The 55,873-nt window shown below is 72.0% G+C and carries 53 protein-coding genes, 2 tRNA genes and 1 riboswitch; of the genes, 25 read left to right on the top strand and 30 right to left on the bottom strand.

Translation table 11 applies throughout. The features are described from left to right. The first annotated feature begins 43 nt into the window (after positions 1-43). Positions 44-385, top strand: coding sequence for a deoxyxylulose-5-phosphate synthase (locus tag AB0C99_RS30925; protein WP_362482247.1), 342 nt, complete (start codon positions 44-46; stop codon positions 383-385). A gap of 41 nt (positions 386-426) precedes the next feature. Here the strand turns inward: AB0C99_RS30925 and AB0C99_RS30930 are convergent, their stop codons facing one another. Next, on the bottom strand, positions 427-897 hold the full coding sequence (locus AB0C99_RS30930; protein ID WP_362482123.1) for an SRPBCC domain-containing protein: 471 nt from the start codon (positions 895-897) through the stop codon (positions 427-429). A 306-nt stretch (positions 898-1,203) separates the two neighbouring features. On the opposite strand from AB0C99_RS30930, the gene AB0C99_RS30935 reads away from it, so the two are divergent. After that, positions 1,204-2,763, top strand: a complete 1,560-nt coding sequence (locus AB0C99_RS30935) for a hypothetical protein (protein WP_362482126.1) — start codon at positions 1,204-1,206, stop codon at positions 2,761-2,763. Then, on the top strand, positions 2,753-4,441 hold the full coding sequence (locus AB0C99_RS30940) for a hypothetical protein (protein ID WP_362482128.1): 1,689 nt from the start codon (positions 2,753-2,755) through the stop codon (positions 4,439-4,441). Before AB0C99_RS30935 ends, AB0C99_RS30940 begins: the two co-directional genes overlap by 11 nt. 104 nt (positions 4,442-4,545) lie before the next feature. Here AB0C99_RS30940 and groL read toward each other — a convergent pair whose 3' ends face one another. The 4 genes from groL to thrC all read right to left on the bottom strand — a co-directional run bounded on the left by groL (position 4,546) and on the right by thrC (position 8,767). Further along, entirely contained in the window at positions 4,546-6,168 is a 1,623-nt protein-coding gene (gene groL / locus AB0C99_RS30945) for a chaperonin GroEL (RefSeq protein ID WP_329422768.1), read from the bottom strand. Positions 6,169-6,534: 366 nt separating this feature from the next. Beyond that, complete coding sequence (locus AB0C99_RS30950) at positions 6,535-6,741, bottom strand: cold-shock protein (RefSeq protein WP_046911137.1); 207 nt, start codon at positions 6,739-6,741, stop codon at positions 6,535-6,537. A 424-nt stretch (positions 6,742-7,165) separates the two neighbouring features. Continuing rightward, positions 7,166-7,441: a MoaD/ThiS family protein gene (locus tag AB0C99_RS30955; RefSeq protein ID WP_362482132.1), complete on the bottom strand. Its 276-nt coding sequence runs from the start codon at positions 7,439-7,441 to the stop codon at positions 7,166-7,168. Between the two features lie 15 nt (positions 7,442-7,456). Further along, positions 7,457-8,767 (bottom strand): threonine synthase, encoded by a 1,311-nt coding sequence (thrC, locus tag AB0C99_RS30960; RefSeq protein WP_362482134.1) that lies wholly within the window; start codon positions 8,765-8,767, stop codon positions 7,457-7,459. Further along, positions 8,761-8,905: riboswitch (SAM riboswitch) on the bottom strand. Its footprint overlaps the gene before it by 7 nt. A gap of 121 nt (positions 8,906-9,026) precedes the next feature. Between thrC and AB0C99_RS30965 the strand changes: the two genes are divergently transcribed. The 3 genes from AB0C99_RS30965 to AB0C99_RS30975 all read left to right on the top strand — a co-directional run bounded on the left by AB0C99_RS30965 (position 9,027) and on the right by AB0C99_RS30975 (position 13,197). Continuing rightward, positions 9,027-9,968, top strand: coding sequence for a glucosyl-3-phosphoglycerate synthase (locus tag AB0C99_RS30965; protein ID WP_362482250.1), 942 nt, complete (start codon positions 9,027-9,029; stop codon positions 9,966-9,968). 38 nt (positions 9,969-10,006) lie between these two features. Continuing rightward, on the top strand, positions 10,007-11,779 hold the full coding sequence (locus AB0C99_RS30970; protein WP_362482137.1) for a hypothetical protein: 1,773 nt from the start codon (positions 10,007-10,009) through the stop codon (positions 11,777-11,779). Between the two features lie 62 nt (positions 11,780-11,841). Then, positions 11,842-13,197, top strand: a complete 1,356-nt coding sequence (locus AB0C99_RS30975; RefSeq protein ID WP_362482140.1) for a trehalose-6-phosphate synthase — start codon at positions 11,842-11,844, stop codon at positions 13,195-13,197. On the opposite strand, the gene otsB is transcribed toward AB0C99_RS30975, so the two are convergent. The 3 genes from otsB to AB0C99_RS30990 form a co-directional block, all read right to left on the bottom strand. Then, entirely contained in the window at positions 13,180-14,025 is an 846-nt protein-coding gene (gene otsB / locus AB0C99_RS30980; protein WP_362482143.1) for a trehalose-phosphatase, read from the bottom strand. The genes AB0C99_RS30975 and otsB overlap by 18 nt on opposite strands. Positions 14,026-14,057: 32 nt before the next feature. Continuing rightward, the gene (locus AB0C99_RS30985) at positions 14,058-14,420 is read right to left on the bottom strand and encodes a DUF3263 domain-containing protein (RefSeq protein WP_362482146.1); all 363 of its coding nucleotides are present in this window, start codon (positions 14,418-14,420) and stop codon (positions 14,058-14,060) included. Positions 14,421-14,519: 99 nt separating this feature from the next. Then, positions 14,520-15,794 carry an extracellular solute-binding protein gene (locus AB0C99_RS30990; protein WP_362482149.1) on the bottom strand — a complete coding sequence of 425 codons (1,275 nt, stop codon included), beginning with the start codon at positions 15,792-15,794 and terminating at the stop codon, positions 14,520-14,522. Positions 15,795-16,095: 301 nt separating this feature from the next. Here AB0C99_RS30990 and AB0C99_RS30995 point away from each other — a divergent pair, with 301 nt between their 5' ends. The 3 genes from AB0C99_RS30995 to AB0C99_RS31005 all read left to right on the top strand — a co-directional run bounded on the left by AB0C99_RS30995 (position 16,096) and on the right by AB0C99_RS31005 (position 19,271). Further along, a complete protein-coding gene (locus AB0C99_RS30995) occupies positions 16,096-17,046 on the top strand; it encodes an ROK family protein (RefSeq protein WP_362482152.1) in 951 nt (316 codons plus the stop codon). Continuing rightward, a complete protein-coding gene (nagA, locus tag AB0C99_RS31000; RefSeq protein ID WP_362482155.1) occupies positions 17,046-18,191 on the top strand; it encodes an N-acetylglucosamine-6-phosphate deacetylase in 1,146 nt (381 codons plus the stop codon). The genes AB0C99_RS30995 and nagA overlap by 1 nt, the downstream gene beginning before the upstream one ends. Positions 18,192-18,332: 141 nt before the next feature. Further along, positions 18,333-19,271 (top strand): 1-phosphofructokinase family hexose kinase, encoded by a 939-nt coding sequence (locus tag AB0C99_RS31005; protein WP_362482157.1) that lies wholly within the window; start codon positions 18,333-18,335, stop codon positions 19,269-19,271. A gap of 12 nt (positions 19,272-19,283) precedes the next feature. Here the strand turns inward: AB0C99_RS31005 and AB0C99_RS31010 are convergent, their stop codons facing one another. Further along, entirely contained in the window at positions 19,284-20,246 is a 963-nt protein-coding gene (locus tag AB0C99_RS31010; RefSeq protein ID WP_362482160.1) for a CBM35 domain-containing protein, read from the bottom strand. Between the two features lie 121 nt (positions 20,247-20,367). Further along, on the bottom strand, positions 20,368-22,047 hold the full coding sequence (gene cdgB / locus AB0C99_RS31015; protein WP_362482162.1) for a diguanylate cyclase CdgB: 1,680 nt from the start codon (positions 22,045-22,047) through the stop codon (positions 20,368-20,370). A 284-nt stretch (positions 22,048-22,331) separates the two neighbouring features. Between cdgB and AB0C99_RS31020 the strand changes: the two genes are divergently transcribed. Next, complete coding sequence (locus tag AB0C99_RS31020) at positions 22,332-22,904, top strand: flavin reductase family protein (RefSeq protein WP_362482252.1); 573 nt, start codon at positions 22,332-22,334, stop codon at positions 22,902-22,904. Positions 22,905-22,969: 65 nt separating this feature from the next. Here the strand turns inward: AB0C99_RS31020 and arfB are convergent, their stop codons facing one another. Further along, positions 22,970-23,404, bottom strand: a complete 435-nt coding sequence (gene arfB, locus AB0C99_RS31025) for an alternative ribosome rescue aminoacyl-tRNA hydrolase ArfB (protein ID WP_362482165.1) — start codon at positions 23,402-23,404, stop codon at positions 22,970-22,972. A gap of 144 nt (positions 23,405-23,548) precedes the next feature. Here arfB and AB0C99_RS31030 point away from each other — a divergent pair, with 144 nt between their 5' ends. Beyond that, the gene (locus AB0C99_RS31030; RefSeq protein ID WP_362482168.1) at positions 23,549-24,124 is read left to right on the top strand and encodes a TerD family protein; all 576 of its coding nucleotides are present in this window, start codon (positions 23,549-23,551) and stop codon (positions 24,122-24,124) included. Between the two features lie 64 nt (positions 24,125-24,188). Further along, entirely contained in the window at positions 24,189-24,701 is a 513-nt protein-coding gene (locus tag AB0C99_RS31035; protein ID WP_362482171.1) for a GNAT family N-acetyltransferase, read from the top strand. Positions 24,702-24,721: 20 nt separating this feature from the next. On the opposite strand, the gene AB0C99_RS31040 is transcribed toward AB0C99_RS31035, so the two are convergent. Continuing rightward, on the bottom strand, positions 24,722-26,119 hold the full coding sequence (locus AB0C99_RS31040) for a M1 family metallopeptidase (protein ID WP_362482173.1): 1,398 nt from the start codon (positions 26,117-26,119) through the stop codon (positions 24,722-24,724). 252 nt (positions 26,120-26,371) lie between these two features. Continuing rightward, the gene (locus AB0C99_RS31045; protein WP_362482176.1) at positions 26,372-26,920 is read right to left on the bottom strand and encodes a heme-binding protein; all 549 of its coding nucleotides are present in this window, start codon (positions 26,918-26,920) and stop codon (positions 26,372-26,374) included. Positions 26,921-27,152: 232 nt separating this feature from the next. Between AB0C99_RS31045 and AB0C99_RS31050 the strand changes: the two genes are divergently transcribed. From AB0C99_RS31050 to AB0C99_RS31065, 4 genes are all read left to right on the top strand, one after another. Continuing rightward, positions 27,153-28,325 (top strand): sensor histidine kinase, encoded by a 1,173-nt coding sequence (locus AB0C99_RS31050; RefSeq protein WP_362482179.1) that lies wholly within the window; start codon positions 27,153-27,155, stop codon positions 28,323-28,325. Next, on the top strand, positions 28,322-28,948 hold the full coding sequence (locus tag AB0C99_RS31055) for a response regulator transcription factor (protein ID WP_362482181.1): 627 nt from the start codon (positions 28,322-28,324) through the stop codon (positions 28,946-28,948). The genes AB0C99_RS31050 and AB0C99_RS31055 overlap by 4 nt, the downstream gene beginning before the upstream one ends. Before the next feature lie 141 nt (positions 28,949-29,089). Then, positions 29,090-30,301 (top strand): FAD-dependent monooxygenase, encoded by a 1,212-nt coding sequence (locus AB0C99_RS31060; protein ID WP_362482184.1) that lies wholly within the window; start codon positions 29,090-29,092, stop codon positions 30,299-30,301. A 12-nt stretch (positions 30,302-30,313) separates the two neighbouring features. Then, on the top strand, positions 30,314-30,814 hold the full coding sequence (locus tag AB0C99_RS31065; protein ID WP_362482186.1) for a hypothetical protein: 501 nt from the start codon (positions 30,314-30,316) through the stop codon (positions 30,812-30,814). A gap of 126 nt (positions 30,815-30,940) precedes the next feature. Here the strand turns inward: AB0C99_RS31065 and AB0C99_RS31070 are convergent, their stop codons facing one another. Further along, positions 30,941-31,612 (bottom strand): pentapeptide repeat-containing protein, encoded by a 672-nt coding sequence (locus AB0C99_RS31070; protein ID WP_362482189.1) that lies wholly within the window; start codon positions 31,610-31,612, stop codon positions 30,941-30,943. Positions 31,613-31,732: 120 nt separating this feature from the next. Here AB0C99_RS31070 and AB0C99_RS31075 point away from each other — a divergent pair, with 120 nt between their 5' ends. After that, positions 31,733-32,917 carry an FAD-dependent oxidoreductase gene (locus tag AB0C99_RS31075; RefSeq protein ID WP_362482192.1) on the top strand — a complete coding sequence of 395 codons (1,185 nt, stop codon included), beginning with the start codon at positions 31,733-31,735 and terminating at the stop codon, positions 32,915-32,917. A 155-nt stretch (positions 32,918-33,072) separates the two neighbouring features. Then, positions 33,073-34,071 carry a zinc-binding dehydrogenase gene (locus AB0C99_RS31080; RefSeq protein ID WP_362482195.1) on the top strand — a complete coding sequence of 333 codons (999 nt, stop codon included), beginning with the start codon at positions 33,073-33,075 and terminating at the stop codon, positions 34,069-34,071. 6 nt (positions 34,072-34,077) lie between these two features. Here AB0C99_RS31080 and AB0C99_RS31085 read toward each other — a convergent pair whose 3' ends face one another. From AB0C99_RS31085 to AB0C99_RS31100, 4 genes are all read right to left on the bottom strand, one after another. Further along, entirely contained in the window at positions 34,078-34,425 is a 348-nt protein-coding gene (locus AB0C99_RS31085) for a hypothetical protein (protein WP_362482198.1), read from the bottom strand. A gap of 9 nt (positions 34,426-34,434) precedes the next feature. Further along, positions 34,435-34,914, bottom strand: a complete 480-nt coding sequence (locus tag AB0C99_RS31090; protein ID WP_362482200.1) for a GNAT family N-acetyltransferase — start codon at positions 34,912-34,914, stop codon at positions 34,435-34,437. A gap of 19 nt (positions 34,915-34,933) precedes the next feature. Beyond that, complete coding sequence (locus AB0C99_RS31095; RefSeq protein ID WP_362482255.1) at positions 34,934-35,824, bottom strand: aminoglycoside phosphotransferase family protein; 891 nt, start codon at positions 35,822-35,824, stop codon at positions 34,934-34,936. 75 nt (positions 35,825-35,899) lie between these two features. Continuing rightward, positions 35,900-36,616 carry a thioredoxin domain-containing protein gene (locus AB0C99_RS31100; protein WP_362482202.1) on the bottom strand — a complete coding sequence of 239 codons (717 nt, stop codon included), beginning with the start codon at positions 36,614-36,616 and terminating at the stop codon, positions 35,900-35,902. A gap of 153 nt (positions 36,617-36,769) precedes the next feature. Here AB0C99_RS31100 and AB0C99_RS31105 point away from each other — a divergent pair, with 153 nt between their 5' ends. Further along, positions 36,770-38,158: an FAD-binding oxidoreductase gene (locus AB0C99_RS31105; protein ID WP_362482204.1), complete on the top strand. Its 1,389-nt coding sequence runs from the start codon at positions 36,770-36,772 to the stop codon at positions 38,156-38,158. Here the strand turns inward: AB0C99_RS31105 and AB0C99_RS31110 are convergent. From AB0C99_RS31110 to AB0C99_RS31125, 4 genes are all read right to left on the bottom strand, one after another. Further along, entirely contained in the window at positions 38,145-38,786 is a 642-nt protein-coding gene (locus AB0C99_RS31110) for a TOPRIM nucleotidyl transferase/hydrolase domain-containing protein (protein WP_362482207.1), read from the bottom strand. The two genes, AB0C99_RS31105 and AB0C99_RS31110, sit on opposite strands and share 14 nt — an antisense overlap. Before the next feature lie 108 nt (positions 38,787-38,894). Then, positions 38,895-39,332: a DUF6228 family protein gene (locus AB0C99_RS31115; protein WP_362482210.1), complete on the bottom strand. Its 438-nt coding sequence runs from the start codon at positions 39,330-39,332 to the stop codon at positions 38,895-38,897. 123 nt (positions 39,333-39,455) lie between these two features. Next, a tRNA-Thr gene (locus AB0C99_RS31120) sits at positions 39,456-39,553 on the bottom strand. Between the two features lie 511 nt (positions 39,554-40,064). Beyond that, the gene (locus AB0C99_RS31125) at positions 40,065-40,325 is read right to left on the bottom strand and encodes a hypothetical protein (RefSeq protein ID WP_362482213.1); all 261 of its coding nucleotides are present in this window, start codon (positions 40,323-40,325) and stop codon (positions 40,065-40,067) included. Between the two features lie 260 nt (positions 40,326-40,585). Between AB0C99_RS31125 and AB0C99_RS31130 the strand changes: the two genes are divergently transcribed. Next, positions 40,586-40,741, top strand: a complete 156-nt coding sequence (locus AB0C99_RS31130; RefSeq protein WP_362482258.1) for a hypothetical protein — start codon at positions 40,586-40,588, stop codon at positions 40,739-40,741. A gap of 1,085 nt (positions 40,742-41,826) precedes the next feature. Further along, complete coding sequence (locus AB0C99_RS31135; protein WP_362482216.1) at positions 41,827-43,686, top strand: hypothetical protein; 1,860 nt, start codon at positions 41,827-41,829, stop codon at positions 43,684-43,686. Positions 43,687-44,469: 783 nt separating this feature from the next. On the opposite strand, the gene AB0C99_RS31140 is transcribed toward AB0C99_RS31135, so the two are convergent. Next, positions 44,470-44,546: transfer RNA gene (locus AB0C99_RS31140), tRNA-Thr, on the bottom strand. Positions 44,547-44,727: 181 nt separating this feature from the next. Between AB0C99_RS31140 and ugpC the strand changes: the two genes are divergently transcribed. From ugpC to AB0C99_RS31155, 3 genes are all read left to right on the top strand, one after another. Then, the gene (gene ugpC / locus AB0C99_RS31145; RefSeq protein ID WP_362482219.1) at positions 44,728-45,825 is read left to right on the top strand and encodes a sn-glycerol-3-phosphate ABC transporter ATP-binding protein UgpC; all 1,098 of its coding nucleotides are present in this window, start codon (positions 44,728-44,730) and stop codon (positions 45,823-45,825) included. 308 nt (positions 45,826-46,133) lie between these two features. Next, positions 46,134-46,544, top strand: a complete 411-nt coding sequence (locus AB0C99_RS31150; RefSeq protein ID WP_362482222.1) for a hypothetical protein — start codon at positions 46,134-46,136, stop codon at positions 46,542-46,544. 39 nt (positions 46,545-46,583) lie between these two features. Beyond that, complete coding sequence (locus tag AB0C99_RS31155) at positions 46,584-47,297, top strand: nucleotidyltransferase family protein (RefSeq protein WP_362482225.1); 714 nt, start codon at positions 46,584-46,586, stop codon at positions 47,295-47,297. A 98-nt stretch (positions 47,298-47,395) separates the two neighbouring features. Here the strand turns inward: AB0C99_RS31155 and AB0C99_RS31160 are convergent, their stop codons facing one another. From AB0C99_RS31160 to AB0C99_RS31190, 7 genes are all read right to left on the bottom strand, one after another. Continuing rightward, complete coding sequence (locus AB0C99_RS31160; protein ID WP_362482228.1) at positions 47,396-47,932, bottom strand: hypothetical protein; 537 nt, start codon at positions 47,930-47,932, stop codon at positions 47,396-47,398. Positions 47,933-48,098: 166 nt separating this feature from the next. Continuing rightward, positions 48,099-49,664, bottom strand: a complete 1,566-nt coding sequence (locus AB0C99_RS31165; protein ID WP_362482231.1) for a DoxX family membrane protein — start codon at positions 49,662-49,664, stop codon at positions 48,099-48,101. Between the two features lie 127 nt (positions 49,665-49,791). After that, positions 49,792-50,751, bottom strand: coding sequence for a 23S rRNA (guanosine(2251)-2'-O)-methyltransferase RlmB (gene rlmB / locus AB0C99_RS31170; RefSeq protein ID WP_362482234.1), 960 nt, complete (start codon positions 50,749-50,751; stop codon positions 49,792-49,794). Positions 50,752-50,926: 175 nt separating this feature from the next. Next, on the bottom strand, positions 50,927-52,321 hold the full coding sequence (gene cysS, locus AB0C99_RS31175; RefSeq protein WP_362482237.1) for a cysteine--tRNA ligase: 1,395 nt from the start codon (positions 52,319-52,321) through the stop codon (positions 50,927-50,929). Positions 52,322-52,403: 82 nt separating this feature from the next. Next, complete coding sequence (gene ispF, locus AB0C99_RS31180; protein WP_362482239.1) at positions 52,404-52,955, bottom strand: 2-C-methyl-D-erythritol 2,4-cyclodiphosphate synthase; 552 nt, start codon at positions 52,953-52,955, stop codon at positions 52,404-52,406. Continuing rightward, positions 52,945-53,694, bottom strand: a complete 750-nt coding sequence (gene ispD, locus AB0C99_RS31185) for a 2-C-methyl-D-erythritol 4-phosphate cytidylyltransferase (protein WP_362482242.1) — start codon at positions 53,692-53,694, stop codon at positions 52,945-52,947. The genes ispF and ispD overlap by 11 nt, the downstream gene beginning before the upstream one ends. A gap of 319 nt (positions 53,695-54,013) precedes the next feature. Continuing rightward, entirely contained in the window at positions 54,014-54,496 is a 483-nt protein-coding gene (locus AB0C99_RS31190) for a CarD family transcriptional regulator (protein ID WP_003953493.1), read from the bottom strand. Between the two features lie 642 nt (positions 54,497-55,138). Here AB0C99_RS31190 and AB0C99_RS31195 point away from each other — a divergent pair. Continuing rightward, on the top strand, positions 55,139-55,738 hold the full coding sequence (locus AB0C99_RS31195; RefSeq protein WP_362482244.1) for a DUF461 domain-containing protein: 600 nt from the start codon (positions 55,139-55,141) through the stop codon (positions 55,736-55,738). The last annotated feature ends 135 nt before the right edge of the window (positions 55,739-55,873 follow it).

Genomic DNA, 55,873 nt, shown 5'->3' on the forward strand with positions numbered 1-55,873 from the left:
TCCGCTGGCGACCCGCCCCCGCCCCTTCCTAGGCTGCGCTCCCATGGGCTCCTACGGCAAAACCTCCTTCGTCTGCCTGCCGTGCCGGGCGTCGTACAAGCAGCCGTACGCGGACATCGCCCGCGAGCGGCGCTGCCCGCGCTGCGCGCGGACGCTGATCCACGCGGGCTCGGCGTTCGCCCCGCCCAAGCGCCGGGACCTGGCGGCGTGGCGGGCCCTCTCGGTGCTGCTGAACGCGGGTGTCGGCTTCCACAAGAGCTGCTGCGGCGGCCCCGGCTGGCGCCCCCGCACCCTCCGCGAGGTCAAGGCCAGAACCGCCTACGCCCGCCGCACCGGCGTACCCCTGGCCCACGCCCTGCTCCGCTACGAACTCCCGCCGACCTGACCCGCCAGACGTGACTCGGGGCCCCGCCCCCGGGAGCCCCCTCACATCCTCCGCAGATGCCCCGCCAGCCGGTCGTACTGCTCGCGGACACCCGCCTCCATGCCCGCCGCCAGGGCCTGGTCGCGGGTTTCCGTGGTGGGCCAGAAGGAGGTGCTGGTGAGGGCGGTGCCGCCGGTGGGGGTGGTGTCGAAGGAGAGGATGACGCGGACCGGGGCCGTGTCCGGCATCTGCTCGAAGTGCTCGGAGTAGACGAGGCGTTCGGCCGGGATCAGCTCCTCGTAGGTGCCCGAGAAGACGATCTCCTGGCCGTCGGGGGTCCGCTGGCCCCAGCGCCAGGCGCCGCCCGGGCGCAGGTCGATCTCGCAGACGGACATGGTGAGCCCGGGGGTCCCGTACCAGGCCCGCACGTGCTCGGGGCGCGTCCACGCCTCCCAGACCCGCCGTACGGGGGCGTCGAAGGTGCGGGTGACGACCAGTTCCCGGTCCGCCGGCGTGGTGAGCAGCGTGATCATCGGCTTCTCCCGTCTGCCCGCGGGGCGGCCTTGCGGGGCCCTCTCCTCAGGATCGTACTGACGGACTAGAGCCGCAAACAGGGACGAACGAATAACCGAGTGAACATGTTCAACGGTGAAGCGCTATCGTGCTCCCACGCGGCCTGCGATCTCTACGCGCCGCATTCCGACCTGTGGGGGGTCTCTCAGATGCGCTCTACGCGCACGCTGCCGCATGTCCTGGTACGTGCGGCAACCGTTTTCGCTCTTTCGGCAGGCGTCGCCCTGCCCGCCATCGTCGCGGCGCCGACCGCGTACGCGGCGACCGTGACGCAGACCGTCACCCTGGACGACGGCCGGCTGACCCTCGGGCTGCCCGCCAACGCGCTCTGGGTGAAGGTCAGCGTCCTCGCCCCGGCCGACGCGGGCTCGGGCACGCTCTTCACCACGGACGAGCTCACGTCCACCGGCTACAACAGCTGGACCACCGACGCGGCGATCAAGCTCCCCGAGGGCACCGCCTTCGGCGACTACCCGCTCGCCGTCGAGTACCGGATGCCCGGCGGCGTCGTCGAGCGCTGGACCGGCGGCTCGTTCGGCTACAAGCCGCACACCGGCGTCGAGTCGGCCGCCTTCGACCGCAAGACCACCAGCTACGACCAGCGCGAGGTCGTCCTCAAGGGCAAGGCCACCACCTGGAACCCGGCCACCGGCGAGCGCACCGCCGCCGCCGAGGGCACCGCGGTCTCCGTCACGCTGGGCCTGCGCGACGCGTTCGCCGCCACGCGCAACACCACCCTGACCGTCACCACCGGCGCCGACGGCACCTTCTCGCTGCCGGTCTCCCCGGACGCCGAGATCACCGGCGGCAGCGCCGTCGTCGCCCCGGCCTTCGGCATCGACCCGGACGAGGCGCGCCAGCTCCCCGGCGTCGGCGTCGACAAGCTGACGTACCGGATCACCTCGGACACCAACAAGTCCCGCGCCACCGCCAACACCGACGTCCGGGTCACCGGCCGCGTCGAGCGGCTGACCGCCGAGGGCTGGAAGGGCTTCGCGGGCGCCCCGGTCATCTCCACGGGCACCGAGCCGCTCTCGTACGGCACCAGCGTCGTCGACCAGATCGGCGCCGGCACCACGGACGCGGACGGCTTCTTCGCCCTCGCGGCCCGCGTGCAGTACACGACCGCCGGCGTCTTCACCGGTCTGCGCCCCTCCGTGTACTACGGCCAGGGCAACGACCGTCCGTACGACCACGCCGCCGTCGCCGTGCCGCAGAGCTTCTGGTTCGCGGACACCCGGATGTCGATGGACGAGTTCGGCCGCCTCAGCGTGACCGGCCGCCTCGCCACCAACGCCTCGGTGAGCTGCTACGACAAGCCCGACTGGGTCGCTCTCCAGGTCTCCCTGGACAACGGCCGCACCTGGTACAACATGAAGTCGCAGGCCACCCCGTGGTGCAGCTTCGACTTCCAGACCTGGGGCTACGACAACGCGCTCTACCGGGTCTACCACCCGGAGACGGACCGTTTCATCACCCGGACGAGCAACCCGGTCCGGCTGGCCCGCACGCCCACCCGGATCGTGAACGTCTCCCTCTCCCCCTCCCGGCCCCGCACCGGCTCGGCGATGACCGTCAAGGCCCTCGTCCAGCAGAAGGTCAACGGCGTCTGGAAGGCCATGCCCGGCGCGAAGGTCACCCTCGTCTTCAAGCCCAAGGGCGACCCGAGCTGGTACTGGGTCAAGAAGGACGTCGCCACCAACTCGGCCGGCAACGTGAACTTCAAGGCCACCAACTACGGCGACGGCACGTGGGCGCTCTACCTGCAGTCCAAGAACGGTTTCTTCTACAGCGAGTCGAGGACCATCTATGTCGATGCGCTCTGACCTCCGACGCGCCGACCTGCGGCGCATCGCCGCCGTGTCCCTCGTCACGGCCCTGACCCTGGGTGCCGCCGCGGCCCCCGCCCTCGCCGAGGAGCCGGCCCCGGCGCCCACCGTGGGCATCGGCCGCGCCGTCACCGAGGCCGACCAGCGCGGCAGCTTCCGCGTCACCGCGTGGACGGACGCCCCGCAGGCCACCGTCACCGCGGTCTCCGCCAAGGTCCGCAAGGGCGACACCGTCCTCGCCGACTTCCCGGCGCTGATCCAGTCCGCCCCGGGCACCTTCAAGCTGCCCGCGGACGCCACCCTCAAGCTGACCGAGGACCAGGGCGTGCTGCCCGAGCTCGGCCAGTACGCGATCGACGTCACCGCCACCGACTCGCTCGGCAACACGGTGACCCGCGCGGACGCGGGCACGCTGGACTTCACCCTGCGCCCGCTGCTCACCTTCGCGGTGGGCAAGCCCGGCTGGAACGACCCGAACATCCGCCCGCAGGGCAAGCTGACCGGCGTGCAGCCCGGCTCCGGCGACATCGTGCCGCTGCCCGGACGCTCGGTCTCCTACCAGCGCTCCACCCCGGACGAGGGCCCGGTCCAGTCCGCGGCCACCACGGACACCGGCGAGTTCGCCGGCGACCCGATCCCGGCGACGCGGTCCTACGAGCTGTACAAGGCCACGTTCACCGAGAACAGCGCCGAGGTCCACGGCACCGCCACCGACCAGCGCTACTTCAGCGAGTGGCAGGCCCGGAAGCTGACGGTCACCGCCACCGCCGACAAGACCCGCGCGGCCAGCGGCGAGACGGTCACCATCACCGGCCGGGTCACCGACCCGGAGAACGGCGGCGCCCCGCTCGCGGACCAGCCGCTCCGGGTGACCCTCGGCGCGCCGCACGACTACTACCGGCCCAGCACCCCGTTCCCGCAGACCGTGCGGACCGACGCGGACGGCTACTACACGGCGAAGCTGATCGCCGCGGCCGGCCCGAACGCGGAGGGCTGGACCGTCGAGTCGGCGGACCTCTTCCAGACGTTCTCGGCGATCCAGGGCACGCTGGTCATGCCCCTCGACTCGCGCACCACGACCATGAGCTACTCGCTCCGGGCCGACGCGCGTCTCACCGTCTACGGCCAGCTCCGCTCCCCGTACGAGCGCTGGTCCGGCTCCTCGTCCCAGCAGACGGTGCTGCTGGAGCAGTCGCCCGACGGCCGCACCGGCTGGAAGCAGGTCGGCTCGACCGGCTTCTACTCCAGCGTCCGCTCCACCTTCGGCATCGCCGTGTGGAACAAGGGCGGCTGGTTCCGGCTGCGCCACCTGACCTCGGACCAGTACGCGGAGTCCGTCAGCACCCCGTTCCGGGTCTCCCGGATCGAGACCCGCGTGCTGAACGTCAACGCGGCCCCCGAGCCCGTCCGCAAGGGCGCGACGGTGACTGTCACGGGCACCCTCCAGCACAACGTGAGCGGCTGGAAGCCGCTGGCCTCGAAGCAGCTCCAGCTGCAGTTCCGGGCCAAGGGCACCTCGAAGTGGGTGACGGTCGCCAAGGGCAACACGGCGGCCAACGGAAACATCGCGCTGAAGCACAAGGCGACCGTGGACGGCGTGTACAACCTCGTCTACGTGGCCGACACGGCGCACTTCCAGTCCTCCGGCGTCGCGGACTACATCGACGTCCGCTGACCGGATCGGCCCGCACGACGACTGAAGGGCGGCACCCCCTGGGGGGTGCCGCCCTTCGGCGTTCAGCGATGGACTCGCCGATCCTCCGACTGACTACGGGAGGATCAGAAGTCCATGTCACCGCCGGGCATACCGCCACCGGCCGGCGCGGACGCCTTCTCCGGCTTGTCGGCGATGACGGCCTCGGTGGTGAGGAACAGCGCCGCGATGGAGGCGGCGTTCTGCAGCGCGGAGCGGGTGACCTTCGCCGGGTCGATGATGCCCTCGGCGATCATGTCGACGTACTCACCGGTCGCGGCGTTCAGGCCGTGGCCGACGGGGAGGTTGCGCACCTTCTCGACGACGACGCCGCCCTCGAGGCCACCGTTGACGGCGATCTGCTTGAGCGGGGCCTCCAGGGCCAGCTTGACGGCGTTGGCACCGGTGGCCTCGTCGCCGTCCAGCTCCAGCTTCTCGAAGACCGCGGAAGCCTGCAGCAGGGCGACGCCGCCACCGGCGACGATGCCCTCCTCGACGGCCGCCTTCGCGTTGCGAACGGCGTCCTCGATGCGGTGCTTGCGCTCCTTGAGCTCGACCTCGGTCGCGGCGCCGGCCTTGATGACGGCCACGCCGCCGGCCAGCTTCGCGAGGCGCTCCTGGAGCTTCTCGCGGTCGTAGTCCGAGTCGCTGTTCTCGATCTCGGCGCGGATCTGGTTCACGCGACCGGCGACCTGCTCGCTGTCACCGGCACCGTCGACGATGGTGGTCTCGTCCTTGGTGATGACGACCTTGCGGGCGCGGCCCAGCAGGTCGAGGCCCGCGTTCTCCAGCTTGAGGCCGACCTCCTCGGAGATGACCGTGCCGCCGGTGAGGATGGCGATGTCGTTCAGCATGGCCTTGCGACGGTCGCCGAAGCCCGGGGCCTTGACCGCGACGGACTTGAAGGTGCCGCGGATCTTGTTGACGACCAGGGTCGACAGGGCCTCGCCCTCGACGTCCTCGGCGATGATCAGCAGCGGCTTGCCCGACTGCATGACCTTCTCCAGGAGCGGGAGCAGGTCCTTCACGGAGGAGATCTTGGAGTTGACGATCAGGATGTACGGGTCATCCAGGGCCGCCTCCATGCGCTCCATGTCGGTCGCGAAGTACGCCGAGATGTAGCCCTTGTCGAAGCGCATGCCCTCGGTGAGCTCAAGCTCGAGCCCGAAGGTCTGCGACTCCTCGACGGTGATGACGCCTTCCTTGCCGACCTTGTCCATCGCCTCGGCGATGAGCTCGCCGATCTGGGTGTCGGCGGCGGAGATGGAGGCCGTGGAAGCGATCTGCTCCTTGGTCTCGACATCCTTCGCCTGCTCGAGGAGGGCGCCGGAGACGGCCTCGACGGCCTTCTCGATGCCGCGCTTGAGGGCCATCGGGTTGGCACCGGCGGCCACGTTGCGCAGGCCCTCGCGGACGAGCGCCTGGGCGAGGACGGTGGCGGTGGTCGTACCGTCGCCGGCGACGTCGTCCGTCTTCTTGGCGACTTCCTTGACCAGCTCGGCGCCGATCTTCTCGTACGGGTCCTCGAGCTCGATCTCCTTGGCGATGGAGACACCATCGTTGGTGATCGTGGGGGCGCCCCACTTCTTCTCGAGGACGACGTTGCGGCCCTTGGGGCCGAGGGTGACCTTGACGGCGTCAGCGAGCTGGTTCATGCCGCGCTCGAGACCGCGCCGGGCCTCCTCGTCGAACGCGATGATCTTGGCCATGTGAAGTGGTCCTCCCGGACATGGGGTGGATAACGCTCCTGGACCGTGCCGACGCCCGCGACGGACGGCCTGCGCACCCGGCGGTTCCTTGCCCCACCTGGCCGCGGACCTCGTCTGCCCGATCCTCGTAAGCACTCTCACCTTCAGAGTGCTAACGCCAATGATTAGCACTCGCCCCATGCGAGTGCAAGCGACTACCGAGGATCGGTCACACCGCGCGGCACACGCCCGGCGCGCGAGCCGGGCGCACGCGGCGGGCACGGCGGGCACCGCGGGCGCGGTGGGCGGACATGACGAGGGGCCCGTACCCGGATCCCGGGTACGGGCCCCTCGACGGAAGTGCGTCGGTGGCCGATCGCGCCGCGCTCAGGCGGTGGCGAGCTTGACCATGTCCGCCTGCGGACCCTTCTGGCCCTGCGAGATCTCGAACTCGACCCGCTGCCCTTCTTCAAGGGTGCGGTAGCCGTCCATCTGGATCGCGCTGTAGTGGACGAAAACATCCGCACCACCGTCGACCGCGATGAAGCCGTAGCCCTTCTCCGCGTTGAACCACTTGACGGTGCCCTGAGCCATGCCTAACTCCCCTATTACTGGCCCTTGCGCGGGACCCGCACTTCGCGGACCCGGGTCAGACCCTGCGCCGGAACGCGTCGACCGCCGCTGAATGTATCTGCCCAACTGCCCTCTGCAACAGGTCAATCCGACGAGAATTCTGGGCACCCCCGAAAGGGGAATTGGGGAGAATCCCTTGAATTCCGGGTCAAGTCGGGCCGGGCAAAGCGCGCAGAAGGTACACAAGGCACGGGCGCTTTGGCTGCTTCTTGTCGTGCGCGGGCGCATTCTCATATGCGGTCGGCATGAGCAGCGGAGGGGACTTCCCCAACTCTACCGCTTCCAACCATGCAGAATTGCCCCTTCCGCTTCTTAGCGCGGAAGGGGCAATTCAGGAAAGACGGGTACGGGTTCGGCCGGGCCCGGCCGGACCCGGTCGCCGGGCTCAGCCGCCGGCGACGGCCGGGATGATCGAGACGCCGGCGCCGTCCGGCGTGGCGGTCTCCAGGCCCTGCTCGAAGCGCACGTCGTCGTCGTTCACGTACACGTTGACGAAGCGGCGCAGCTTGCCCTGGTCGTCCAGGACGCGGGCGGCGATGCCCGCGTGGTTCTTCTCCAGGTCCGCGATGACCTCGGCGAGGGTCGCGCCCTCGGCCTTCACCTCGGACTCGCCGCCGGTGTAGGTGCGCAGGATGGTGGGGATGCGGACGTTCACTGCCATGGGTTCACGGACCTTTCAGTGGGCCAGGCCCGCGTCGCGGAACGCGTCCAGGCTCGGGCGGATGGTGGCGGTCGCCTGAGAGCTGTCGGCGACGGCGTCCAGGGTCTTGAGCCCGTCGCCGGTGTTGAGGACCACCGTCGTCAGCGCCGGGTCGATGAGGCCGTTCTCGACCAGCTTCCGGGTGACGCCGACGGTCACGCCGCCCGCCGTCTCGGCGAAGATGCCCTCGGTGCGGGCGAGGAGCTTGATGGCGTCGACGACCTGCTCGTCGTTCACGTCCTCCACGGCGCCGCCGGTGCGGCGGGCGATGTCGAGCACGTACGGGCCGTCGGCCGGGTTGCCGATGGCGAGCGACTTGGCGATGGTGTTCGGCTTCTGCGGGCGCACCACGTCGTGGCCGGCCTTGAAGGCGGCGGAGACCGGGGAGCAGCCCTCGGCCTGGGCGCCGAAGATCTTGTACGGCTTGTCCTCGACCAGGCCCAGCTTGATGAGCTCCTGGAGCCCCTTGTCGATCTTGGTGAGCTGGGAGCCGGAGGCGATCGGGATGACGAGCTGGTCCGGGATGACCCAGCCGAGCTGCTCGCAGATCTCGTACGCGAGCGTCTTGGAGCCCTCGCCGTAGTACGGGCGCAGGTTGACGTTGACGAAGCCCCAGCCCTCGCCCAGCGGGTCGCCGATGAGCTCCGAGCAGAAGCGGTTGACGTCGTCGTAGTTGCCCTCGATGGCGACGAGGTCGCCGCCGTAGACGCCGGCCATGACGACCTTGCCCTGCTCCAGGTCGTGCGGGATGAAGACGCAGGAGCGGAAGCCGGCGCGGGCGGCGGCGGCGCCGACGGCGCCGGCCAGGTTGCCGGTGGAGGAGCAGGAGAGGGTGGTGAAGCCGAAGGCGCGGGCGGCCTCGATGGCCTGGGCGACGACCCGGTCCTTGAAGGAGTGGGTCGGGTTGCCCGAGTCGTCCTTGACGAAGAGCTTTCCGGGCTCGACGCCGAGCTCGCGGGCCAGGTTGTCGGCCTTGACCAGCGGGGTCCAGCCGGGGTTCAGGTTGGGCTTCTCGGCGACGTCGGCCGGGACGGGCAGCAGCGGGGCGTAGCGCCAGATGCTGGCGGGTCCGGCCTCGATGCGCTTGCGCAGCTCCTCCGGGTCGCCGGCGGGCAGCTCGTACGCGACTTCGAGCGGGCCGAAACAGAGTTCGCAGGCGAAGATCGGGCCGAGCGGGAAGGATTCGCCGCATTCGCGGCAGGAGAGTCCGGAAGCGGGACCGAGGTCGACGGTGGTTCCGGGTGCGGCGGTCTGTACAGCCATGGAGGCGAGGCCCTTTCTCCTCATCTTTCCCATGACGAATTTTTCGTCATGAGACGGATTTGGCACCTTCCCTAGTCGGTGGCCTCGCTGGAGGACGAGTAACCGACTGGAGGGTTGCCGGGGCTTCAACGGGCCGTTTCCCTCTGCCCCTCTGGATGAGCGGTATTCGATTGTGAGACGCGGTCGGCACCCCGACATGCATCGGGGATCCGCGTTGTTCAAGACTGTAACCGAAGGCTGCGAAGGTGGAGACGGTCGTCCGATCCGCGAGATGGAGATCACGTTGCTGGAAGAGGTGGAGCGCTGGCTGGCCCGGCGGTCCTGGTCCGTTGCCGACCGCCCGCTGGAGCGCGTCCTGGCGGCCAAGCGCGGCACGAAGGTCAGCGTGGTGCTGCCCGCGCTGAACGAGGAGGCGACGGTCGGCGCGATCGTCTCGGTGATCCGCCGCGAGCTGATGACCGAGGCCGTTCCGCTGGTGGACGAGCTCGTGGTGATCGACTCGGGCTCCACGGACCGCACGGCGGAGGTCGCCGCGGCGGCGGGCGCGCGGGTGGTGGCGCGCGACGCGATCCTGCCCCGGATACCGGCGGTGCCCGGCAAGGGCGAGGTCCTGTGGCGGTCACTGATGGTGACGACGGGGGATGTGGTCTGCTTCGTGGACGCGGACCTCAGGGACTTCTCGGCGGACTTCGTCACCGGCATCGTCGGCCCTCTTCTCACCGACCCGGACGTGGACTTCGTGAAGGCGATGTACGACCGCCCGCTCGGCGACACCCCTGGTCAGGGCGGCCGGGTGACGGAGCTGGTGGCGCGCCCGCTGCTCAATCTGCACTGGCCGCAGCTGGCCGGCTTCGTCCAGCCGCTGGGCGGCGAGTACGCGGCCCGCCGCTCGCTGCTTGAGCGGCTGCCCTTCCCGGTCGGTTACGGAGTGGAGCTGGGCCTGCTGGTCGACGCCCTGCACACGGTGGGCCTGGACGCCCTCGCGCAGGTGGACGTGGGGGTGCGCAAGCACCGGCACCAGGACGGGCGGGCGCTGGGCCGGATGGCGGCGGCGATCTACCGGACGGCGCAGCTCCGGCTGTCCCGGGGGCATCTGGTGCGGCCCTGGCTGACCCAGTTCGAGCGCGGCGAGCGGGGTTTCGAGCCGCACACGTACCCGGTGGACACGGAGGAGCGCCCGCCGATGGCGGAGATCGCGGAGTACGCGCGGCGCCGCGTGGCGTAACTCCGAATAGTCATCATTTCTGCATAAATTCCCGTTTCATGCGATTGAGAGAAGAAACGGGAATTCTGCTGGCGGTCCTCGGCCTGCTGGCCGGGCCGCTCTCCCTCGCGGGAGCGGCCCCGGCCGCCGCCGACGTCGTCGAGCCCTTCGGCAAGCGGTACGAGGAATCCCTCTACGGCGACTTCCTCACCATCGGCAACACCGTCATCGGCTGCCCCACGGCCCCCGCGGACATGGCGGCGCGCTGCGCGACCGCCGCCTCCGGGCAGGGCGCGGACAACAACAACACCTTCGACATGGAGCGGATCGACACGGCCGGCATGAGCGCCGGCTTCGGCTCCAGCACGGGCCACGTGGTGATCCCGCCGGGCGCGAAGGTGGCGTACGCGCGCCTCTTCTGGGGCGGCAACGACGGCACGTACCGGGGCCCGAGCGGCGCCGCGCTGGCCCGCTGCGACATCTCCGGCGCCGACGTCGACCGCTCCCCCGGCGACCCGGCGACGACCGTCCCGAGGATCCGGGTCGGCACCGGCACGGGCACCGCCACCGGCACCCCGGTGACACCCGAGCACGTGGTCACCGACCCGGCGGACACCCACGGCCCGCACTACTACACGGGCGAGGCGGACGTGACCGCCGCGTTCACCGCCGCCGCCGGCGACACCCCGGTCGCCGTCGGCGGGATCTGGGCGCCCAGCGGGCGCGGCTGCGTGGCCGGCTGGTCGCTGACCCTGGTCTACGCGTACCCGGCCCCGGACCCGAAGCACGCGCCCGACCGGCGCGCCGTCTATGTCTACGGCGGCCACGTCCTCCAGCGCTCCAGCTCGCCGGCCACCACCGTCACCGTCGACGGCTTCTACCGCTCGACCGGAAAGGCGCGGGCCAGCGTCACCGCGTACGAGGGCGACTGGAACACCCCCGGCGACCGCTTCCTCGTCGACGGGCACAACGTCACCGAGCCGCACACCGGCAGCACCACGAACTTCTTCGTCAGCGCGAGCGACGGGGCCGTGAACCCGAAGCTCGTCAACAACCTGAGCATCGACGCCGAGGCGTTCGCGCTGCCCGCCGGCGCGATCCCTGCCGGCGCCACCTCCGCCGACCTCACCTTCACCACCAGCGGCGACACCTACGTGCCCTCCGCGCTCGCCCTGTCGGTGCCGGTGCCGGACCTGAAGGTCACCAAGACCGCGCGCCCGAAGACGGTGAAGCCGGGCGACACCGTCACGTACACGGTGACGGCGGAGAACATCAGCAAGCTCGACTATCCGAACGCGCGCTTCAGCGACGATCTCACCGGAAACCTCGACGACGCCGCCTATCAGGGCGATGTGCGGGCGGACCTCGGCACGGTCGACTACACCGCCCCGAAGATCACGTACCGGGGCACCGTCCCGGCCGGGAAGAAGGCGACCGTCACGTACTCGGTGAAGGTCTTCGACCCGGTGCGCGGCGACGGGAAGCTCGCGAACAGCGTGGCCGTGGAGTCGCCGCGCTCCAACTGCGACGACACCAGCACGGACCCCGCCTGCGCGACGGCCCCGCTGGTCCAGCGCCCGCCGGGCCGCCCGACCCCGACCCCGACCCCGAGCCCGACCCACGCGTCCCCCCACCCGACGCCGACCGCCTCGAAGCCCGTCCCGCCCGCCCACCACACCCCGCCCGCCCCGCACCCCGGCGCGCACGGCGGCACGATGGCGGAGACCGGCGCGAGCGGCGAGCGGCTGTGGCTGCTGGGCGCGCTGGGCCTGGCGCTGGCGGCGACCGGACTGGTCGCGCGGGCGGCGGTACGGGGCCGCAGGGAGCACTGAACCGGCCCGCCCGTCCGGAATCCGCACGTTTGAGCGTGTACCGGACGGGCTAGGTTCGCCCCATGGCTACCGTCCTCGTGGCATCGAACCGCGGCCCGGTCTCGTACACCGTGCGTGACGACGGCTCCCTGGACACCCGGCGCGGCGGCGGCGGGCTCGTCGCGGGCCTCGGCGCCGTCGCCTCGGAGGGCGGCCTGTGGGTGTGCGCCGCCCTCGGCGACGGCGACCGCGAGGCCGTCCGCCGGGGCGTCGCCGAACCGGGTGTGCGGATGCTCGACATCGACCCGGAGGTGTACGCCGACGCGTACAACGGCATCGCGAACTCGGTGCTGTGGTTCCTCCACCACCACCTGTACGACATCCCGCGCGAGCCCGTCTTCGACGCGGACTTCCGCCGCCGCTGGGCGTCCTACCGCGCGTACAACCGGGCCTTCGCCGAGGCCCTCGCGCAGGCGGCGGACCCCGGCGCGGCGGTCCTCGTCCAGGACTACCACCTGGCGCTGGTGCCCGGGCTGCTCCGCGCGCTCCGCCCCGACCTGCGGATCGCCCACTTCACCCACACCCCGTGGGCGGCGCCCGGCTATCTGGCGATGCTCCCGGACGACGTCCACCGCGAGCTCGTGGCGGGCATGTCGGGCGCGGACGAGCTGGGCTTCCACACCCGCGCCTGGGCCGACGCCTTCCTGGCCGACCCGTTCGTGACGCGGGCCCCCCGGGTGGCCACGTACCCGCTTGGTGTCGACGCCGACGACCTGCGCGCGCTGGCGCACCGCCCGGAGGTCGACGCGCGCCTGGCCGAGCTGCGCGCCGAGACGGGCGGCCGGAAGACGATCGTCCGGGTGGATCGCACCGAGCTCTCCAAGAACATCCCGCGCGGCCTGCTCGCCTACCGCGAGCTCCTCGCCGCCCGCCCCGAGTGGCGCGGCCGGGTCGTCCACCTGGCCTCCGCCTACCCCTCCCGCCAGGACCTGGAGGTCTACCGCGCGTACACCGCCTCGGTGACCGCGCTGGCCGAGGCGGTCAACGAGGAGTACGGCACCCCCGACTGGCAGCCCGTCCTGGTCTCCGTCCAGGACGACTTCACCCGCTCCCTCGCCGCCTACCGGCTCGCCGACGTGGCCCTGGTCAACCCGGTCCGCGACGGCATGAACCTGGTCGCCAAGGAGATCCCGGTCGTCTCCGACGAGGGCTGCGCCCTGGTCCTGTCCCGCGAGGCGGGCGCCTACGAGGAGCTCCGCGAGGCCGCCCTCACCGTCAACCCGTACGACGTGACGGCCACCGCCGACGCCCTCCACCAGGCCCTGTCGATGCCCGCCCCGGAGCGCGCGGAACGCACCAAGCACCTGGCGACGGCGGCGACGGCCCTGCCGCCGCGCGCCTGGTTCCTGGCCCAGCTCGCCTCACTGCGCGAGGGCTGACCCCAGGCCCTCCAGCAGCCCCACCACCCCCGCCGGCCCCCGCACCGTGAGGTCGGCGCGGTCGGCGAGCTCCGGGACGGACTCGGTGGCGGAGGAGGAGCAGACGAGGAGGCCGGGGACGCCGTCCCAGCGGAGCTTCTCCACCGCCGCGAACGCGGGCAGGTCGCCCAGGTCGTCGCCCGCGTACAGGACGCACCCGGCGCCCAGTTCGCGTACGTAGTCGGCGAGGGCGACGCCCTTGTCCATGCCCGGCGGGCGGAGCTCCAGGACCATCCGGCCCGGTTCGAGGACCAGGCCGTGGTGGGTGGCCAGGTCGCCCAGCGGGCCCCTCAGGGCCTCGAAGGCGCCCTGCGGGTCGACGGCGCGCCGGGTGTGCACGGCGACCGCCCGGCCCTTCTCCTCGATCCAGGTGCCCGGCCAGGCCCCGATCCGGTCCAGGAAGCCGGGGAGCTCGGCGCGGACCGAGGCGACGCCCGGGTGCGGGGCGGCGGCGTGCACGGTGCCGGTGACGGCGTCCCAGCGCTCGGCGCCGTAGTGGCCGAGGACCACGAGGTGCTCCAGGCCCGGGACACCCGCGAAGCCGCCGTAGCGGACCGCGACGCCGGCCGGGCGGCCGGTCACCACGGCGACGGCCGCCACCCGGGGCGCGAGGGCGGCCAGGGCGGGCACGGCGCCGGGGTGGGCGCGGGCCCGCTCGGGGTCCGGGACGATCTCGGCGAGCGTCCCGTCGAAGTCCAGGGCGACGACGGCCTTCTCGGGCCGCGCGAGGAAGGCGGCGAGGCCGTCGCGGCCGGCTGCGGTGGTCGGGTGCGGAAGGCTGCTGACCATGTCCACGACCCTACCCACGCGGGGCCCTCCCGTCAGCGGCGCGATGCGCGCTCTTCGCGCACCCGGCGCAGCCGGTTGACCGTCACCGGGTCGTGGGCGAGCGCCCTCGGGTCGTCGAGGAGGGCGTTGAGCAGCTGGTAGTAGCGGGTGGCGGAGAGCCCGAGCCGCTCGCGCACCGCCCGCTCCTTGGCACCGGGACCCGGCCAGGAGCGCCGCTCCATGGCCAGGACGGCCCGCTCCCGCTCCCCGAGCGCGGCGGCGGGGGCCGCGGGCGGGGGGGCCGTGGGGCTCGTGGGGTCCGCCGGCGCCGGGTCCGTCGAGTCCGTGGGCTCCGTGGGCTCCGTGGGGCCCGCGGCCTCCGTGGGGTCCATCGGCTCCGCCGGTCCGTTCGTCATACCGACCAACCTAGCCCGCTCGCCGTCCCGCTCGGCGTACCCGGCCTGCCCGGCCCGCTCCGCCTACCCCGCGCGCTCCGCCCGCTCCGCCCGCTCCCCCTACTCCGCGTTCTCCGCCGCCGACGCCTGCCGGGCTATCCGGCCCAGGACCTCCGAGGGCTTCGCCTCCGGGGCGACCGCCTGGCCGATGTCCTTCTTGATGACGCCGCTGACCTGGGCCCACGAGGTCTTGCCGACCGGCGGGAGCTGGGAGTCCGGCAGGGCCTGGATGAAGTCGCGCAGGTCGGCGTACTGGGGGTCGGCCGCCATGCCGGCCGAGGCCGTGGTGGTGGCCGGCAGCATGTTGTTGCCGCCCGCGAACTTCAGGACGTTCTCGTCGCTGAAGGCGAAGTCGAGGAAGGTGCCGATCTCCTTGCGGTGCCCGTTCTGCTTGAAGCCCATGATCCAGTCGGCGACGCCCATCGTGGCCCGCGCCTTGCCGGAGACGCCGGGGAGGGCGACCTTGCCGACCTTGACGCCGTTCTTCGCGGCCTGCTGCATCAGCGACGGGTGCCCGTTGAGCATCCCGACCTCGCCGCGCGCGAAGGCGGTGAACGCCGCCTTGCGGTTGAGCTTGCCGGGGGCGACCGGGCCGGTGAGCCCGGGGACGACCAGGTTGGTGCGGAGCCACTCGAAGGTGCGGACGTTCGCGTCCGAGTCGATCTTGTAGTGCTCGGTCGCGTCGGTGTAGCCGTCGCCGCCGCTGAGCAGCCACATCATCGTCTCGGCCTGCGCCTCCTCGGGCCCGAGCGGCAGCGCGAAGGGGTACTTGACGCCCTTCTTCTCCAGCTTGCGGGCCGCGGCGGCGAGCTCGTCCCAGGTCGTCGGGGGCGCGTCGATCCCCGCCTTCGCGAAGAGGTCCTCGTTGAAGAAGAGCAGCCGGGTGGAGGCGACGAAGGGCAGGCCGTACTGGGTGCGCTTGTACTCGCCGGCGGCGACCAGCGGCGCCAGGAAGTTGGCCTGGACCCGGATGGAGAGGAGCTCGTCGGCGGCGTAGAGCTGCCCGGCGGCGGCGTAGTCGGCGTAGGCGCCGATCTGCGCGATGTCGGGCGCCTTGCCCGCCTTGACCATCTCGGCGACCTTGCGGTCGACGTCGTCCCAGGACTCGATCTGCACCTGGACCTTCACACCCGGGTTCTTCGCCTCGAAGGCCGCGACGAGGCCGTCCCAGTACTTCCGGGTGGAGTCGCCGCCGCCGAGGTCGTAGTCGGCGGCGACCAGCTTGAGGGTGACGTCGCCGGACTCGGAGTCCAGGGAGCCGCAACCGGAGAGACCACCGGTCAGGGCGAGTGCCGAGGCCGCCGCGGCCAGTCCAAGGAATCGTCGCCGCTGCACAGCCGTAACCCGCCCTTTGCTCGTCGTCGAGGCATCACGATCGTCAAGGATCCCGGTCGATCACCGCGGACCACTGCCGATCACAGCGGACCGTCGCCGATCACCGGCGATCGCCGTTGATCACCGTAGAACGGAAAGTCTCCCGCAGGAAAACACGAGAGGTCTACACCACTCACATATCGCTTCTGCAACGCATCGGGCGGGCCGCCACCGCCCCTCACCAGGACGGATTTGTATCCGAGCTCAACAATCCTCCGCAGTGGACTAGACCTTTCGGGCATCTACACGCGAGACTGTCCCCGTGAGACACGTCATCGCCCTCGATGTGGGCGGCACCGGCATGAAGGCCGCCCTGGTCGGGGCGGACGGCACCCTGCTCCACGAGGCCCGGCGCGCCACCGGCCGCGAGCGCGGCCCCGAGGCGACGGTCGAGACGATCCTGGGCTTCGCCGAGGACCTCAGAGCCCTCGGCCAGGAGCGCTACGGAGAGCCCGCCGCCGCGGCCGGAGTCGTCGTCCCCGGCATCATCGACACCGAGAACGGCATCGCCGTCTACGCCGCCAACCTCGGCTGGCGCGACGTCCCCCTGCGCGCCCTGCTCAGCGAGCGTCTGGACGGCATCCCCGTCGCCCTCGGCCACGACGTGCGCACCGGCGGCCTCGCCGAGGGCCGGATCGGCGCCGGACGCGACGCCGACCGCTTCCTCTTCGTGCCCCTCGGCACCGGCATCGCCGGCGCCATCGGCATCGGCGGCGAGATCGAGGCCGGCGCGCACGGCTACGCGGGCGAGATCGGCCACATCGTGGTCCGCCCCGGCGGCATCGAGTGCGGCTGCCGCCAGCGCGGCTGCCTGGAGCGGTACGCCTCCGCCTCCGCCGTCTCACTCGCCTGGGCCAGCGTCTCGGGCGACCCCGACGCGGACGCCGCCGACTGCGCCAAGGCCGTCGAGTCCGGCGACCCGGCCGCCGTGCGCGTCTGGCAGGACGCCGTCGACGCCCTGGCCGACGGACTGGTCACCGCACTCACCCTGCTGGACCCCCGCACCCTCATCATCGGTGGCGGTCTGGCCGAGGCCGGGGAAACCTTGTTCACACCCCTACGGGCCGCGGTGGAGGAGCGCGTCACCTTCCAGAAGCTGCCCGCCATCGTCCCGGCGGCCCTCGGGGACACCGCCGGATGCCTGGGCGCGGGCCTCCTCGCCTGGGACCTGCTCGCCGACCAGCGCCCCGCCGACTCGGAGGTATCCGCCTGATGGCCGTTTCCACAGTTCTCACCGGGGCCCGTGTGGTGCTGCCGACCGGGATCGTCGAGAACGGACGAGTGATCGTCGAGGACGGCCGCATCGCGGGCGCCACCCGGGAGGACGCACCCTCCCTCGACCTGACCGGCCACTGGCTGGTGCCCGGCTTCGTCGACATGCACAACCACGGCGGCGGCGGGGCCTCCTTCACCTCCGGCACCGTCGACGAGGTGCTCAAGGGCGTCCACACCCACCGGCTGCACGGCACCACCACCGTCGTCGCGTCCTTCGTCACCGGCGAGATGGACTTCCTCACCCAGCGCGCCGGGCTGCTCTCCGAGCTGGCCGAGCAGGGCGAGCTCGCCGGGCTGCACTTCGAGGGCCCGTTCATCTCCCCGTGCCGCAAGGGCGCCCACGACGAGACGCTGCTGCGCGACCCCGACCCGGCCGAGGTGCGCAAGCTCATCGACGCGGGCCGCGGCCAGGCCCGGATGGTCACCCTCGCCACCGAGCTGCCCGGCGGCATCGACTCCGTACGGCTGCTCGCCGAGCACGGCGTGATCGCCGCGATCGGGCACACGGACGCCTCGTACGAGCAGACGCAGGCCGCCATCGACGCGGGCGCCACCGTGGCCACCCACCTCTTCAACGCGATGCCCGCCCTCGGGCACCGCGCGCCCGGCCCGATCGCCGCCCTCCTGGAGGACGAGCGGATCACCGTCGAGCTCATCAACGACGGCACCCACCTGCACCCGGCCGCCCTGGAGCTCGCCTTCCACCACGCGGGCGCCGACCGGGTCGCCTTCATCACGGACGCGATGGACGCGGCCGGCTTCGGCGACGGGCGCTACATGCTCGGCCCGCTGGAGGTCGAGGTGAAGGACAGCGTGGCGCGGCTCGTCGAGGGCGGCTCCATCGCCGGCTCGACGCTCACCCTGGACCGCGCCTTCAAGCGCGCGGCCACCATCGACAAGCTGCCGGTGGAGTCGGTCGTCCAGGCCATCTCCGCCAACCCCGCGAAGCTGCTCGGCATCTACGACCGGGTCGGCTCCCTGGAGCCCGGCAAGGACGCCGACCTCGTCGTCCTCGACGCGGACTTCGAGCTCAAGGGCGTGATGCGCAAGGGCGCCTGGATCGTCGAGCCGCAGCTCGGCTGACCGGGTCACCCGCTGAACCCGCGTCAGGGCGGTTGGTCCGGGGGTCTGGGCCAACCGCCATCTCTTTGGCATGATCGGGCGCCAGCAGCGCCGATACGAGAAGGCCACGCGACGGCCACGAGACGACGGGGGGTGGCGCCGGTGATCCTCACGGTCACCCTCAACACGGCGGTGGACCTGACCTACCGGGTCCCCGCGCTCGTCCCGCACGCCTCGCACCGGGTCACCCAGGTCATCGAGCGGCCCGGCGGCAAGGGCCTCAACGTCGCGCGGGTGCTGGGCGCCCTCGGGCACGAGGCCGTCGTCACCGGCTTCGCGGGCGGGGCGACCGGCGCGACGCTGCGCGAGCTGCTGGCGCGGGCGACGGCCGGGCAGCCGGTGCGCGACGCGCTGGTGCCGATCGCGGGCGCCACCCGCCGCACGGTCGCCGTGGTCGACGCCGCCGACGGCGACACGACCCAGCTCAACGAGCCCGGCCCGGCCATCAGCCCGGCCGAGTGGGCCGCGTTCACCGCGCGCTACACCGAACTCCTCGACGGGGCGCGGGCGGTGGCCCTCTGCGGCAGCCTCCCGCCGGGCATCCACGTCGGGGCGTACGCGGAGCTGGTCCGGCTCGCCCGGGGCGCCGGCGTCCCGGTCCTCCTGGACACCAGCGGCGAGCCGCTGCGGCGCGGGATCGCCGCCCGCCCCGACCTGATCAAGCCCAACGCGGAGGAGCTGGCCCAGCTCACCGGCTCCCGCGAGCCGCACCGCGCCACCCGCGACGCCCGCCGCCGGGGCGCCCACGCGGTCGTCACCTCGCTCGGCCCCGAGGGCCTCCTCGCGGCCACCCCGGAGGGCCTGTGGCAGGCGGCCCCGCCGGCCCCCGTCCGGGGCAACCCCACCGGCGCGGGCGACTCGGCCGTCGCCGCCCTCCTGGCGGGCCTGGTCGAGGGCACCGACTGGCCCACCCGCCTGGCCCACGCGGTCGCCCTCTCGGCGGCGACCGTCCTGTCCCCGGTGGCGGGCGAATTCGACGAGACGGCCTACGAGACGATGCTCCCCCGCATCACGGTCCACACGCCGGCGACGGCGGCGTGACCGAGGGGTCCGTCAGCTGCCGGGGACGGACTTCACTTCCAGCCAGTCCAGCAGCACGTCGCACTGATTGCCGGTCTCGCACGAGATCTTGATCTCGTTCGCGCCCTTCTTGAGGTCGACCGGCGCCCAGGTGGTCTGCCAGTTCTTCTCCAGGTTCGGGTCCGAGGACTTTATGAAGTTCTTGAGGCCGATCGGCTGGGAGTTCGCCTTGCCGTTCACCGTCAGGGTGGCGTTGGCGTCGACGGCGGGGATCGCGTAACGGACGGTCAGGCGGTACCTGCCCTCCGTCGGCATCGTCGCGTGCCACGTCACCGACGACCCGACCGCGTTGAACCCGGTCACATAGGCGCCGTCCGCGCCCTCCGCGCCCTTGATGTCCTTCGCCAGCACCGCCGACCCGCCCAGCTTCAGCGTCGCCGCGTCCTGCTGGGGCAGGGCCGTGGGGGGCTGGGAGGAGGGGGTGGGGGCGGTCGACGGGGAGTCCTCGGCCGGGGTGGTGGCGCCGGAGCCGCCGGCCGTGGCGCCCGCCGTGTTCTTGTCCTCGCCGCTGTTGGTGATCACCGCCGCCGCGATGCCGAGCACGACCACCGCGACGACCGCGACGGCGCCGATCAGCAGGCCCTTGGTGTTGGGGCCGCCGCGCCCGGCCGGGGGCTGGTGGATCGGGCGGGTCTGGGGGCCGCCGGGGTACGTCTCGGGGGCCGCGTACTGCGGGTGCGGCTGGTGGTAGCCCTGCTGGCCCGGCTGGCCCTGCTGCTGCGGCACGTACGCCTGGGGGCCGCCGTACTGGCGCTCGCCGACCGTGCGGACCTGGTTGTACGAGGTGCGGGGGACGCCTGGCTGGGACACGGGGCCGGGGTAGCCGTAGCCGGCGCCCTGGGGCGGCTGGGCACCCGCCGCCTGGCCGTCCTCGTACAGGTAGCCGAACGGATCGTCGTCCTCGGGGGTCTTCGCGCCGTCGTTGCCCGCAGCCATCCGGGTCACTCCCTTTCCCTGCCCGCCGGCCGTCGCCGACCGGCCGAGCCTACCTCGAACGGCCCCACGGGGAATTCCTCGCTCCGTGTACGGCCCGTGAACGAGAGCCCCCGGCAGGGACCTAGCCGGCCCTCCGGTGCATCTTCGAGCGGGACCGCTTCTCGATGTACATCCGCTGGTCCGCGCTGTTCAGGACCTCTTCGACGGTCATGCCGCACTCGGCCCAGCCGATGCCGAAGCTGGCCCCGACCCGGACCGCCCGCCCGTCCACCCGGATCGGCGGAATGATCGCGTTCCGCAGCCGGACCGCGAGGTCGGCGGCGTCGGCCGCGCCCAGCCCGTCGGCGAGGACCACGAACTCGTCGCCGCCGAGCCGGGCGACCGTGTCCCCGTCCCGTACGCCCGTGGTGAGTCGGCGGGCGACCTCGATGAGGACGGCGTCGCCGGTGTGGTGCCCGAAGCGGTCGTTGATCGACTTGAAGCCGTCCAGGTCGCAGAAGAGGACCGCGAGCCCCTTCGTGCCGTTGTCGACCTCGCCGCCGGTGGGGGCGACGGAGTGCACGTGCCCGTCGTACGCGCCGGCGGCGGCGACCGGGCTGAAGCCGAAGCCGTGCCCGTGCCCCTGCTCGTAGTCGTACTCGTAGGGCGGCTCGTACGCGTCGGCGGGGGCGCCGGAGCCGGCGAAGGGCCGCTCGCAGAGCCGGGCGGAGAGCCGGGAGCGGAGCTCGGCGCTGTTCGGCAGGCCGGTGAGGGCGTCGTGCGAGGCGCGGTGGGCGAGCTGGAGCTCGTGCCGCTTGCGCTCCTCGATGTCCTCGACGTGGGTGAGGAGGAAGCGGGGGCCGTCGGCGGTGTCGGCGACGACCGAGTTGCGCAGGGAGACCCAGACGTACGTGCCGTCCCGGCGGCCGAGGCGCAGCTCGGCCCGGCCGCCCTCGGCGGAGGTGCGGAGCAGGGTGCCTATGTCCTCGGGGTGGACGAGGTCCGCGAAGGAGTAGCGGCGCATCACGGAGGCGGGGCGGCCGAGCAGCCGGCACAGCGCGTCGTTGGTGCGCAGCAGGCGGCCGTGCTGGTCGCCGCCCATCTCGGCGATGGCCATGCCGGAGGGCGCGTACTCGAACGCCTGCCGGAACGACTCCTCGCTGGCGCGCAGGGCCTGCTGCTCGCGTTCGAGCCGGACGAGGGCGCGCTGCATGTTGGAGCGGAGCCGGGCGTTGCTGATGGCGATGCCGGACTGGGAGGCGTACATCTGGAGGGCCTCGCGGCCCCAGGGGCCGGGGTGGCGTCCGTTGCGCGGGCGGTCGACGGAGATCACGCCGAGCAGCTCGCGGCCGGAGCCCGGGGCTCCGCCCGGGTGGGCGGAGCGGGATCCGGAGGAGTACATGGGGGCGTAGAGGCGGTCGTGGGGGTGCCACTCGTCCTCGAAGCGGGGGGCGGGGCCCTCGGTGTGCCACTGCGGGACGTCGTCCTCGATGAGCACCCAGCCCTCGGTATGCGGGATGAACCGCAGGTCGCCCCAGGACTCGCCCATGGTGAGGCGGCGGTCCCAGGAGGCGCGGGAGCCGACCCGGCCGGTGATCAGCGCTTCGGCGGCGGGGCTGCCGGCGAAGGCGGCGACGACCAGGTCGCCGTCGGGGCGCACGAGATTGACGCAGGCCAGCTCATAGTTGAGGCCCGCGACGATGCCGTCGGCGACGGCCTGCAGGGTGTCCGCAAGGCTGCGGGCGGTGTTGAGGTCCGCCACGACCTGATGCAGCTGCCGCAGGGTCGCAAGACGGACGTACGGCTCCGACTCGGTCTCCATCGCTCGCTCTCCCCGAGACCTCGACAGCTAACTCCAGGGTTCTCATCGGCTTCGTACTGCACTGTCCCAGCCACTGAATCACAGCGAGCGTTGCACCCGGTACACAGGGTCAACAAATACTGCACTCTGTGACTCAAGTCACAGCAGGTCGGGGGGTGTTCCGACGCGCGCGTGAACGGTGCGCGGCGGGCCGGTGAAAGGGGTCCTAGGACCGGCGGGGGAAGCCGGTCTGGTCCCGGCGCCCGATGCGGGCCGGCGGCGGGCCGCAATAGCGTGCGGGGGTGCTGCAGAAGAGCCCCGCCCCGAGCCCCACCCGGCCGCCCGTGCGCGACCTGGCCATCCCTCATGCTGAGGGGGTGAGCGACGACGACTTCAAGGCGGCGATGTCCCGCCTCGCGGCGGGCGTGGTCCTGGTGACCGCGCACGATCCGGACGACGGCCCCTCCGGCGAGGACGTCGGCATGACGGCCACCGCGTTCCTGTCGGTGTCGCTGGACCCGCCGCTGGTGCTGGTCAGCCTCCGCAACGACTCGCGCATGGACGACCTGCTCGCCGAGGTGCCCGTGTGGGCGGTGTCGCTGCTCGCCGAGAGCCAGCGGCACGTCGCCGGGCGGTTCGCGATGAAGGGCCGGGTCAGCGACCGGCTGCTCTTCGCCGACCTGCCGTACACCCGGGGCGAGCACAGCGGCGCCCCGCTGATCGGCGGCGCGCTGGCGACCCTGGAGTGCCGCACGGAGAGCCGGGTGGTGGCCGGCGACCACACGCTCGTCGTCGCGCGCGTGCTGGCGACGAACCTGCCCTCGGCGGAGGGCGGCCCGCTGACGTACTTCCGCGGGCGGTACCGCACGCTGGGCTGAGGCGGGCGGCCGGGTGGCCCCGGGAGCCAGGTGGCCGGCGGGCCGGTGGCCGCGCGCGGCCCGGGCTACCAGTCGCGCCCCTGCCGCCCCCGCTTGGTGTCCGAGCGCTGCTTCTTCTCGCGCAGCCGGCGCTCGTTGATCCCGCGCGGGATCCGGGTCGGGCGGCGCGGCTTCGGCGGCGGGGCGGTGGCCTCGGCGAGCAGCGCGGCGAGGCGGACGGCGGCGGTCTCGCGGTTGCGCCACTGGGAGCGGTGCTCCGAGGCGCGGACCGTGACGACGCCGTTCACCAGGCGGTTCGCGAGCCGTTCGAGCGCGCGGGCCTTCCAGACGGCGGGCAGCGCCTCGGTCGCGGCGAGGTCGAAGCGGAGCTCCACCTGCGAGTCGCTGGTGTTGACGTGCTGGCCGCCCGGCCCCGACGACCGCGAGAAACGCCACTGGAGCTCGGCCTCGGGCAGCGAGACGGAGCCGCGGATGGGATAGGGACCGGACATGCCGTCCATTGTTCGCCGCCGCGGGCCCGCGCGTCACCCCGATTACGCCCGGGATCGCCCCGGGATCACCCCGGATCGCACCCCGGGGCTGGAACCGGCGCGCCCCGCCGCGCGTTATCGGGGGTGAACACACCGCGATGAAAGGGACTCCCCATGGCTGTAAGCCTCTCCAAGGGCGGCAACGTCTCCCTGACCAAGGAGGCCCCGGGCCTCACCGCCGTCACCGTGGGCCTCGGCTGGGACGTCCGCACGACCACCGGCACGGACTTCGACCTCGACGCCTCGGCGATCGGCGTCGACGGCGCGGGCAAGGTCGCCTCCGACGCGCACTTCGTCTTCTTCAACAACAAGTCCACCCCGGACCAGACCATCGTCCACACCGGTGACAACCGCACCGGCGAGGGCGGCGGCGACGACGAGCAGATCAACGTCAACCTGGCGGGCCTCCCGGCCGGTGTCGACAAGATCGTCTTCCCGGTCTCCATCTACGACGCGGTCAACCGCTCGCAGAACTTCGGCCAGGTGCGCAACGCGTACATCCGCATCGTCAACCAGGCGGGCGGCGCCGAGCTCGCGCGCTACGACCTCTCCGAGGACGCCGCCACCGAGACCGCCATGGTCTTCGGCGAGCTCTACCGCAACGGCGCCGAGTGGAAGTTCCGCGCCGTCGGCCAGGGCTACGCCTCCGGCCTGGAGGGCATCGCCCGCGACTTCGGCGTGAACATCTGATCCGCCGCCCCGGCGTGACCCGGAGCCCCCATGCCCCAGAGCGTGGGGGCTCTACGCTTGCCGCGTGATCGTCGAACCCCTGGCCGCCAAGGACCCGCGCGACCTCCCCGGCCCGCTGCTCACCGAACTCACCGCGCTGTACGCCTCGAACCACGCCTTCCAGCAGCTCAGCGGCGACTTCCCGGACCCCGACGACATCCGGCCCGAGCAGGTCGCCGCCGCCCTCGCCGACGAGCTCGCGGAGCCGTCCGCCGAGGTGCTGCTGGCCCGCTCCGGGGGGCGGCTCGTCGGCATCGCCGTCACCCTCGCCCGCCACCCCGACCCGGCCGACCCGGACCCGTGGCTGGGCCTGCTGATGGTCCACGCCGAGGAGCAGCGGGCCGGGCACGGGCGGCGGCTCGCCGGGTACGTGGAGGACCGCTTCCGCGCGGCCGGGCGCACCGGGCTGCGGCTCGCCGTGCTGGAGAACAACCCCCGGGCGCTGGCCTTCTGGACGTCCCTCGGGTACGAGGAGACCGCGCGCCGCCCGGACCTGGCGCACGGCCGGCCGTGCCTGGTCCTGCGCAAGCGGCTCTGAGCCCGCCCGGCGCGGGCCGCTCAGGGCGCGTCGGGCTTCCCCTTCCCGTACAGCCACACGTCCCACACCCCGCTCAGATCGCGCCCGGCGACGGACTCCGCGTACCGCGTGAAGTCCTCGGTGGTGGCGGTGGCGTGCCGGTACTTCGCCGGCCAGCCCTTGAGGATCTCGAAGAACTTCTCGTCGCCGACCGCCTGCCGGACCTTGTGCAGCACCATCGCGCCCCGCTGGTAGACCGGCGAGGCGAACAGGTCGTCGGCGGTGGGCGGCGCGGCGGGCGGGAAGGCCCACGCGTCCTCGTCGGCGAAGGCCCCCTCGAAGCTCTTCTGCGCGGGCGTGTCCTCGAAGTCCTCGTCGTACAGCCACTCCGCGTAGGTCGCGAAGCCCTCGTTCAGCCAGATGTCCTTCCAGGACGCCGGCGTGACGGAGTTCCCGTACCACTGGTGGGCCATCTCGTGGACGAGGGTCGGGGTGTTGAAGGAGCCGAAGGGGAAGATCGGGCGGCCCTGGGTCTCCAGGGCGTAGCCGACGTCGCCGTCCCGTTCGACGATCGCGCCGGTCGCCGAGAACGGGTACGGGCCGAACCGTTCCGTCTCCCACTTCAGGATGTCCGGCAGCTTCGCGCGCAGCGCGGCGCTCTTCGCGGCGACCTCGGGGTCGGCGGCGGTGAGCACGGGGACCTTGCCGAGCGCGGTCCCGGTCGTCGTGTCGTACCGCCCGATCGCCAGGGTCGCGAGATAGCTGGCCATCGGCTCCGGGGAGTGCCAGACGGAGGTGGTGCGCCCGTCGGCGGTGGTCTTCTCCGAGGTCAGCACGCCGTTGGAGACGGCCTTGAGCCCGGCGGGGACGGTGACCGTGACGTCGTAGGCGGCCTTGTCGGAGGGGTGGTGGTTGCCGGGGAACCAGGCCATGGAGCCGGTCGGCTCGCCGACCGCGACGGCCCCGTCGGAGGTCTTGAGCCAGCCCTCCTTCGAGCCGTCCGGGTCCGTGATCGTCTCCGGGACCCCGTCGTAGGTGACGACGGCGCGGAACTCGGCGCCCTTGTCGATGTCGTCGCGCGGGCGCAGGGTCAGCTCGTTCCCGGCGCGGTTGACGGAGGCGGGCGCGCCGTCGACGGTGGCGTCGCGGACGGTGAGCCCGGCGAGGTCGAGGTTGAAGGCGCTGAGGTCCTGGGTGGCCTTCGCGGTGATCTCCGCGCGCCCGTCGAGGCGGCCGGTGGCCGGGTCGTAGGCGAGGGTGAGGCCGTAGTGGCCGACGTCGTAGCCGCCGTTGCCGAGCCGGGGGAAGTACGGGTCGCGCAGCCCGGCCGCGCCGGGCGTGCCCCGCACCCCGCCGGTCCCGCCGCCGGAGCAGCCGGCGGCGAGCAGGGCGAGGGCCGCGGTGAGGGCCAGGGCTCCGGTTCGGACGCGCGCGTTCACGAACCGATCCTAAACAGACGTACGAACGTAAAGAGGCGTACGAGGTAAACAGTCGTACAAGGTGAACGGGCGCACACGCGGGGGACGGGCGTACGCGGTGAACCGGCGCACCAGATGAACAGGCTTACGTACGCGCGTGCGTACGGCCGGCCGGCCGGCCCCGTACGTGACGGATCAGCGGCGCCCGGCGGGGGGTCCGGGTGCCGCTGATCCGCGTACGGGGCCGGCCGAGGGCCAGGGGCCGGGGCCGGGTCAGTCGTTGAGCGCGGCCACACCAGCCTGGGCGAACTTCTCGTCCAGGTCGCCCGAGGGGGCGCCGGCCACGCCGATGCCCGCGATCGGGGCGCCGTTCGCGGCGACGGGAGCGCCGCCCGCGAGGAAGAGGGTGCCCGGGATGTCCTTCAGGTTCGGCGTCTGGGCAAGGCGGCCCGCGAGGACGGAGGTCGGGGCGTTCCAGGAGACGGCGGTGAACGCCTTGCGCTCGGCCGACTCGTAGGACTGCGGGCCGGCGCCGTCGCCGCGCAGGGTGACGATCGTGTTGCCGTTGCGGTCGACGACGGCGACGGAGACCCGCTGGTTCTCCTTCTCGGCGGCCTTCAGGGTCGCCTGCGCGGCCTTGGTGGCGGCGGCGATCGTCAGGTGGGTGTCCTGGCGCAGGTTGCCGCGGTCCGCGTCGCCCTTCTTCGCCGCGGCGGCGGCGGGCGCGGCCTGCGGGGCGGAGGCGCTGGCGGAGACGGCGCCGAAGGTGCCGGCGGCGATGACGGCGGCGGCGGTGGTGCCGAGGAGGATCTTCTTCTTCATGGCGGGCTCCTGGAAGTCGAGGGCGGCGGCCGGTGTCGGTGTTCCGTGTTCCGTTCGCTCTGCATCGATCCTCCGCCCGGAATCCGGGCCGTTCGGTCCACGTTCCGGCTCGGCCCGGCACGCACACTGGAGGACAGGCCCGTCAGCCGATCGGTTGATGCCACCCTGGTCCCCTTGGGCCAGGATGGATGCGTAGTACCAGGTCAACGGCTTGACTCGATGCTTGAGGTGGATGATGGAGCGCGACCCGGACGCCCGCTGGCTGGCGCGGGTCATGCACATCGCCTTCTTCCTGCTGCTCGGCGCCTCCCTCGCCCGCTTCCTGCTGCGCCACCCCTGGGAGGACCGCAGCCCCTGGATCGTCGCGCTGTCCGGCGCGCTCGCCTCGCTCTACCTCCTCGGGCCCGTCCTCGGCACCCGCGCCACACCCCGGCGGATCGCCTGGCTGGGCACGGTCGTCGCCGTGTGGATGGTCCTCGTGGTGCTGGCGCCGAGCTTCGCCTGGTGCGCGGTGCCGCTGTTCTACACGGGCCTGCGCACCCTGCCGCCCAAGGCCGCCCTCGGCCTGGTCACGCTGCTCACCGCCTTCGTGGTGACCGCCCAGGTGAAGCTCTCGCACGGCGGCTGGGACCCGAACCTGGTGATCGCCCCGCCCGCCGTCGCCGCCATCGCGACCGCCGTGTTCGTGCACGCCGAGCGGCAGGCGGACCGGCAGCGGGCGCTGATCGACGACCTGATCCGCACCCGCCGCGAGCTGGCCGCGACCGAGCGGCGCGAGGGCACCCTCGCGGAGCGGCAGCGGCTCTCGATGGAGATCCACGACACCCTGGCGCAGGGCCTGTCCAGCCAGCAGATGCTGCTCCAGGCCGCCGACCGCACCTGGGACGGCGACCCGGCCACCGCCCGCCGGCACGTCCGCACCGCCCAGTCGATCGCGGAGCGGAACCTCGCCGAGGCCCGCCGCTTCGTGCACGACCTGGCCCCGGCGGACCTCGCCGAGGGCGGCGGGCTCGAAGAGGCGCTGCGCGGGCTCGCGACGCGCGAGTCGGCCGCGTTCCGGGTGGACGGGACACCAGTCGCGCTGCCGGACCGGGTCCAGTCGGCGCTGCTGCGGATCGCGCAGGGCGCCCTCGCCAACATCCGCGAGCACGCGGACGCGAGCGCGGCGGCGCTGACCCTCAGCTACCTCGACGACCAGGTGGTGCTGGACGTCGCCGACGACGGGCGCGGCTTCGACCCGGCGCCGGCCCGCCCGGACGGCGGCGTCCGGGGCCACGGGCTGCCCGCGATGCGGGTGCGGGTCGGGCAGCTCGGCGGCACGCTGACGATCGAGTCCGCCCCCGGCGAGGGCACCGTGCTCTCGGCCGCGATCCCCCTCTCACACCCCCTGGAGGCAGGCGAGTGACCGTACGGATCCTGCTCTGCGACGACCACGCGGTGGTCCGCGCCGGACTGCTCGCCTTGCTGGGCAGCGCCCCCGACATCGAGGTGGTCGGGGAGGCGGGCAGCGGCGAGGAGGCCGTGGCGATGGCCCAGCACCTGCGCCCCGACGTCGTCCTGATGGACCTCCAGCTCGGGCCGGGCATCGACGGCGTGGAGGCGACCCGGCGGATCTCCGGGGCGGGCTCCGGCGTCCACGTGCTGGTCCTCACCACGTACGACACGGACGCGGACATCACCCGGGCCATCGAGGCGGGCGCCACCGGCTACCTGCTGAAGGCCGAGCGGCCCGAGGAGCTGTTCGCCGCGATCCACTCGGCCGCGCAGGGCCGCACGACGCTGTCGCCGCCGGTCGCCAGCCGGGTGATGGACCGGATGCGGGGCGCGGCGGGCCCGACGCTCACCGACCGGGAGCGGGACATCCTCGGGCAGCTCGCGCACGGCCTCGGCAACCGGGAGATCGCCCGCGCGCTGTTCATCAGCGAGGCGACGGTCAAGACCCACCTGGGCCGCATCTACGCGAAGCTCGGCGTCGACACGCGCGCGGGCGCGGTGGCGGTGGCGAAGGAGCAGCGGCTGCTGCCGTAGCGGGGCGCGCCGGGCGGGCGTGGCCGCGCGGGGCGCGGCGCGGCGCCGGGCGGGAGGCGAGCTTCGCGCGGGGGCGAGCCTCGCGCTGCTACCCTGCGTTGCCATTCCAGCGCACAGCGTCATGTCCTCGTGGGAGCGCACGTGAAGATCACCGTCGTCGGCGGCGGGCCCGCCGGTCTGTACTTCTCGATCCTGATGAAGCGCCAGGACCCTGCCCACGAGATCACCGTGTACGAGCGGAACCCGGCCGGCTCCACGTACGGCTGGGGCGTCACCTACTGGGCGGGGCTGCTCGACAAGCTGCGCGCGGGCGACCCCGAGTCCGCCGACGCGATCGCCGACGCGTCCGTCACCTGGACCGACGGCGTCGCCATCGTCCGCGACGAGCGGACCACCCACCACGGCGACGCGGGCTTCGGCATCGGCCGCCGCCGGATGCTGAACCTGCTCGCCGACCGGGCCCGCGCGCTCGGCGTCCGCGTCGAGTTCGAGCACGGCATCGGCGGCCCGGACGCCCCCGAGCTCGCCGGCTCCGACCTGGTCGTGGCCGCCGACGGCGTGCACAGCGCGCTCCGCGAGGCGTACGCCGACCGCTTCGGCGCCGAGCTGACCAGCGGGCGCAACCAGTACATCTGGCTCGGCACCACCAAGGTCTTCGACTCCTTCAGCTTCGCCTTCAAGGAGACCGAGCACGGCTGGATCTGGTGCTACGCGTACGGCTTCAGCGGCGAGCGCTCCACCTGCGTCGTGGAGTGCTCCCCCGCCACCTGGACCGGCCTCGGGCTGGACCGGATGAACGAGGCGGACAGCCTGAACCTGCTGGAGAAGCTCTTCGCCGACCTCCTCGACGGCGAGCCGCTGATCGGCCGCGAGCACCCGGACGGCACCGCCCAGTGGCTGACCTTCCGCACGCTGACCGCCCGCACCTGGCACCACGGCCGGCTCGTCCTGCTCGGCGACGCCGCCCACACCACGCACTACTCGATCGGCGCGGGCACCACCCTGGCCCTGGAGGACGCCCTCGGGCTCGCCGCCGCCCTGCGCGCGGGCGGCGACCTGGACACCGCCCTCACCACGTACGGCAAGCGGCGCCGCGCGGAGCTCGTCTCGGCGCAGAGCGCGGCCCGCTACAGCGCCCAGTGGTACGAGAACCTGCCGCGGTACATGGCGCTGGAGCCGGCCGTGATGTTCGCCCTGCTCGGCCAGCGGCACTCCCCGCTGCTCCCGCACATCCCGCCGCAGCTCTACTACCGCCTGGACCGGGCCGCCGGGTCGCTGGAGCCGCTGCGCCGCCTCAAGCGCTGGCTGGGGCCCCGGGTGGCGCGGGCGGTGCACCGCTCCGCGCGGGCATGACACCATCTCCCCGTGCTCGACATCGGCTACTCGCTCTCCCGTCGCTTCCCCGACCCGCCGCAGACGGACTACCGCCACGCGGACGTCCACGCCCTGCGGCACGACCTGTTCTGCGGTGACGTCTACCTCGCGGACACGGAGAAGGACCAGGAGGTGTCCACCGCCTGGGGGTGGGTGCCGGTGCTCGACTTCGCGTGGGCGCTGTGCGACATCGTCGAGCAGCTCGACCGCGACCCGCGCGGCAGCCGGGCCGCGCAGCCGCAGTACGCGGAGCTCGACTTCACCGAGTCCTCGGACCGGATGCTGTTCGAGCGCCGCTTCGGCTGGGTGGACGTCGAGGCCGACTGGATGCCGGGCGACGAACCGCCGCTCACCTTCAACCACGCGGCCCTGCGCCGCGAGGCCCGCGACTTCCTCCACGATCTGATCGCCGACCTCACGGACATGCACGAGGGCCTGGCCGACAACCCGGCGGTCTGGTCCCTCCAGGCGAAGTTCCCGCGCGTGTCGTAGGGCGTGGGTGTACGGGGCGGGGGCCGGGCCCGGCGGCCGGGCCCGGCCGTCGGACCCGGGCGTCGGACCCGGGCGTCGGACCCGGGCGTCGGACCCGGGGCCCAGACGCCGCCCGCGCCCCGGGCATCAGTCCTCCACCCGCACCCCCAGCTGCGCCGCGAACACCGGCGCCAGGTCCATGAGCTGGCCCGTGGAGATCACGGCCCCCGCCAGGGAGTCCACCCCGCGGGCGATCTCCACCCGCTGGGCCGTGCGCAGGTCCACGTCCTTCAGCGTCGCCCGGCTGAGCTCCACGCCGGTCACCACGCAGTCCCGGAACTCCACCCGCTCCAGCTTCGCGCCCCCGAAGTCCGGCTCGCTCAGCACACAGCCCTCGAAGAGCACGTCGCGCAGCTCGGCGCTGCGCAGATTCAGATAGTCGATCTTCCCGCCCCGCACCCACACCCGCTCAAGGACCGCGCCGTGCAGCTGCGTGCCGCCCAGCCGGGCGTCCACCAGCTCGACGTCCCGCAGCTGCGCCCCGGCGAGGTCGGTGCCCACCCCCCGTACGCCTTCGAGCACCGAGTCGAGGAAGCGGGCCGATCTCAGCCGCGTCTCGTCCAGCGCGCAGCCTCTCAGCGCGCAGTCCAGGAACCGCGCCCCCGCGCCGTCCTGGCCGGTGAGGTCGAGCTCCTCGAACTCCAGCCCGTCATAGTCCCCGTCGGGGGCGAGACCGGCCCCGCCGAAGGGCGCCAGCGGCGGCAGCCGCACCTCCGGCTTCCGGACCTTCGCCACTTTCCTCACCGTCTTGCGCGTCATGCGTCCCATCGTGACGGACGCCACTGACAACACCCCCCGCGCCGATGTCACGAACCCGCCCCCGCCGCCCGTCCCCTTCGTGAGACCCGACACCGGGCCGGGCGGACGAGGGAGCGGACGATGGGCAGCACACGGAAGATCACCGTCATAGGCGGCGGCTTCGCCGGCCTCACCGCGGCGATCACCGCCGCCGAGGCGGGCGCCGAGGTCACCCTGCACGAGGCGCACCACACCCTCGGCGGCCGGGCCCGCACCGCGGACGGCCCCTACCTCACCAACGACGGCCCGCACGCCCTCTACTCCGGAGGCCCGCACCGGACCTGGCTCAAGCAGCGCGGACTCCTCGGCGAGCTCGCCCCGCTGCCGGCCCTGCAGGCGGCCAAGCTCCGCTTCCACCACCGGGGCGCCCTGCGCCGCACGCCCCCGCTGGGCCTGCTGCGGCAGTCCTTCCGTACCGGCGAACAGGCCCCGGTGGACATCGACTTCCTCACCTGGGCGAGCGGCCTCGTCGGAGAGCCCGCGGCCCGTGCCGCCGCCGCGTACAGCGGCGTCGCGCTCTACCACCACGACCCCGGCGCCCTGTCGGCCCGCTTCGTGCAGGAGCGGCTGCACCGGGCCGCGTCGATCCCGCCGGAGGCGACCTTCGTCAAGGGCGGCTGGGGCCGGCTGATCGACCGCATGGCGGCCCGCGCCCGGGACCTGGGCGTACGGATCGAGACCGGGTCGCGGATCGACACGCCGCCCACCGACGGCGGCCCCGTCGTCGTCGCCACCACGCTCGCCGCGGCGGCCCGGCTGCTCGACGACCCGTCGCTGTCCTGGGAGTCGGGGCGCACCGTCCTGTACGACCTGGCGCTGCGCACCCGCAAGGGCGACCCGTTCGCGATCTCCGACCTGGACGCGCCCGGCTGGGTGGAACGCTTCACCACCCAGGACCCGAGCCTCGCCCCCGACGGGCAGCAACTCATCCAGGCGCAGCTGCCGATCGCGCCCGGCGAGTCGAAGGCGGACGGCGTGGCGCACGTGGAACGCCTCCTGGACCTGGGCTTCGCGGGCTGGCGCGAGCGGACGGTGTGGCGGCGCGAGGCGCTCTCCAACGGGCGTACGGGCGCGGTGGACCGCCCGGGGACCACCTGGCGCGACCGGCCGGCCGTCGACCGGGGCGACGGCGTGTACCTGGCGGGCGACCAGGTGGCGGCGCCGGGGGTGCTGGCGGAGGTGTCGTTCACGAGCGCCGTGGAGGCGGTGTCGCTGGCCCTGCGCGGCACGCGCGGGCACCGACCGCTTGACCTCAAGCGCGCTTGAGGTCGGAGCCTGGGTGTACACGAGCACGCACCGCGTACGCGCCACGTACGCGCCGAGCACGCACTGATCAGACACCGATCAGGCACATCAGGCACCGATCAGGCACCGATCAGGCACCCAACAGGCTCCGGACAAGCGACGAACAGAGGAACCCCATGCACGCCATCCGCCTCCACACCCACGGCCCCGCCGAGAACCTGACGTACGAGAGCGTCCCCGACCCGGTGCCCGGCCCCGGCCAGGTCCGGATCAAGGTCGCGGCGGCCGGCGTGCACCTCCTCGACACGGCGCTGCGCGAGGGGATGCCGGGCCCGTTCCCCGCACCCGTCGAGCTGCCGACGGTGCCGGGCCGCGAGGTCGCCGGCACCGTCGACGCGGTCGGCGCGGGCACCGACCCGGCGTGGCTCGGCAAGCGGGTCGTCGCCCACATCGGCATGGCCCCCGGCGGCTACGCCGAACTCACCGTCACCGAGGCCGCCCGGCTCCACGAACTCGCTGACCACCTGGGCGAGGCGGAGGCCGTGGCCATGATCGGCACGGGCCGCACGACGCTGGGCATCCTCCAGTTCACGGAGCTCGGCCCGGAGTCGGTCGCGATCGTCCCGGCCGCGGCGGGCGGCATCGGCACGCTGCTCGTGCAGTACGCGAAGAACGCGGGCGCGACCGTCGTCGGGCTCGCGGGCGGACCGGAGAAGGTCGCCAAGGTCCGCGAGAACGGCGCCGACGTGGCCGTCGACTACACGCTCCCCGACTGGCCGGAGCGGGTCCGCGCGCAGTTGGCGGGGCGGGCGGCGACGGTCGTGTTCGACTCGGTGGGCGGCGCCACGGGCCGCGCGGCCGTGGACCTGCTGGGCGCGGGCGGCAAGCACGTGGTCTTCGGCTGGTCGGGCCAGGGCGTCCACGACGGCGAACCACTCACGTACACGCCGGAGGAGCAGGCCGCGCGGGGCATCACCTCGGAGAGCGTCCTGGGCCCCGTCATGATCCAGAAGGCGGGCGGCGACGTCCGCAACCTCGAACTCGCCGCCCTGGAGGCCGCCACGAAGGGCACCCTGCGCCCCGCCGTCCACCGCTTCCCCCTGGCGGAGGCGGCGAGGGCGCACCGCGCCCTGGAGACCCGGGGGACGACGGGAAAGGTGGTCCTGATCCCGTAAGGCCCCTCAGACCCCGAGCACGTCCCAGGAGTGCCCCTTGAACTCCTTGAGGAACTCGGGGTGGTCCTCCCACATCCGCGCGATGGAGCGCAGCACGTCCCAGTTGTGCTCCAGCGCCTGGTCCACGACCTGCCGCAGCGCGGGCTCGGTCTCCCGCTTCTCCACCAGCCCGTTGACCGCCGACGCGGCCTGCACGCTGTACCGCAGCGCGCGCAGCGCCCGGGAGGTGTCGTCCATGCCGAAGCCGTGGTCACTGCCGTTCTCGGGGTCGAAGAGCGGCGTGAGCCGCGCCTCGATGAAGCCGGTGATCCGCGCGAACCGCTGCTGAATACCCATGTCCATATCCGTGTCCATGCCCCCTTCCTACACCCCGCCCCCACCCAGCTCCCGCAGCGCCCCGTCGGTCAGCCGGTACACCGTCCACTCGTCCTGCGGGCGGGCGCCCAGGGACTCGTAGAAGGCGATCGAGGGGGCGTTCCAGTTCAGGACCGACCACTCCAGCCGCTCGTAGCCGCGCTCCACGCAGATGCGGGCCAGTTCGGTCAGGAGGGCCTTGCCGTGGCCGCCGCCGCGTACCTCGGGGCGGACGTACAGGTCCTCCAGGTAGATGCCGTGGACGCCGCGCCAGGTGGAGAAGTTGAGGAACCAGAGCGCGAAGCCGGCGACCTCGCCGTCCGCCGTCTCGGCGATGTGCGCGTACGCGGCGGGGCGCTCCCCGAACAGGGCCTCGTGGAGCTGCTCCTCGGTGGCGCGGGCCTCGTGGAGGGCCTTCTCGTACTCCGCGAGCTCGCGGACCAGGCGGTGGATGACGGGTACGTCGGCGGGGGTGGCGTTTCGGATCATGGGCCCAGGGTGCACCGGATCAGGCCCCGCGCGACAGCAGCGTCCGGGCGATGGACACCTGATCGGGGTCGAGGGCCGGTTCGCCGTCCTCGACGTCCCACAGGCCGTTCTGCAGCACCCGCCCCAGCGTCCAGGCGCGGGCCCGCCCCCGGTCGAGCCCCAGCCGCTCGGTCAGCAGGTCGAAGCGCCACAGCGTCTCGGCCGGGTCCGGGTTCCACAGGTCGGTGAGGGCCGGGAGCAGGTCGAAGCCGGGGTCGCCGGCCAGCGGCTTGGGGTCGATGGCCAGCCAGGGCTCGCGCTCGGCGGCCAGGATGTTGTCGTAGTGCAGGTCCCAGTGGAGCAGCCGGTCGCCGGGCTCGGGCAGGACCTCCCGTACGGCCGCCGCGCAGTCCCGCAGCAGGCGGGCGTCGTCGGCGCCGAGCCGGTCCGCGGCGGCGGGCGCGTCGGCGACCATCCGGCCGGCGATCGCGGAGAGCGTGCGCAGTCCGGGCGGGGCGGGGTGGGAGCTGAGGCCGGCCAGCAGGTCGGCGAGGATCCGGACGGCCTCGCGGTGGTCCGGGTGGGTCGAGAGGTGGCGGGTCTCGTCGGCCCGTTCGAGGAGCATCGTGCCCGTATCCGGGTCGTGGTCGAGCAGCCGCACGGAGCCGCGTCCGGCCCAGATCCGCAGCCCCACCGGCTCGCCCTCGCTCTCCTCGTCGAGGAGCTGGAGCTTGAGGACGGCGGGCGTGCCGTCGGGCCGCCGGACAGGCAGCACGAGCGAGGCCACGCCGTGCATCGAGGGGCCGGTGAGGGCGAGGTCCCAGCGCGCCAGGAACTCCTCCGCGCGAGCGGGCAGCGCGGCGATGAACGCGCGGCCCGCTTCCCCGTTGTACTTGGCCTGGGAGGCGGCGAGTTCGGCCGGGACGTGGATCGGGGCGCGGGGGTGGGGGTGGGGGTGTGCGTGGGGGTCGGGGTGTACGTGGGGGTGACGGCTCACGCGCCGAGCTTAGACACCCGCGTCGCGCAGCGCCTCCGAGAACTGCCCGGCGTCGTAGAGGCCGTTGCCGGCGGGGAGCGGCTTGCCGTCGACGAGGACGGTGGGGGTGCCGCCGACGCCGGACTCCTCGAAGGCGCGCTGGGCGGACTTCACCCAGTCCTTGTGCGTCTTGTCCCGGACGGCCTTGTCGAAGGCGGGGCCGCGCAGGCCGGGCACCTGGTCGGCGATCTTCAGGAGGTGGTCGGTGGAGAACCCGTCGCCGCCCTCGTCGGTGGGCTGGCTCGCGAAGAGGTGCGCCTGGAAGGTCGCGAAGGCGCCCGGGGCGCCGTCCGCCGCCGCGCGCAGCGCGTTGGCCGCGTCGGCGGAGCCCGTACCGCTGGTGCGGGAGTCGAGGAAGGAGGCGATCACGTACTCGATCTTCACGTCGCCGGCCGCGGCCCGCTCCGCGAGGACCTTGCCGGACGCGGCCTCGAACGTGGCGCAGTAGCTGCAGCGCGGGTCGACGAAAACCGTCACGGTGTGCGGGGCCTTGGGCTGCCCGACCACGATCCGGGGGCCGTCCACGGCGGCGGGCAGCGTGCCCAGCACGTCCGTGTGGTCGGCGGCGTGCACCGTGATCTCGGTCGCGGCGGTCGGGGAATCCTGCGAACAGGCCGTCCCCGCAAGGCCGATGACGGCGACGGTCAGCGCGGCGGCCACCGCCCGCCGGGTCTTGCGTACGCGCATGGCGAGGTCCTTCCACGACGGGGGGCACACGACGGAATCCGCAGCTTCGAACGTAGGCGGCGGCGCGCCGGGCGGGAGGCCGCGAAAGGCCCGTATCCAGGGGACCAAGGGCCCCTGTAGCCTCCCGCGCACGGACCCGGAAGAGGGATAGACATGAGCACGATCAACGGCGGCATCTCGTTCTGGTACGCGCGGGAGGGCGCGGCCGCGCCGCGCGAACCGCTGCCCGGCGACCTCACGGCCGACGTCTGCGTGGTCGGCGGCGGGTACACGGGTCTGTGGACCGCCTACTACCTCAAGAAGGCGGCGCCCTTCCTGAACGTCGTCGTCCTGGAGGCGAAGTTCTGCGGCTACGGGGCCTCCGGCCGCAACGGCGGCTGGCTCTACAACGGCATCGCCGGCCGCGACCGCTACGCGAAGCTGCACGGCCACGAGGCCGCCGTCCGGCTCCAGCACGCGATGAACGAGACGGTCGGCGAGGTGATCGACGTGTGCGCCGCCGAGGGCATCGACGCCGACCTGCACCGCGGCGGCGTCCTGGAGGTCGCGACGACCCCCGCGCAGCTGGCCCGCCTGAAGGAGTTCCACGCGGCCGAGCTCGCCTTCGGCGAGAGGGACCGGGAGCTGTACGGGGCCCGGGAGACCGCCGGGCGCGTGCGGATCGCGGGGGCCGTCGGTTCGAGCTGGACCCCGCACGGGGCGCGCCTGCACCCGGTGAAGCTGGTGAAGGGGCTGGCGGACGCGGTGGAGGCGCTCGGGGTGACGATCCACGAGTCGACGCCGGTGACCGAGATCCGCCCGAAGCACGCGGTCACGCCGTACGGGACGGTCCGCGCGCCCTATGTGCTGCGCTGCACGGAGGGCTTCACCGCCTCGCTCGCGGGCCAGCGGCGCACCTGGCTGCCGATGAACTCCTCGATGGTGGCGACCGAGCCGCTGACCGAGGCGCAGTGGGAGTCGATCGGCTGGAACGGCCTGGAGACCCTCGGCGACATGGCGCACGCCTACATGTACGCGCAGCGCACGGCGGACGGGCGGATCGCGCTGGGCGGCCGGGGCGTCCCGTACCGCTTCGGCTCGAAGACGGACAACGACGGCCGGACCCAGGCGCGGACGATCGAGGCGCTGCGCGAGATCCTGGTTCGCTTCTTCCCGCAGCTCGCGGGCGTACGGATCGACCACGCCTGGTCCGGGGTGCTGGGCGTGCCACGCGACTGGTGCGCGACGGTGACGCTGGACCGCTCGACGGGCCTGGGCTGGGCGGGCGGTTACGTGGGCTCGGGCGTGGCGACGACGAACCTGGCGGCGCGCACCCTGCGCGACCTGATCCAGCAGGACTCGACGCCGTCGGGCCCCACCCCGCTGACGACGCTCCCCTGGGTGAACCACAAGGTCCGCAAGTGGGAGCCCGAGCCGCTGCGGTGGGTGGGTGTGCAGACGATGTACGCGGCGTTCCGCGGCGCGGACCGGCGCGAGTCGGCGGGCCGCACGGCGCACACGGACCCGGTGGCGACCTGGGCGAACCGCCTCAGCGGGCGCTGACGGGGAGCGCGTCGAACAGCCCGAGGAGCGGGCCGGGCAGCGGCTGCCCGGCCCCGAGGGCCTCGACGAGCACCTGCCCGTAGCGGATCTTGCGCCCCTTCTTGGTCCCGAAGAACCGCCGGAGCTGCTGCCCCGGGTCGCGCCCCTGCTGATCGGGCTGCCGCAGAAACGTCCGCAACGCCCGCCCCTCCCCTTCCTCCCGCACCACCTGGACGACGCGCTCGACCCCGAGCACCCGCACGAACTCGTCCTCAAGGTCGGCGGAGCAGACGAAGACATCCCGCCCGGGCACCCCGCCCCGCTCCCAGGCGCGCTCGAAATACCCCCGCTCCCGCTCGTCACAGAGCCCGAACAACGGCACCCCCAGCCCCTCGGGCCCCAGCACCCCCACGAACCGCCCGACGCTCATGGCCCCGCCCATCGGCACGACGCACACCCCGCCGCCCCCGAGATCCCACCCACCCCGCCGCGCCACGGCCTCGACGGCCCGGACATCACTGTCCCCCTCGACGAGCACGACCCCCCGCACCCCCACGTCCCGAGCGACCCGCCCGACGCACTCCCGCGCGAGACCGTCCCCGCCCCCACCGGCAGCCCACCCGACCACGGCCTCCCGGAACGCGTCCATGCCCTCTCCCACTCAGCCCCTCCGCACCCGGCACCCGACACCACGGCCCGAAGCTACCCCTCGACTCCCGTGATTCCCGAGGGAATTACGACCGCGGGAGTGCCCGCGCTACCAGTCCGCGCCGCCCCCGAGGAACGCACGGAACTCCCCGGCGAGGTCGCGCATCTCCTCACCCGCCGCGTGCACGGTGGTGGTCTCGAAATGCCACTCCGCAGCCGGCGGGCGGTCGTGGAGCCCCCACGTCAGATGCACATAGCCACCCGACCGGTGCTCCGCCGAGAGCGTCAGATCCCGCTCCAGCGAGCGCCAGACACGTGCCCCGTCCCAGCCCCGGAAGTCCTCGGCCAGCGAGGCGAGAAAGGCATCGAGCCCGTCACCGTCCCACGTCCGCACCAGGGTCTCCACACCGCCCCACCGCCCGCGGGCCGTCACCAGAAAGTCGAGCACGGGGTCGTCCCCGAACGGCCTCTCCACCCCGGAGAAGAGCAGCGAAGCCGCCCGCGCCCCGGGGCCTCCCACACGCACGACGAAACGGTCCTCGATCACCCGACCAGGGTAGAAGCCCCCCGAAGAACAGCCACGCCACCCGCCCCTGCCGTCCCGTCGACGCACCCACGAACGCCGAAGACCCCTGACCAGAACCGGCCGAGGGTCTTCACGTGTCCCACCTGGAGCCCCCTGTCGGGTTCGAACCGACGACCCCCGCTTTACAGGAGCGGGAGGCCCGGAGCGGGGCCGACCTGCGCACCAGTACAGGCCGCTGAGCTCGGGCGAGGACCCCGCCGACACCTCTCGTTCCCCGCGAGTCCCCGCCCGATCTGGCACGGATGTGGCACGGGCACCGGCTCCCTCACCCCGGTGTCAGCGCCCCCGACTCGAGTCCGGCTGCGCGCGGTCGGCTTCCGAGGTGTCCAGCTCTGTAGTGCAGCTGCATCCCTGGCTCTGTCCGGGGGCGGCCCAGGTCAAGCCTGGGACCTAACCGACGGCCAGGCTCCGCCGATGGCCAAGAGTGCCCTGCCAGCGCCGACCGCGCGCAGCCTTGTCCCGTCCGTTGGTGGTGTATCCGCGTTGAAGACGCCATGGCCATCAAGCAAGACCTGGAGGGCTACGCCCACCTACGAAAGGCGGAGCGGTGAACCGGTGACAACACCTGGCCCATTGCTCTAGCCGGATCGTCCAGTGGGGGTCATATCGGCCGCTACAGGGGGAGGAGCGGTAGCTGACAGAGGCGGTCACTGCGGTTGCGGTACGCCGTTGCTGTACCGCGGAGCGATCCGCTCACTCGGCCGCGTAGGAGCCTGTCAGGTAGTCCAGTTCGGGATCAGCCGGCCCGCAATGCAAGATCGCGTCCACTTCCGTCCACACCTCGACGGGCACGGGATAGCAGAGGAGCATCCAGGGGTCGTCCAAGTCCGGCTTGATCACCTCTCGAAGCCGCAGAACCTGCTCGCGACTGATACGGAACTCGGTACACAGGAACTCATCTGCCTTGCTGTACCCATGCAGGGACCAGACGGCCTCGGATTCTTCTGTGGACATCCGCGGATCGTACGCGGCGACCACCGTTCCACGCGCCTGGAAATCAGACCCTTCGAACCCCTCACTCCACTTGACCACGTCCAGCGGACGCCAGGAAGGCACGGGCCGAGCTAGCGATTGACGGGAACCTCGTAGACGATCTCGCAAAGAGCTGCGGGCACGACGATGTCCACCGTCTCCACGGGCCGCCCCTGGTCGGTGTAGTCAAGAAGCTCGTCCACGTCCGCCTCCCGACACCTCCGGAAACGGCGACACTACGAATCAGCCCGACTATCCCGGTTCTCGCGATCACCCGCGTGGCGACGGACACGACGGGCCGGGTCATCGAGGCGACTCTCCTAACTCTCCCCGGCGACCGCACCGAGGCCGACTTCACCACCGACCACACGACGACAGAGAGGAAACCGGAAGGATGATCCACCACAACGAACTCCGCCTCCTCCCCTGATCGACCCCCGATGGCAAGCCCTGCTTCTTGAGCACCGATGAGCATGGCGGCCCCCTATCCCGCCTGGCTGACAACACTGAGGCTGCCCAACTGGCCGCTGGGACAGAGCTCCTGGAGCACGCAACGGAGAACTCGGCGAGGCCCGGACGGAACCGGACGACCTCCGCCTCCTGACCGTCGACCTCGCGGGCGCATTGCAGAACGTGCTCCGCATCGCGGTGAGCCGCGGCCACCGCCTTACGGCATTTGATCCGTTCACACACGAGGAAGGCGAGGGCCTGCGGTTGCCAGCGGCAGCCTTCGGTTAGCTGTCGCACCCTTCCAGGCACCGCCAAGCCCCGGGCCCGAAACCCGGGGCTTTTCAACAAACGGCTCCGGAGGCCGCGTGCGTCTGAAGAATCTGCGCAGGTCAGCGACCTAAGAGCTCCTGGCCGCCCCTCGCCGGTCCACGAATAGGCCGCATCTCGCGAAGGCGCCGCTGAACCTCACCAGGCAGTGATGTGGGCACAGAGCCTGCGCCGTTGATACCGCCGGGCAGGTCGGCCCCTACCGCTGCCCAGAATCCCTTGGAATCGCGGAGGTGCCCACCCAGGGGGTACCACGATAGGCGTGGGTGCTCAATCCGCAGCACCGCGAGGCCAGCCGAGGCCAGACCGGATCGCTGGTACTCCGGCAGCGTGCAGGGCCGCTCGACCCATCCAAGCTGACCGTCTTGGGTAGACCAGGTAATCGGCGCTGAACGCGGCCTCGCCATCCAGATTGGCTGCACGTTCACGCCAGCCGTGACGTTACCCAGAGACGGTGACCCGCCAAGGCGTGTCTCAGTCCGGCTCACTGGCCCGTCCGCGCCGTCGTGCGAACCGCCCGCGGCTCACCCGCTGCAGCACGTCCCGCCAAAGCTTCCGCTCAGACGCTCGCCTTACGTCATAAGCCGGCCGGCCAACCCCCGTGCCGCCTTCTGGTCGATGCTCCGACTACAGCGCCCCCACCCCGGGCCTTGGGCGCGCACGCCCGTCATCTCTGGCGCCGCAACCCGGCTAGAAACACCCCATCGTGTCGGAAATCCTCTGCGGGCGCACCGATTCTGACATTACCATCAAACCTGAAACCCTCGATTCCGCTCGAGGACTAGGACTGGCTCTGGGAGCCAGAGGGGAAGAGTTCGTGAATCCAAATGGTTCCATTCGGATTAAATGGTGGCTTCCCGACGGCTTGAGCAAAGAGGTCTTGAAGTCCCTCAAGCCTACTCTGAAGAAATTTGAGGGCGTCGACCTAACGTGCGCAGGCTGCGAAAGTGACATTGAGATCCATCATGACGTCCTTCTCGCAGTTCAATTGGTTAAGCAAGATGACGGATTGGGGATATTCCTCACGCATCCAGAATGCGCCGCCCCGCGCGTGAGATTCGACCCGGCAGACGTACCCTTCGCGCAAGGTGCGAATACGGGCCAGATTCACCACCTGACCGGATTAAGGCCCTCCGGCGAGCCAGTAATGCTGCTTGATATTGCCGCGTTCGTGCACAACCTCCCCTCACGCCACAGGCGTGCCGAATCCGCCACTAAGCTGTACGCAGAAGCGCATGGATTCGAACTCACAAAAGATTCCACTCCGTCACACCTTGTGATTTCCCATCGCCAGGACGCGAGAATGACGGTAATCGGCGATCGGGCATTCATTTCTCGCAGCGGTATCGGAATTGTTGACGAGGTGGATTTGTCGTCAGCTAACTCGCACTGGAAAAAGGCAGTCGCCAGAACTGGCATCGTTGAATTCATTGCAGGAGTCGGCTTGCTGAGGTTCGACCCTCCGGACTTTGGAGAAAGGTACTCGGCGCTCGCACACGGGCGAGTTCGCGCCACAACACTTGACGAGGCCAGTGCGATCGCGCCGCTTGCGAACCCGGGCGAAGCGGTCTACAAGGTGCTGCAGATCGCCTCGGGAATGGATCCAACGGTTTTCATGCTCGACTCAGACGTGATCGTCAGTATCGAGCGCTGGTTCTACGGAGCAGGTAGACCACATAGCTCAACGATGCGGAGACAGCTGGAAGGGTTGTTGACGCTCCGCACCCTAATCGGACCGATGCATGTCGACTTCACTCTTGGGGTCGCAGAGAACTGCTGGGGACGGTTTACCGCTCCGGTGGACCGCCACAGGGCAAGGAAGATAATCCGGGCGGTCAATACCGTGCTTAGCCTGGATTCAGAAGCCCTGATGGACCTGATGAACCGCGACGGAGTGCCAGCGCAGGCGGTTCGAGCCACGGACGCCTTCACCGTCGGAATGCCCGAGAAAGAGTCCCAACTTCAGACTCTGTCGTACGCGCTCGCGCTAAATCTTCAGCTGCTGTATCGACAGTCCCGTGGAGCTAATGTGCAGCGCAAGCTAAGGCTTCTGTCTGAATACATACACGGATTGGACAGAGATCTCGGCTTTGTGGGCATGTATGAATTTCAAATTGCCTGCGACTTTCTATTCCCCGACGGCAGCGCGAGCGGATACGTGGAAATGCTCCTAAAGCCAGGCAACGAGAAACGAGTTCTGGAGAATACTTGGGGCGCCGCATGGGATATCACGCATATGAGGCGAGCCGATCTAGCGCTCCAAGGGATCCATTGGGACATTCCTGAAGTCGCCGCACTGGTCTCGGGAGATAGAGCCCTTCGGATGCTGCGAGACAGGCTGACCGTGAAGCGGCCGGTGGTGGTAGATGGGGTATCAACCCTTCAGATGAAATTGACACCTCCAAATTTCAAGAGCGATGCTGACGGTACAAGGTTCGGAGAGATAGTCGACCACGTTCACGATATCGTTCACCGCAACTTGCAGGTCACGCGAGAACAGAACCTAGAAAAAGCAAAGGGTGCAATTCCTAGGCTGGAGTCTCAATTGTTTACGGTGCCCAGCTGACCCCTCCGGTGACACAGCGAGCCCATGAACACGCGGGGTCCCCTGCTCCCATCGCCGCACCCCACCGGCCGGCATCCACATACGGCGCCCCCGCCATCCCGGAGCCGGAGCGCCCCCACCGGAGGCATCATCTTGAGCCGCATCCGCGTACGTCCTCGGCCGCATGGTGTAGTTCGCCACCCATCAACCCGAGCTGTCAGGCGTGCGGGCGGCGGCCGGGCTGGAGCGGGGCGTCAGACAGGAGCGCAGGCCCGGGCGACGGGCCGCGCGCGCCGCGCTGTGCGCGGCGGGTGCCTTGATGAAGTAGAGAAAGTCTTACCGCGCTGCCCTCTGAGAGCGATCGGTTTGTAGGCCAGGGCCCTGTCCGCTGGCGGGCGGGACGGCCACCGCTTCCAGGGCCCGCGCGGTGGCCTGCTGTTGCGGGGCAACTTCCGGGACGACTGGATCGCCGCCCGGGACAAGGCCGGTGTCGCCCGCACCGTGCACCTCCACGATCTCCGGCACACGGGCAACACCCTGGCCTCCAGCGCCGACTCCAGCACCCGGGACCTCATGACGCGGATGGGGCACAGCACCGCCCGGGCCGCACTGATCTACCAGTACGTGACGAGCGACCGTGATCAGCACATCGCGGGCAGGCTCGGCGAGATGATCCGCCAGGTCCGTAGCGACGGGTCTCATCAAGGGCAGCGCTCCCGATCCTTCCGGCACGCGGATGGCAAGCCCGTGATCATGCGAAAGGGCCGGCACCGGGGAAACCGCCCCCTGTGCTGGCCCTTTACCTGGAGCCCCCTGTCGGGTTCGAACCGACGACCCCCGCTTTACAAGAGCGGTGCTCTGGCCAGCTGAGCTAAGGAGGCAGCCCGTGCAGTGTAACGAACCGGCGCCGGGGCGGGGGCGGGAATCTCGTGGGCCGGGGGTGCTGACAGATCGGGTGGGGGCGGGTAGCGTCACTTGCGGTTCACCCAGGTGGACTAGACCTCAACCCCTCCTTTACTCGGATCGTCCGGCACGTTCCTGCCGGTGAAGGGACACATCACCATGGCTTCCGTCACCTACGACAAGGCGACCCTGGTCTACCCCGGCGCCGAAAAGCCCTCCGTCAACGAGCTGGAGATCGAGATCGCCGACGGCGAGTTCCTCGTTCTCGTCGGCCCCTCCGGCTGTGGCAAGTCGACCTCGCTGCGCATGCTCGCCGGCCTGGAGGACGTCACCACCGGCGCCATCCGCATCGGCGACCGCGACGTCACGCACCTGCCCCCGAAGGACCGGGACATCGCCATGGTGTTCCAGAACTACGCGCTCTACCCGCACATGACCGTCGCCGACAACATGGGCTTCGCCCTCAAGATCGCCGGCGTCAACAAGAGCGAGATCCGCACCAAGGTCGAAGAGGCCGCGAAGATCCTCGACCTCACCGAGTACCTCGACCGCAAGCCGAAGGCGCTCTCCGGCGGTCAGCGCCAGCGCGTCGCCATGGGCCGCGCGATCGTGCGTGAGCCGCAGGTCTTCCTCATGGACGAGCCGCTGTCCAACCTGGACGCCAAGCTCCGCGTCTCGACCCGTACGCAGATCGCCAGCCTCCAGCGCCGGCTCGGCATCACCACGGTGTACGTGACCCACGACCAGACCGAGGCGCTCACCATGGGCGACCGCGTCGCCGTCCTCAAGGACGGGCTGCTCCAGCAGGTCGACACCCCCCGCACCATGTACGACAAGCCCGCCAACCTCTTCGTCGCCGGCTTCATCGGCTCCCCCGCCATGAACCTGATCGAGGTCCCGATCACCGACGGCGGCGTGAAGTTCGGCAACAGCGTCGTCCCGGTCTCGCGTGACGCCATCGCCGCCGCCTCCGCCAAGGGCGACACCACGGTCACCGTCGGCGTCCGCCCCGAGCACTTCGACGTGCAGAGCGCCACCAGCAAGGACGGCCTCGCCGTGACCGTCAACGTCGTCGAGGAGCTCGGCTCCGACGGCTTCGTCTACGGCTCCACCCGCGTCGGCGGCGAGGACAAGGACGTGGTCGTCCGCGTCGGCGGCCGCGACGTCCCGGCGAAGGGCTCCACCCTCCAGGTCGTGCCCCGCCCCGACGAGCTCCACGTCTTCTCGACCTCGACCGGCGAGCGCCTCACCGACTGACCGGCTCACCGACTGATCGGCTGACCGGCTGACCGACCGACCGGCTCCGGTACGCGCCGGGCGCACCCCGGCGCGCCCGGCCCACCCGGCCGCGCATCCCGACGGCCCCTTCCCCGCTTGCGGGGGCGGGGCCGTTCGCGTACAGGAGGCATGAAACCCGGAGTCGGCGAAAACCCCGGCAGAACTGGGCAATCAGGCCCCCGGCACCCCACCACCGTCAACACGGAATTCGAAAAGACACTTCGAACCATCCCCCGCGAGAGTGACTAAATGTCGCCATATCACTACCGGCCGCTACGCTCGCCTGCGTGACGCACACTGCCCGCCGAATCGGCCGCTCTCTCGCCCTCGTCCTGCCCGTCGTCCTGGTGCTTTCCGGCACGCTCGCGGTGTCCGCCGTGCCGTGGGCCGGACGCGACTCCGGGACCGAGCTGCTGGCCTCGTCCACGGACGTCTCCACCCGCGCCAAGTCCCGCGCACCGCAGGATATTCTGCGCGACCAGCTCCTCGCAGAGCTTCAGGAGAAGGATCCCGGAACGGCCCTCACCCACCTCCAGCGCGAGGTCGAGAACCGCCCGTCCCTCGCCAAGCACTGCATGTCCATCGCCCGCTCCCTCGGCGCCGCCGCCGTGCGCCACTACGGCCCCGCGCGCGCCCAGTCCTTCTCCCGCCCGGTCTGCGACACCTCCTTCGCGACCGGCGTCATGCACGCGGGCTGAATGGGGTCCGGCACCGCCGGTGCGCATATCGTTCCCGGTATGCATACCTCCCCGACGCAGGCCGTGGTCCTGGCGGGCGGCCAGGGCTCGCGGCTGCGCCCGTACACCGACGACCGCCCCAAGCCGATGGTCGAGATCCCGGGCACCGGGACCCCGATCATCGGCCATCAGCTTTCCTGGCTCGCCGCCGAGGGAGTGACGGACGTCGTCGTCTCCTGCGGGCACCTGGCCGAGGTGCTCCAGGAGTGGCTGGACAGCGCCGTGCTGCCCCTCAAGGTGACCACGGTCGTCGAGACGGAGCCGCTCGGCCGCGGCGGCGGCCTCAAGTACGCCGCCGCCCACCTCCCCGAGCCCGACCGGCCCTGGTACGCCACCAACGGCGACATCTGGACCCGCTTCTCGCTGCGCGAGATGGCCGAGTTCCACGAGGAGCGCGACGCCACCGCGACCCTCGCCCTGGCCCGCCCCCGCATCCCCTGGGGCGCCGTCGAGACCGACGCCTTCGGCCACATCACCGACTTCATCGAGTCGCCGCCGTCCCCGTACCTCATCAACGCGGGCGTGTACGTCTTCTCCGCCGCCTTCACGGAGCTGCTGCCCGACCTCGGCGACCACGAGCGCACCACCTTCCCCCGGCTCGCCCGCGAGCGGCGGCTGGCGGGCTTCCCGCTGCCCCAGGGGGCCTACTGGCGGGCCATCGACACCGCCAAGGACCTCACCGAGGCCGCCAAGGAGCTCGCCGCCCACGCCTGAGCCCCCCAGGGCCAAACCAGGCCCGCAGATGGCCCGCAAGGCCCGCCTGCGGGTCACCCACGGCCCCGCCCAAGCCCCCGGCCCCCGGCGGCGCGCGCTCAGACCAGCGCCGCCGCCGTCAGCGCCAGGGCCGAGCCGGCGAAGACGACCGTGTGCCGGACGTTCTGCAGCACCCGGGTCCAGGCCGGGAAGGCGCCCTCGGCCGCCGTCAGGAACGCGCGCACGTCGATCCGGAGCAGCTCGGCGTCCCCCTTGCGCCGGAAGGCCGCCCGTACGGACTTCACGGCGCCGAGCTGGCTCTGCAGGATCGCCACGTTCGCGAGCAGCGCCACGGAGGAGAAGGCCCAGGTCAGCGGGGTCCCCCAGGAGTTTCCCGCCAGGTTGAGGACGGCCGCCGCGATCATCGCCGCAGCGAAGGCCCCGGGGGCCCACCACTCGTGCCCGCTCGCGTCGAACCGCAGCCGGTTCTCCTCCAGCACCTCGGGCCGCACGCCCTGCCGGCGCAGTTCGGCGACCGCCGCGGTCTTGGCGGCGGGCCCGAAGCGGTGGCGGAGCAGCGGGATGCTCAGGAAGGCGGCGGCGACCGTGAGCTGGGCGGGGGCGGCCAGGGGGGCGAGGGCGGCGAGCGCGGACATGGGGGACCTCCCGTTCAGGGGCTTGCACTTAGTTCAAGTCCCGATGGAGAGGACTCTACGGGCGCACTTGAACACCGCGCAAGAGTTCTCTTGAACTTTGTGCAGGGGCGGGTACGAAGAAGGGCCCCGGCTTACCGCGCCGGGGCCCTTTCCCACCTCCCGTACGTCAGCCCAGCAGCCCGCCGATCGGGTTCTGCGGGCCGGACGTGGACGAGCCGCCGTCCGAGGAGCCGCCGCCGCTGCCGCCGCTGCTCGGGGTGCCGCTCGTGCCGCCCGAACCGCCCGAGCCGGAACCGGAGCCCGTCGAGCTCGGCGGCGCCGCCGTACGCGGCTGGCTCGGGCTGCGGGTGCCGCTGCCCTGCGTGGCCGAGGGGCTGGTCCGCCGGCTGCGGGGCGGCTCCGCCGACTTCGAGGGCTTGGCCGTCTTCTCGGACCGCGCGCCCTCGCTCGCCCCGGTCGTCGCCGAGGGCTCGGGGCTCTTCGACTGCTTGCGCGCCGGGCCCGTGGCGCCGGGCTCCTTCGGCAGCGGCTGACCGGGCAGGTGGTTGATCGGATCGTCGTCCGGACCCGGCACCGTGACCATCTGGGTGGACCGCACGGCCCCGCCCAGCATCGAGCCGCCCAGCAGCGTGACCCCGACCACGACCGCCGCGGCGATCGTGCCGCGGCGCAGCACCCGGCGGCGCAGCTCCCACAGCTCGGAGCGCGGCCCGAGGGTCCGCCACGCCTCGCCGGCCAGGCGGCCGTCGATCGAGTAGACCGGGGCGCCCGCGATGATCAGCGGCGACCAGGCGGCCAGGAAGATGATGTCGGGCGCGTCGTAGACCGGGACGGTCTTCCAGCTCACCGTCAGGATCAGCGCCGCCGACAGCAGCGCGCCGACCACGGCGGCGACCCGCTGCCACAGGCCCAGCACCGTCAGGACGCCGACGACGACCTGGAGGAAGGCGACGGTGAGCCCCGCGCCGACCGGGTGCTGGAGGGCGAAGTCGCGCAGCGGCTCGGCGAGCGGCCACGGGTGCAGCGAGTTCAGCCACTTGACCATCGAGCCGCGCTCGCCGCCGTCGAAGTAGACGGGGTCGCAGAGCTTGCCCATGCCCGCGTAGATGGAGATGAAGCCGAGGAAGACCCGCAGCGGCAGCAGCACCACGCCCAGGTTCATCCGGCGGCCCGGGTAGTAGGCGTGCCGCACCGCGTCCGCGCCGTGCCGGTGCGCGGCCCGGCCGTCCGGGTCGGCGCCCTGGTCGTGGCTGTCCGGCCCGATCGCGTAGACCTCGTCGTACGCGCCCCCGTCGTACGCCCCCTCGGCGCGCCGCATCGGCGGCAGCAGCGGGGCGGCGGGGCCGGCGGGCACCACCGGGGTCGGCATCGTGTCGTCGATGCGCGGGATGGTCTGCGTCGCCGGTTCCAGCGTGGAGACCGAGGCGGCCGGGCCGGCCACCGACGACTCGCGCACCGCCTGGAGCAGACCGCCCGCGCCGGGCGCGGACTTCCCGGTCCACACGACGGGCCGGCGGCGCGCGGCGCCCGCCGCGGCACCTCCCGCGACCGCTCCGGCGAGGGCGCTGATACGGGGGTTCACGGCGAACTTCGGCTGTTGGGCCGGCGCGAGCCGCACACGGAAGCTGGCGTGGTTCACGATCACCTGGGCGGGATCGGAATCCACTTTGACCATGCTCAGCGCGGGCTGATCGTCGAACCCCGGCCGGGGCGTTCTGGTGTCCACACTCATCTAACCGAGTGATGCGCGGTTAGGACACTGCCTTGACGGCTCGCAAATGTCCGAGACCCGTCAAGATCACGGAGGGGGCGCGTCCCCCGATCGGGTCAGCCCGTCCGGGGGACGCCGGGGAGGCGGGTCAGCGCGCCCGGCGGCGCGCCGCCTCGTACAGCACGACACCCGCGGCGACACCGGCGTTCAGCGACTCGGCGCCGCCCGGCATCGGGATGCGGACCAGGTAGTCGCAGGTCTCGCCGACGAGCCGGCCGAGGCCCTTGCCCTCGGAGCCGACGACGATGACGACCGGGCCGGCCAGCGCGTCCAGCTCCTGCACCTCGTGCGTGCCCTCGGCGGCGAGGCCGACGACCGCGATGCCGGCCTTCTTGTACTCCTGGAGCGAGCGGGTCAGGTTGGTGACCCGGGCGACCGGGGTACGCGCGGCGGTGCCCGCGGAGGTCTTCCAGGCGCCGGCGGTCATGCCGGCCGCGCGGCGCTCGGGGATGACCACGCCGTGGCCGCCGAAGGCGGAGACGGAACGGACGATCGCGCCGAGGTTGCGCGGGTCGGTGACGCCGTCGAGGGCGACGATCAGCGGGTCCTCGCCGTCGTCGTAGGCGGCGGCGGTCAGGTCCTCGGGGTGCGCGTACTCGTACGGCGGGACCTGGAGCACCAGGCCCTGGTGGTTGAGCCCGTTGGTCATCCGGTCGAGCTCGGGGCGCGGGGCCTCCATCAGGTTGATGTTGCCGCGCGCGCCGGCGAGCTGGAGCGCCTCGCGCACCCGCTCGTCGTTGTCGATGAACTGCTGCACGTACAGCGTGGTGGCGGGCACGCCGTCGCGCAGCGCCTCGAAGACCGGGTTGCGGCCGACGACCATCTCGCTCTGGCCCTTGGGGCCGCCGCGGCGGGGGGCGGGACGGCGCTTGGCGGCCTGGCGGGCCATGGCGTTGGAGACGCGGAACGCCTTGTGGCCCTTGCGGTCCTCCGCCTTGGGCGTCGGGCCCTTGCCTTCCAGGCCCTTGCGCCGCTGGCCACCGCTGCCGACCGTCGCGCCCTTCTTGTTGGACGTGCGACGGTTCCTGCGCTGGCTGTTCCCGGCCATGACTACCTGTTTCCTCTGCCTGCTGCGTACGTGCGTCAGTCCGCGCGTACTCCCTGTGCGTAAGTCTGTGTCTGTGTGTGGATGACAAGTCCGCGAGCAGTCATGCCCGTGTGGTCGTCAAGTCTGCTACATGAAGTGTGCCGCCCGGAGGCCCGGACGGCACATCAGCGGCGTGCTAGCGGTTGCCGAGCGTCCAGCGGGGGCCGTCGGCGCCGTCCTCGATGGCGAGGCCGGACTGGCTCAGCTGGTCGCGGATGGCGTCCGCGGTCGCCCAGTCCTTGCGCTCCCGGGCCGACTCGCGCTGCTGGAGCACCAGCCGTACGAGGGTGTCGACGACCCCGTGGAGCTCCTCGCCGCCGGACTCGTCGGCCCAGTGCGGGTCGAGCGGGTCCAGGCCGAGGACGCCGAGCATGGCGCGCACCTCGGCGAGGCGGGCGACCGCCTCTTCCTTGTCGTCGGCGGCCAGCGCGCTGTTGCCCTGGCGGACGGTGGTGTGGATGATCGCCAGCGCGTGCGGCACGCCCAGGTCGTCGTCCATCGCCTCGGCGAAGGCGGGCGGCACCTCGGCGGCGGGGGCGACGGGCGCCCCGGCCTTCTCGGTGGCGCGCTGGACGAAGCCCTCGATGCGGGCGAACGCCGCCTCGGCCTCGCGCAGGGCGTCCTCGCTGTACTCGATCATCGAGCGGTAGTGCGGGGTGCCCAGGTAGTAGCGCAGGACGATCGGGCGCCAGTTCTTCACCATCTCGGAGACGAGGACGCTGTTGCCCAGCGACTTCGACATCTTCTCGCCGCTCATGGTGACCCAGGCGTTGTGCACCCAGTACCGCGCGAACTCGTCGCCGAAGGCCCTGGCCTGGGCGATCTCGTTCTCGTGGTGCGGGAAGATCAGGTCGAGCCCGCCGCCGTGGATGTCGAAGGCGGGGCCCAGGTACTTGTGCGCCATGGCCGAGCACTCCAGGTGCCAGCCGGGGCGCCCGCGGCCCCACGGGGTCTCCCAGTCGGGCTCGCCCGGCTTGGTCGCCTTCCACATGGCGAAGTCGCGGGAGTCGCGCTTGCCGGAGACGCCCTCGTCGGGCTGGAGCAGGTCGTCGACGTCCTGGTTGGACAGCGACAGGTAGTCCGGGAAGGAGCGCACGTCGAAGTAGACGCTGCCGTCCGCCTCGTAGGCGTGGCCGCGCTCGATGAGGCCGCGCATCATCTCGATCATCTCGGGCACGTGGCCGGTGGCGCGCGGCTCGTAGGTCGGCGGGAGGCAGCCGAGCGCCTCGTAGCCGGAGTTGAACGCGCGCTCGTTCTCGTAGCCGATGGACCACCAGGGGCGCTCCTGCTCCGCGCCCTTCATGATGATCTTGTCGTCGATGTCGGTGACGTTGCGGATGAACGTGACGTCGTAGCCGCGGTACGCGAACCAGCGGCGCATGATGTCGAAGTTCAGCCCCGACCGGATGTGGCCGATGTGCGGGGCGGCCTGCACGGTGGCGCCACAGAGGTAGATCGAGACACAGCCCGGTGTGAGCGGGGTGAAGTCACGGATCTGCCGGGCGCTGGTGTCGTACAGGCGAATGGTCACCCCCCCAGGGTAGTGGGCGGGTGGTAGTGCCCCGCGCCCGTTTCCCGGTCGCGGGGCGCCTTTTTTGCGCCTACGGGGCCGATTACGGCGCCGGTGCGGGCGCCGTGCCGGGGGCGGGCGGCGCGGCGGGCCGTGTGGCCGGATACACGAGGGCGGTGGCGATGGCGGCCAGGCCCTCGGCGCGCCCGGTCAGGCCGAGCCCGTCGGTGGTGGTGCCGGAGACGGAGACGGGTGCGCCGGCCGCCGCGCTCAGCGCCTTCTGGGCCTCGTCGCGGCGCTTGCCGACCTTGGGGCGGACGCCGATGACCTGGACGGCGATGTTGCCGATCTCGAAGCCCTCGGCGCGCACGATCCGGGCGGCCTCGGCGAGCAGCGTGACACCGGCGGCGCCGGACCACTCGGGGCGGGAGGTGCCGAAGTGGGCGCCGAGGTCGCCGACCCCGGCGGCGGAGAACAGCGCGTCGCAGGCGGCGTGGGCGGCGACGTCGCCGTCGGAGTGCCCGGCGAGTCCGTAGCCCTCGCTCGCGGCCTCGTCCCAGAGCAGGCCGGCGCACCACAGCTCGCGGCCGTGCTCGAAGGCGTGCACGTCGGTGCCGATGCCGGTACGGGGAAGGGGGGTGGGGCTAGAAGCCATCGGTGGCCCTCCTGCGGGCGAGTACGGCCTCGGCGAGGACCAGGTCGAGCGGGCGGGTCACCTTGAACGCCTCCTCGTGGCCGGGCACGACGACGACGGGCGCGCCGAGCTTCTCGACCATGCCGGCGTCGTCGGTGGCGCCCTCGCCGGTGAGGGCGACGGTGGCGTGGGCGTTGACGAGGGTGTCGCGGTCGAAGCCCTGCGGGGTCTGGACGGCGCGCAGCCGGGCGCGGACCGGGGTGGCGACGACCTGCTCGGGGCCGCCGGGGCGCTCGGCCGGTTCGACCTCCTTGACGGTGTCGGCGACGGGCAGCGCGGGGACGACGGCGACGGCCCCGTCCCGTACGGCCTCGATCACCGCGTCAACGGTGTCGACGGGGACCAGCGGGCGGGCGGCGTCGTGCACGAGGACGGTGGTGACGTCGGCGGGGACGGCGTCGAGGCCGAGCCGCACGGACTCCTGGCGGGTCTCGCCGCCGGGGACGACGGCGTAGTCGGTGCGCTCGGGCAGGGCGTGCGCGTCGAGGAGGTTCTTGACCTCGGCGGCGCCGTCCGGGGGCGCGACCACGACGACGAGGGAGACGGCGCGGGAGGCGGCCATCGCCCGGACGGCGTGGATGAGCATGGGGGTGCCGTTCAGCGCGCGGAGCGCCTTGGGGGCGCCCGGGCCGAGGCGTACGCCCCGGCCGGCCGCGGGGATCACCACGGCGGTACGTGGAGGACGCGCTTCGTCTGACATCGGTTGCACTCCGGCAGGTTTGTTTCCGCGGGCGACGTGGGTATGGCGTCAACGAGCTTGTTGCGACGCCTCGACCGGGCCCTTTCCGTGACGACGGTCGGGGCGTCGCCTTGCGAGAGCGGTACGGACAGGTGCCCGGAGACGTGTGGCGGGGGGTCGGGTAGAGGGAGAGACGCACATGCCGCGGTGCCCGTCGAGGCGCTGTGGCACCGATGGGACCCCTGGGGGATCCATCGATGGGATTCACAGCGCGTCGGCAGGCACCGCGGCATGGGTGTCGAGCATGGCTGGACGCCAGGCGTCGGTCAGAGCGCAGGCGTCAGGACGCGAGCACCTCGTCGAGGAGGGCCTCGGCCTTGTCCTCGTTGGTGTTCTCGGCGAGAGCGAGCTCGCTCACCAGGATCTGGCGAGCCTTGGCGAGCATCCGCTTCTCACCCGCGGAGAGGCCACGCTCCCGCTCGCGGCGCCACAGGTCGCGCACCACTTCGGCGACCTTGATGACGTCGCCGGAGGCGAGCTTCTCCAGATTTGCCTTGTAACGACGAGACCAGTTCGTCGGCTCCTCGGCGTACGGCGCGCGCAGCACCTCGAAGACCCGGTCCAGCCCGTCCTGACCGACCACGTCGCGAACTCCGACGAACTCGGCATTGTCCGCCGGCACACGAACCGTCAGGTCGCCCTGCGCGACCTTGAGCACCAAGTAGGTCTTGTCCACGCCTTTGATCTGGCGAGTTTCGATGGCCTCGATCAGCGCGGCCCCGTGATGGGGATAGACCACGGTGTCGCCAACCTTGAACGTCATGTGACAGGTACCCCTTCCGTGGCTATCCAGGGTAACACGGATACGGCTTCTTCTGAATGGCGTTTTCGCAGGTCAGGGCATATCTCGGGGCTTGACAACAGCGCGGCGGACGTGCTGCGGCGGGCTTCCGGAAGGCGGTATTCGCAGGTCGGAGCGGCTGTGCGGACGGAGAGAAACGCGCACGCTACACCTGTCCGGGGTGCCGCGACAGTGGGTCGATGCCCCGGTTTGCCCGGTTCGGTGTGGCCCTCTTCACGTACTCCGTTCGAGGATCGCTCACCCGCACGGATGCATCCAGGGTACTCAACCGACCGAATCCCGAATTGATCACCGGGAGGGCGGTGCGGGCTTTTCCGATGATCGGGTCGCGGGAATGCGGGACGGTGGCCGAATTGATCACCGCGCTTATGTGAACGGCAGGTCAATGGGGTGTGATCCGGCCATGTCGGCGTGTTCATGACGGCTCCGGAGGGGCCCGCGGGACGGCCTGTGGGCGGGGCGCGCGGGCGGCTCCGCGAGCCCGCGGGGGCGTAGGGGGCGGGTCGGGTGCGGGACGGAGAGTGCGGCTCGGTAACCTAAGGCCGCTGACACACCTTTAGCTCGTCCTTAGCCTGTCCGATCGTCCTAGGAGATGCCGCCGCCGTGAGCCGCAGCCTTCGACGCGGCGCCCTCGCCGCCACCGCCATCGCGATCTCGATCGCCTCGCTGTCCGCCTGCGGGGCGGGCAACAACGCACAGACGCTCGGCGTCCGGCCGGACAACGCCGCCGTCACGGTGGACGACGTCAAGATCCAGAACGCGCTCGTCATCACCCAGCCCGACCCGGGTGTCGTGGGCCCCGCCGTCGTCTCCGCGACGGTCTTCAACAACGGCCCGACCCGTCAGACCGTCGACTCGATCACCCTGCCGGGCACCACCGGCACGGTGAAGCTCACGGCCGCCGGGGGCACCGGCCCGATCGTCGTCCCCGCGGGCGGCTCGGTCGTCATCGGTGGCAAGGGCAACGCGACCGCCACCGTCGAGGGCGGGCTGCGCGAGGCGAAGAACGGCGACGCCCAGAAGGTCGTCTTCAAGCTGAGCAAGACCGGTGACGTGGGCCTGAACGCCTTCGTCGTCCCGGCGAGCAGCTACTTCAAGGAGTTCGGCCCGACCGAGATCCCGGCCCCGCCGGCCACCGCCACGACGACCCCGTCGAGCACGGCCACCCCGTCGGGCGAGGCGAGCCACGCGGCCGGTCACTGACCGTCCGACCGGTTGTACGAAAAGGGGCGCCCCCTCCGCGCCGGAAGTAAGCGTGACCTAACCCACGGTACGGAGGCACGGGGGGCGCAGGGGCGCACGGACGGCCACCGGGACCTCGCCCGGTGTTCGGCGTGC

Source organism: Streptomyces sp. NPDC048659, from assembly GCF_040650575.1.
GTDB lineage: Bacteria > Actinomycetota > Actinomycetes > Streptomycetales > Streptomycetaceae > Streptomyces.

Coding starts and splice junctions, on each gene's coding strand:
- AB0C99_RS30925 (WP_362482247.1), top strand. CDS start 44: ATGGGCTCCTACGGCAAAACCTCCTTCGTCTGCCTGCCGTGCCGGGCG.
- AB0C99_RS30930 (WP_362482123.1), bottom strand. CDS start 897: ATGATCACGCTGCTCACCACGCCGGCGGACCGGGAACTGGTCGTCACC.
- AB0C99_RS30940 (WP_362482128.1), top strand. CDS start 2,753: ATGCGCTCTGACCTCCGACGCGCCGACCTGCGGCGCATCGCCGCCGTG.
- groL (WP_329422768.1), bottom strand. CDS start 6,168: ATGGCCAAGATCATCGCGTTCGACGAGGAGGCCCGGCGCGGTCTCGAG.
- AB0C99_RS30950 (WP_046911137.1), bottom strand. CDS start 6,741: ATGGCTCAGGGCACCGTCAAGTGGTTCAACGCGGAGAAGGGCTACGGC.
- AB0C99_RS30955 (WP_362482132.1), bottom strand. CDS start 7,441: ATGGCAGTGAACGTCCGCATCCCCACCATCCTGCGCACCTACACCGGC.
- thrC (WP_362482134.1), bottom strand. CDS start 8,767: ATGAGGAGAAAGGGCCTCGCCTCCATGGCTGTACAGACCGCCGCACCC.
- AB0C99_RS30970 (WP_362482137.1), top strand. CDS start 10,007: ATGCGATTGAGAGAAGAAACGGGAATTCTGCTGGCGGTCCTCGGCCTG.
- AB0C99_RS30975 (WP_362482140.1), top strand. CDS start 11,842: ATGGCTACCGTCCTCGTGGCATCGAACCGCGGCCCGGTCTCGTACACC.
- otsB (WP_362482143.1), bottom strand. CDS start 14,025: ATGGTCAGCAGCCTTCCGCACCCGACCACCGCAGCCGGCCGCGACGGC.
- AB0C99_RS30985 (WP_362482146.1), bottom strand. CDS start 14,420: ATGACGAACGGACCGGCGGAGCCGATGGACCCCACGGAGGCCGCGGGC.
- nagA (WP_362482155.1), top strand. CDS start 17,046: ATGGCCGTTTCCACAGTTCTCACCGGGGCCCGTGTGGTGCTGCCGACC.
- AB0C99_RS31010 (WP_362482160.1), bottom strand. CDS start 20,246: ATGGCTGCGGGCAACGACGGCGCGAAGACCCCCGAGGACGACGATCCG.
- cdgB (WP_362482162.1), bottom strand. CDS start 22,047: ATGGAGACCGAGTCGGAGCCGTACGTCCGTCTTGCGACCCTGCGGCAG.
- arfB (WP_362482165.1), bottom strand. CDS start 23,404: ATGGACGGCATGTCCGGTCCCTATCCCATCCGCGGCTCCGTCTCGCTG.
- AB0C99_RS31030 (WP_362482168.1), top strand. CDS start 23,549: ATGGCTGTAAGCCTCTCCAAGGGCGGCAACGTCTCCCTGACCAAGGAG.
- AB0C99_RS31045 (WP_362482176.1), bottom strand. CDS start 26,920: ATGAAGAAGAAGATCCTCCTCGGCACCACCGCCGCCGCCGTCATCGCC.
- AB0C99_RS31050 (WP_362482179.1), top strand. CDS start 27,153: ATGATGGAGCGCGACCCGGACGCCCGCTGGCTGGCGCGGGTCATGCAC.
- AB0C99_RS31070 (WP_362482189.1), bottom strand. CDS start 31,612: ATGACGCGCAAGACGGTGAGGAAAGTGGCGAAGGTCCGGAAGCCGGAG.
- AB0C99_RS31075 (WP_362482192.1), top strand. CDS start 31,733: ATGGGCAGCACACGGAAGATCACCGTCATAGGCGGCGGCTTCGCCGGC.
- AB0C99_RS31080 (WP_362482195.1), top strand. CDS start 33,073: ATGCACGCCATCCGCCTCCACACCCACGGCCCCGCCGAGAACCTGACG.
- AB0C99_RS31085 (WP_362482198.1), bottom strand. CDS start 34,425: ATGGACACGGATATGGACATGGGTATTCAGCAGCGGTTCGCGCGGATC.
- AB0C99_RS31090 (WP_362482200.1), bottom strand. CDS start 34,914: ATGATCCGAAACGCCACCCCCGCCGACGTACCCGTCATCCACCGCCTG.
- AB0C99_RS31100 (WP_362482202.1), bottom strand. CDS start 36,616: ATGCGCGTACGCAAGACCCGGCGGGCGGTGGCCGCCGCGCTGACCGTC.
- AB0C99_RS31105 (WP_362482204.1), top strand. CDS start 36,770: ATGAGCACGATCAACGGCGGCATCTCGTTCTGGTACGCGCGGGAGGGC.
- AB0C99_RS31110 (WP_362482207.1), bottom strand. CDS start 38,786: ATGGACGCGTTCCGGGAGGCCGTGGTCGGGTGGGCTGCCGGTGGGGGC.
- AB0C99_RS31125 (WP_362482213.1), bottom strand. CDS start 40,325: ATGTCCACAGAAGAATCCGAGGCCGTCTGGTCCCTGCATGGGTACAGC.
- ugpC (WP_362482219.1), top strand. CDS start 44,728: ATGGCTTCCGTCACCTACGACAAGGCGACCCTGGTCTACCCCGGCGCC.
- AB0C99_RS31155 (WP_362482225.1), top strand. CDS start 46,584: ATGCATACCTCCCCGACGCAGGCCGTGGTCCTGGCGGGCGGCCAGGGC.
- AB0C99_RS31160 (WP_362482228.1), bottom strand. CDS start 47,932: ATGTCCGCGCTCGCCGCCCTCGCCCCCCTGGCCGCCCCCGCCCAGCTC.
- AB0C99_RS31165 (WP_362482231.1), bottom strand. CDS start 49,664: ATGAGTGTGGACACCAGAACGCCCCGGCCGGGGTTCGACGATCAGCCC.
- rlmB (WP_362482234.1), bottom strand. CDS start 50,751: ATGGCCGGGAACAGCCAGCGCAGGAACCGTCGCACGTCCAACAAGAAG.
- ispF (WP_362482239.1), bottom strand. CDS start 52,955: ATGGCTTCTAGCCCCACCCCCCTTCCCCGTACCGGCATCGGCACCGAC.
- ispD (WP_362482242.1), bottom strand. CDS start 53,694: ATGTCAGACGAAGCGCGTCCTCCACGTACCGCCGTGGTGATCCCCGCG.
- AB0C99_RS31190 (WP_003953493.1), bottom strand. CDS start 54,496: ATGACGTTCAAGGTTGGCGACACCGTGGTCTATCCCCATCACGGGGCC.